Source organism: Bacteroides sp. K03 (genome assembly GCF_019734355.1).
In the GTDB taxonomy this organism is placed as follows: domain Bacteria; phylum Bacteroidota; class Bacteroidia; order Bacteroidales; family Bacteroidaceae; genus Bacteroides; species Bacteroides nordii.
In genome coordinates this window covers 1-57,671 of the sequence record NZ_JAASHC010000004.1, presented here as the reverse complement: position 1 = coordinate 57,671, position 57,671 = coordinate 1, and the positions used below count along the sequence as shown (strand labels likewise).

Genomic DNA, 57,671 nt, shown 5'->3' with positions numbered 1-57,671 from the left:
GACGGGCATAAGCCGGATTATCACCCTGCACAAACAGTTGAGACTGATAATAACGCATATCTGCAAGCACTTCATGCTTTCCGAACGTACGTTCGTACGAAAAACCTGCATCGAAAGCGAGTTGATACTGATAATAATCATATAATTTTTCCTGAGCTAACGACAATTGCTTGTCTTCTCCGTATACAGAATAAGTGTTATCTCTCTGCAATTCATAAGTAGCATAGTTGCTTGTCTTACCCGTACCATAACCGGAAACTCCATCAAAAGCAACCATTGCCCGGACATCCAATCCTTTCGTTACAATATCCAATCTCTGCCGTGCCTGAGCCTTTACCTGCAAAACTTTATTCCGGTCTTTACGATATCCTGTATGGGATATCATACCGTAAGGATTCTGCCTGTACTGTGAGGTTCCCGCAATTTTTCCGTCTTCATACACAATCGGCATTGCATTAGGTGCAATGGTTGACAAAACATTGAATATATCAGAAGAGCTGCTGTTAGGCATGTTCTTATCCTCTATCCTACCGGCGAGGTCTAAAGAGATATCAAGTGATTTCGTCACGGCCGCATCAATATTAGAGCGAATGTTATAACGGTTATAGTTCACATTCGTATTAAATCCGGAATTTACATCCGAATATTTATAGAGTCCGTTTTTACCTAAAAAACTAAATAATACAAAGTATTTGACCTGTTCCGTACCACCACGGACAGATACTTTATATTGTTGTTGCGGAGTATTATCTTTCAGAAAGGAAGAATACCAGTCTACATCCGGAAACAAATAAGGATTCTGGGTTCCGTTGTACATTTCCGGATTGTATCTATCATCGGAAGGAACAGACATCCCATCATTCTGCAACGCCTTATTGTATAAGGAAACGTACTCGCGGGAAGACAAAAAATCCGGTAAACGTGCAGGCTGCTGAAATCCATACTGAGCCGTTAAGGAAATTTCCGGTTTGCCTACGATTCCTCTCTTGGTGGTGACAAAGACGGTTCCGTTAGCTCCTCTTTGACCATACCGGGCATTGGCTGCTCCGTCTTTCAATATAGAAACAGATTCGATTTCTTCAATATCCATTTGGCTAATATCCCGTTCGACATCATCAACCAGAAATAGAGGAGAGCGGAATTGTCCGTAAGTTCCGATACCACGTATATAAATATCCGAAAGACTATTCCCCGGTTCATCTCCCGATTTTCGCAGCACAGTCAATCCGGAAGCTTTTCCAGTCAATGCATTTTCCAGATTAGAAACGGATGCTTTATCCAAATCCGAATAATTAATGGTCGACACAGCCGAGGTTTGCAGATACTTTCTATCATCCGATTTACTTCTGACCGTATCCTGTCGAGCTGCATTCTTGCTCTCTTGTGAAAAAGCCGGAAAAGAATAACAAGCCATTGTCATAAAAAGCAGACTTAAAAGCTTGAAAGATAAATGCCCGATATTATATTTCATATTCTTACTCATTTTCAATTAATACTATTTACATATCTTATATGTATAATCAATAATTATTCCATCCGGGATTTTGTTGATATAGAGCATTCTTATCCATTTCACTCTTCGGAATAGGATATAGATTCATTTTATCCGTAAAAATCCGTTCTTCGAAAACCACTTTATTATAGGTATAGCTATTGTCACTATTCTTCGTTATCTCCATTTCGTACATGGAGCCGTTGAAACATTCTTCTCCGTCTTTCCACCGACGTACATCCCACCAACGATGCTCTTCGAAGGCAAGTTCCACTGCTCTTTCATTTTTAATCCGTTGCCGCATTTCTGCTTGAGATAAATTACGAGGTAAAAGTGGCATACCGCTTCGTGTACGCACTGCTTCCACAGCATCATATACATCTGAAGACGGTTTTTGCATACTTTCGTTCAAAGCCTCCGCATAGTTCAGATAGATCTCCGCCAAACGGAAATAGATCCAGTTATGATAAGCCTTATTCGATGATTTTTCAGTTAAGCTCTCCGGCAAATATTTTCGTACATAATAACCCGTACGGCATTTCTCTTTAGAGAGGCGGTGTTTACCACCCATATACAACTCCGCTGTAACTCCCTGCCACACACAGCCATTATAAATAATTGTCTTATAAAAACGAGGGTCTCTATTCTTATAAGGGTCCTGGGAATCATAACCGGAAGTACCATCGGTTATCGGTTTGCCATTACTCATTTCATACAAATCGACAAAATTCTGTGTCGGAGCAACAGCACCTACTCCGCCAAATCCTTCACCGGAAGGTGCCCATACCTTTATTTCACTACTACTGAATCCGACCGGAACATTGTTGTACCAAAATATCACCTCCGTATTTCCCTCATCCGGACGTAGCAAAAAGACTTTCTCATAGTCAGAAGCCCCATTGCCCCGGTTAAACAACTGATATGCCGGAACTCCATTTTCATCTTTCAGGTTTATTACGTCTCCTGCCGCTTCGTAAGCCAATTTCCACTTGTCAGGATTTGTATTCTCTTTATCCCACAACGGGCTGGCCGCATATAATAATACCCGTGACTTAAGTGCCATTGCTACCCCTCGGGTTACCCGACCTTGTTCATTTTCATTTACTGTCACAGGCAATAGTCCGATAGCATTCTTCAAATCGTTCAATATGGCATTTACACATTCCATATAACTATTTCTGGGGAGTTCAAGCTTATCGTTCGGATATAATATCTTATCGTTCAAAATAGGCATTCCACCATATCTTTTTATGATTTCATGGAAAAAGAAAGCTCGCAGGAACAAAGTTTCTCCAATCAACCTATTTTTCATTTCCTGATTTGGGAAAGGGATGATATCTTGTTTGGACAAGAAAATATTGGCTTTACGTATTCCCTCATAATTGCGGGAAATGCAATTATCCACGTCATCGTAGGAACCGACATTAAACGAATTACTGGTATTCCAACCAAAACGAGATTCGGCTTCATCCGTAGCGCAGGCTATGGGAGCGGGATCGAAGCTTCCAAGTACATTAAATCCTTTCTGAAGGTTGGTATAAATATCAGCTTGGAACTTATAGGCAGTTTCGTAATTACTAAATATTTTGTTTTCATCCAGATTAAGGTCTGGTGCTCTGTCCAAATAATCATCACATCCGTAAAAGAAAATGGCCAGCAGACAGAAGAATATTTTATATGTTCTCATAATACCCTAGAAATTAATATTTAAACCAAAATTGTAAGCTTTCATCGGTGGCATATTACCAGCTCTGTTATTTCGATTATCCGGATCGAGATAAGGTTCTTTAGCCCAAGTAACCAGGTTAAGTGCGGAAAAATAAATCCGGACATTCTTAATAAAAATTTTCTCGGTCAGCTTCTTGGGAATAGTATAACCGACATCCAGATTTTTCAAACGAATGTAACTTCCGTCGGATAATGTATAATCGGCTCCGGCTTCATTATTCTGGTATTTACCGTACAACTGAGTATACTTGGCATTACCATCTCCCATTTCGGGCGTCCAATAGGACCAATGTTTGTCATACACATTATCTCCGTTAGAGAATGCCCACATAGCTTCCCAATTTTTATCAAAAGAGACATGGGTAGAACCCTGAAACAGAACTCCGACATCGAACCCTTTGTAAGACAATGAAAGATTGATACCATATTGAATTTCGGGAACCAAAGGATAACCGGTTCTTACGAAATCAGCACGATCAATCACACCGTCTCCATTGATATCCTTATACTTCAAATCGCCCGGATGTACCTCCGTATTTCCTTCCAGAGCTAACTGGGAAGGACTTCTTTCAATATCGTTGTAATCCTGAAAATAACCCAGAGTAATCAGCTTAAGAGGTGTATCAATGGGATATCCTTCTGCCCGTTGATAAGGTAAAACTCCAAGAGGAGTCCCCATATTGATGACTTTATTCCGTGCAAAACTCATGTTTCCCTTGATAGAATACGAGAAATCCTCACCAATAAACTTACTGTGATTTACCTCCAACTCTACGCCCTGATTCTGCACAATACCGAGATTAGCCGGAGAGAAAGTAGTTCCTACAAATGCCGGCATAGTCTGTACCTGAGTCAGAATATCCGATCTTCTTTCATGAAAATAATCGATATTAAACGTCAATGCGTTGTTGAACAGTCCGGCTTCCAAACCGATATTAAGTTTTCTGGATTTTTCCCAGGAAACATCTTTGTTGGCAACACGCCCTTGACGTACGCCTTCTATACGGTTATCACCGATACCAAAAATATATGTATTGTCTGTGTTGCTAACGTTTACATACTCATACTGCTGAAGATAAATGAAACGTGCTTCCGCACTGGAATTGGCTACCGGGTCGTACGCCCAAACCCGATCATTGCCAACCCATCCGAGAGAGCCTCTGATTTTTAAACTATTGACAATCTTGCTCATGCCCGACTCTTTATAGAAAGGCTCGTTTGAGATAACCCAACCCAGGGCAAACGAAGGGAACAAACCATATCTTTTTCCTTTGGCAAAATTTTCAGACCCATTATAGCCAAAGTTAACCTCGGCAAGATAGCGTGTATCGTACCCATATACAAACCGTCCGACCATACCTTGACTGGCATAAGGTAAATCGACATTATTTCCATGAGAAAGCCTGTTGAAAAGAAACAATGCACTTACATTATGTTTTCCAAATTCACGATCGTAGGTCAACCCTCCCTCCAGATAAATCTTCCGAAAGTTATCCACATACTGCCAGTCCCAGCGTAACGGCCGATTTTCTCCATGCATAATGTAGCTGTCCGTAGCATAAAGATATTGATAAAGAGCTACATTCTTCCGATAGATTTTACCATGTTTACTGTCGTCATCATAAGCCACTTGTCCTCTGACGGCAAGTCCCGGGAGAAGCCAGTTCAATTTATAAGTGACGTTCAGAACGGCTTCCAGCACATTCCGATTTTCTTTAAATTCTCCGGAATCACGGATCAAAGCGTGTATATTTGAGTAATCTTTATCGCCTCCGTAAGAACCATCCATATTGAAAGCAGGATATTTACGCCCGGAATTAGCAATAGCGGCATGATAGATATCCCAGCTACTATATTGCATGGAAGTGGGGTAATGCCTGTCTTCGATACGAGCACCAATATTAATGGATGCACTTAAATCCTTTGTAATATCAAAGTCCAGATTCGAACGAAAATTATAACGATTGTAATTGGTTATATCATCTCCCTTAAACGGAGAGTTCTGATTAAAGAATCCACCGGAAACGAAATAACGCATTGATTTTGTTCCGCCACGTACATTCACATTGTACTGCTGCTGAACAGAACCGGACTTCATAATCTCATCCATCCAATCTACATCGGGATGAGTATATGGAGATACCTTTGTCCGGTACTTCATAAGATCGGTTGAGCTGTATTCAGCCTGCTGCCCACCATTATTCAGCATCTCATTACGCAATAATGCCGAACGGTAAGCATCCAAAGGCTTATACAAACGTATAGGAACATTCACAGCAACCTGCGATGTAATCGAAACTTCCGGTTTACCGGCTACTCCTCTTTTAGTAGTAACAATAATAACACCATTCGCTCCTTTCACACCGTAAACGGCAGTAGCCGAGGCATCCTTCAGGATATTTATACTTTCAATTTCGTTTGGGTCAATCTGTGCAAAACTTTCACGTATAATACCGTCCACTACGATAAGCGGCTTTGTATTTTCATTGGCAAATGTCGCTTTTCCACGTATATATATATCCGCTTCATCACGACCAATCTCGCCGGAACTCTGTACAATCGTCACACCAGAAGCTTTACCGGCAAGCGATTGTGTTAGGTTGGAAGCAGGAACTGTGGTAAGCGTTTTACTTTTTACCGTAGAAATGGAACCTACCATCGATTCTTTCTTCTGAGTACCAAAAGCCACCACCACTACTTCATCTAAAGCCACAGCCGAATCCCCTCCCATTTCAATTTTAATCTTCTTTCCGAATTGTGGGGTAATAGTTTGAGCCTCATAACCTATATAACTAATTACTAATTGTACATTTTTTTTAGGTAACTTCAAAGTGAAGTTACCATCCAGATCAGTAACAACACCAATAGAAGTATCTTTCACCAAAATGGTAGCACCGATCAGTGGTTCTCCAGTATTCTTATCTAATACTATTCCTTTCACTACCAGGTCCTGTGCCGATATTGCACACGAAAAAAAGAATAATAAAAGCGTTATAGCATATCCTTTCATAATATTATATTTTAATGAATTCTTCTAAACTGATAAGTATAGGTATGCAGTTCTTTATTTTTGGTATCCAGTTCCAAGGCTTCTTCGGGGGTAGCCGGTTGAGAATCCTGTTCCATTTGTGAGAACATAACTGTCTTCTTTCGTTCTCCCAGGAAAGTCTTTATACGAAGTTCCATTTCATCTCCGTCCAATCGGATAATTGTAAAACGGACCGTGACCAGAGTATAACGGTACGAACCATCAGACGTATTTTTACCTGCAATTTTATCCATGGACATTGTTAACCAATCCTCATCGGTCACAAGCCATGTCCCGGCATGTTCTTTTTCAGCACAAGGATCAAACATTCGATACACTCCATTTGCCTCAAACAGGATAGAAAGGTTATTTTCTTTATCAGTACTGCATAGTTCTCCGTCGTCATAAGCCGCAACTTGTTTCCAATATCCCGGCAGTTCATTTGCAAAATCCTCATCTTTCGAACAAGAAGAAAAGATGAACAGTAGAAATACTAAACCTAACAGATATTTATTCATAGTATCTTAATATTTTATTAATATGATTCTTTCAGCCTCAGTTTACCATCTTCCAATACAGTTTCGACTGCTTTATAAGTCTCTATATAAGTATCCAGTTGTCCGGTTGCAGAATAGGTGTAATGTTTTAAAACTAATCTGTTATCAGACCGTTCTTCTACATAAAAAGTTATCGGTAATAAGTCCGAAATATTCAGAATTCGATTGTCACCGTCATAATTCCAGGCGGTTCTTAAATCCTTCTGTTCACAGGGTAGATAGAGATAGCAAACATTTTTTTCTGCAAAATACAATAATTTGCCTTTCGCACATTCATCAAGTTCCTGCTCTTCGCCGTTCCAGGTTTGCGAAATCAATTGCCAGGAGCCGGATAAATCAATGTTATCATCCTTATCACAGGCAATTCCCAAAAAAGAAATGAATAAGACACACAACAGTGGGATTTTTTTTATTTTCATAATAATAAGATTTTTACATGTCACAAAAGTATGCAGAATGTGTTTTTCTATAAATCACTCTGGTAACAACTCTTCTATTCGTTGTAACATTTGTCTGAAAATCAGTCAATACTTCTATTTTCGGTTCTCAGTACAAAAGAACAGTAAAGCAAATAAGCAATACAAAGTCCGATTATCGCCAATGAACCGTTAAAACTACCAGTCCATTGAGAAAAGACCGCCATCAATGGTGGTACAACCGCCCCACCCGATATTCCCATAATCATCAATCCGGAAAGTTCATTGGCACTACCGGGATAGAGTTGTAACGCCTTTGAGAAAATGATACTAAACACATTTGCACAAAAGAAGCCAACAATAGCTATAATGGCCAGAAGCATCTGACTTTCGGACACAAAAAGCATAAAAACAAATACGCATAGCGTGATAATCATACTAAGCCGAAGAAACTTTATAGCGGAAAAGCGTGCCAATATAAATGTTCCAAGAAAGGCACCAATGGTACGAAACACGAAATATAGGCTAATACCATAACCGGCTTCACTTAACTCCATACCACAGCGCTCCATTAAGAAACCAGGTATCATTACATTCAGGCCGACATCTACTCCCACAATGAAAACGATTCCAAGAAACAACAAAAGGATCGTTTTATCTTTCAATAAGGTCAGATAGGGTTTTAATGACCAAATCGTATTCTTCGTGACCTCTTTAGGGACAGGTGTACATAGCAACCAACAACCAACAATAAGTGTTATCAGAGCAAAAACGGAAAACATATAAATCCAGTTTCCCCAAAAGCCAGCCGCCCAAACGGCAACAATAGGTCCGGCAAAAGAGGATATGGCTTTAATAAATTGACCTGCAGTTAAACTGCTGGCCAATTTATTTTCATCCACAATATTCATTAATAACGGATTCAATGAAACTTGCAAAATTGTATTCCCAATACCCAGCAATGCAAACGCAGTCAGGCAAGATACATACGAATAATCCAACAATGGCAATAGCATGGCTAAAGCTGTAAAACCCAGACTAATCAGAACTGTGTTTTTTCTACCCACCCGATTCATAAAGGCACCAAACGGAACCGAAAACACAAAAAACCAGATAAAAACCATTGAAGGTAAAAAGTTCTTTTGGGTTTCAGACAAAGAAAAATCAGATTGCATATAGTTGGATGCTATCCCCACAAGATCACAAAACCCCATCACAAAAAAACTGGTCAAAACTGGTAGTAATGCTATTACCTGCGTACGTTTCATACTATTTCCCCCTGCCCTATTACTTCATAAATGCTTTTACCACCATTGCCTCACGCTGAGAACCGCAGCTCAGTTTATAATCTCCGGCAGCAGCAGAAATCACATATGTTTCAGCATAGTTCAACCGTACTCTCTTTTGTCCGGAGATCTCAATATAGATAAAGTCGCCTTCCACCAGATTTAATACATGGCACTTACCCGCTGTATTCAATGTTACTTCCGATTTGAAATGTACACGATGTACATCATAAGAGTGATTTGGATGTGTAGGAAGATGATATAATTCCCAGTCTTTTCCTTTCTCCAATAAGGCAGGCTTAGAAACGTATTCATTCCGTACTTTCTCTCCACAACGGTCGAAATATAAATTCTCCATCCCCCTTTTTATATTTAAAGGACGAGGAGTACCATCTAAGTCAAGCGCCAGCCAATCATACATTTTAAATGTAAAAATATAGGGAGTAGTACTTATTTCAAGAACTAGATTGTTGCGGCCGGAACTATGTAAAGTGCCGGGAGGTATCAAAAACAGTTCGTGTTTCTTTGCAGGTAATGATTGCACATAACGATCAACTTCCAATGGAGTATTTTCAACAAAGCTTTTTGTAAGTGCCTTCTCAAACTCGGCCGGCTCAATATTATCCTGAAAACCCAGATAAACCACGGCATTATCTTTACAGTCTGTAATATAATAAGTTTCTTCCTGAGTTAGTACCTCCCCGAAGTTTTTTTGTATGTACTCTTTTCTGGGATGACATTGTATAGAGAGATTCCCACCATCAAAATTATCCAGATAGTCCATCCGTATCGGAAACTCATCGCCATATTCATTGTAGCAGTCTGTACCAACCACATTCTCTCCGGCTACATACATTAAAGAATCAAACGATACCTCCAACATATTCCCGGAACTCTCAAACAACAAACCATTCTCCGGCACAATCAGCTCAAAAGACCAGGCATAATTAGGTACTTCCTTTTCCAGCCCTTCTATATGTTCCTTTATCCACTGCCCTCCCCAGGCACCCGGTTCAAACCAGGGACGAACACGAAAACCAGCCTGTCCCATCACTTTCAATCCTTCTCTTAAAGTATTTCCTTGCATCCAGGTGATAGTATCCAAATGTTGTCCGTCAACCATCACATCAATATCCGGGAAAATATTTTTTTTATGTTTATTAAGAAGTACCCAGTCTACGAAATAGAAACGTTTATACATTACTTTGGGAGCCACGACCTTTGTTACCCCTAAATTTGTCACTTTCCCGGCACGTGCCCTAAATTGAATTTCATTCTTAGGTATATCAATATAAATCAATTTCCCTTTCCAACCGGCTAAAGCTGCCCCACAACCTATAAGTATATTCAGGGAAGCAGATGAATCGGGGTGAATTTTAGACAATTTTCCAATACAGAAAAGATCTTTTAGCTCCAGGTCACAACGTTTTCCGAAAATAGGATCGTCACCTCCCAAATAGGGTGTAACCAAATCATTAATCTCTTCTTCCGTTTTTAGGGCGGCATCTATATTCCACCAGGTTACTTCTACATCCAACTCAGCTAAAACCTCATTCAGACGAGTTTTTATTTCATCAAAAAAGATTCCTGCGTATCCGTCTATAATCACATTCCGTTCGTTACGAATTGCTTCGGCAAGTTTCCGGTAACCTACAAAAATTTGATTTTCTGCTATTGAATGAACAGGATATATATCATAACTACCCGCCGTCAGGTTTTTCTCTTTCTGCATAGGAAGCAGAATCTGAGATGTTTTTCTCAATGATTTCATATTTGTCATATTTTAAAAGTTATTTTTCAAATAAAAAGAAGACCAGCACCAAGCATTGCCGCATTATCTTGTAACGAAGAGACTGATATGGGCATATCCAGCCCTTCTTCCCGAATTCTTTGCAATAAAGATTCTTTGAAAAGAGGATAAGCTTTTGAGATATTACCTCCCAAAACAATGATATCCCCTTTAAATCTAGTGTAAACAGGAATAATAAAACTCCCCAAACGATAGCCATACTCCTCAAACACCTGCTTACTGTAAATATCAGTACCAATCTTTTCTGCAATTTCACGTACTCCTTCAATCCGCATCCCTGTCAATGCTTCATATCGGTTACAAAACCAACGTGTAGAAAAAGAATTATCAGCTATAGTATCTTCAAACGTTAGATTATAGACCCATCCATTGGGCGGAACAGACTCTCCCGTCGTTATTAATTGTCCGTTTACCACAAACCCGGAACCCAGTCCGGTACCCAATGTGAGAGCCATCACTCGCTTATGATTCTTCACCACTCCGGCAAAAGCTTCACCTATAGCAAATGCTCCGGCATCATTCACATACCTGAAATTGCTTATTTTCATCCTCCGGAACCGGGAGATAAGTGAAGAGGTTAAGTCCAATCCAAACAGTTTATCAAACTTATTGACTCCTTCAACCAACGACACTCCTTTTTCATAGTCAAAAGGTCCTGGGAAAGAAAATCCAATTCCTACAGGAGTTTCATTTATTGAAGAGATGGTGGACTTCAGACAGCATACCCATTGTTCCAGAATCCTTTGAGCAGAATCCTGACTATTGATTTTTTGAGATTTTATAGACTCTTCCAAGATCGATTTATCCTGCAAGTTAACTAGGCAAGAGGAGATATGACTCCCTCCAATATCTACTCCAATAGTGTAATTTCCCATGTTTTCAGATTTATTTTCTGCAAACATAGAACATATCCAACTATAAAAGATTAGCTACTGTAACATACTGTATATATGCTGTAACATCCCGCTCAGAATAGCCTGCAACAGGATGTTGAAGATCTTACTCTTATACCGGAGATTCATGCTGCCCCCTAAATTCAGTAGGAGATACACCAAATTTCTTCACAAAACAAATATAAAAATAAGAAGGGGAAGAAAAACCCAGATCATAAGTAATCTCCGTAATTGTTTTATTTGTATTCAGTAACTCCTTCTTCGCATTCTCCAACCGAACCGTTCTGATAAAATCTCCGGAAGAAAGCCCAACTAACGCTTTCAGTTTCCGGTGAAGATTCATCCGGCTCATCCCCACATGATTGGCAATACTCTCTCCTTTTATATCAGGATCAGAAATATTTTCATTGATATAATTTATAATCTTTTGTATCAGAATATCATCATTGGATGCCGCAGGTGCTGTTCCTGCATCCGGCTCCTCACCGGATACAAGAGACACTTTTTTCATAAATTTCTCTTTAACAACCTCCTGATATTTGATCAGTTGTTCGATGCGAATCCGAAGATGCCGGATATCAAACGGCTTGGGTATATAAGAATTCGCTCCCACTTCCAACCCAACCAGCCTATCCTCATGGGTTTCTTTAGCCGTCAACAGAATAATTGGAATATGAGACGTGTTTATATTTGATTTTATTTTCCCACAAAGTTCTATACCATCCATATTCGGCATGATAATGTCACTGATAATCAAATCCGGAATAAAACTCAATGCACTTTCACATCCTTCCACCCCATCTGCTGCTGTATATACTTCGTATTCTTCACGCAATTCCAGAGCAAGAAAATCACGAATCTCAGCCTCATCATCTACAACAAGAATCTTATATTTTTTAACATTCTTCTCTTCTGTTTTTTCCTCAATTATCTCTGTATTTTCCTGCAATGGTTCTTTAACGAACGTAACATAAGACTCGTCTTTCTTATCAGTATCAGCTATCTCCTCTTTGGAATAACTTGCTTTATCAAATGGAATAACAATTGCAAACCTGGAACCAACATTCAATTCACTCTCAACAGAAATATGCCCTTTATGTAAATCTACCAAAGATTTTACCAGATACAGTCCAATACCCGAACCCGGATACACAATATTTTTATCATTCAATTCCACCTGATAGAAGCAATCGAATATCTTTTTCAAGTCCTTTTTATCAATGCCAATACCTGTATCCGATATTTCAATATGCAACAAATTACCTATATCAGTCCGTTCTACAAAGACATTCATCACAATCTCATCATAATCTTTCACATATTTAAAAGCGTTAGACAGAATGTTATACACAATCTTGTCCATAAATTTAGGAGAAACCCAGCCAATCAACCGATCTGCACTTGTATTAAAAACAAAATTGATGTTTTTGTCTTCCACTACTCCTTCAAATGTATCAGTTATTTCTTTAAAAAAAGAGACTACATCTATCTCCTTTACCTTAAGTTTTAGTTGCCCATAATCTATCTTACGGATATCAATTACTTCATTCACGTTCTTGATCACCCGCATCGTGTTTCTTTTTATAAGAGACAGTAAATACCTCTTCTTACTATCTGTCTCTCCTAATAATAATTTCTCCAGTGGTGCCAGAATCAAAGTGAGTGGATTCTTCAACTCATGCGAAGCATTTGTAAAGAACTGTAATTTGGCCTGATATAACTCTTTTTGTTTCTGTTTCTCCAATCGTTCATAATTTATCTTATCTCGGACTCTGATTTTCATCATAGCAATATTCCAGCACAGATATAAAAGACCCAATAATAAAACAAAATAAATGATATAAGCCCACCATGTTTGCCAGAAAGGTGGTTTTACCAGAATATACAAAGTACGTACATTATCTTCATTAAAATTTCCAGAAGGCGAAGATGCCATTACCATAAAACAGTAATTACCAGGCTTCAAATTCCGATAGGTAACAGAACGCATAGTACCAACTTTATTCCACTCCGTATCTGCACCTTTCAAAAAATAGGCATACTGAATACGTTCCGGAGAGGAATAATTAATCCCCAAATACTCTATAGTAAAAACTGACTCATCATAGTTCAGCTCTATTCTATCAGTAGAATTTATATTTTTGACCAAAGGTGAATCCGGATTCTGTTCACTCCTGATTGCAACATGCTGATTGAATAACAAAAAATCAGTAAAAACAACCGAAACCGGAGTTTTATCTTTCATAATAACAGAAGGATCAAAAATATTCATCCCTTCCGTACCACCCAAAGCAATCATTCCCGATTTCATCATTAATCCCGAATTCTTTAAAAAACTTCCTGGCTGAACTCCATCAGATGCACTATAAGAATCGATCTCTTTTGTTTCCGTAGATATCTTCACAATGTCTTTATTTGTTCCCATCCACAGTTCATCACCCACCAAGATTAACTCCCGCACAATAGAACTGTTCAGCCCATTTGCTTGTCCGTATATCGTCAGAGAATCGGTCTTTACGGTATACTCCCATAAGCCCTGTCCTTCTGTACCAATCCACATGTTTCCATGTTTATCAAACAGAAAAGAATTAACCTGTACATTCTTTAATTTAGAACTAAACGGTTCGACATTTCCAGTCTCATAATCATACTTATACAAACCGCCAAAAGTTCCGACGATCAATTCATTTTTATATTCCTGAAGTGCAGTTACAGGACTCCATCTCAATGGTTCTACGATATGGAAAGAGCTATTTTTCTTATCAAAATAAGACAGTCCGGCACGCTGTCCTACCCAGATATTCTTTTTGGAATCTTCGTACAAACAACTCAAGTCACTATGTAAAAGTGAACTAGAATTATCTTTCTGATATGTATAATGAATGAACCTCTTTGTTCCATCTTTCATCCTATTCAAAACACAATTATAAGTTCCGACCCAAAGATCATTGTCCGAATCAATCAATGAACATAGAGTTGCATCATCACTTAAATTATATCCGTCCGTCTTAGCAGTGATCTCCTTGAATGTATTATTTCCGATATCCCAATAATTAATGCCCCCACCATCAGTAGTGATCCAAAGGTTACCATACCTGTCTTCACTAAAAGAAGAAACATGTTTATAGGACAGGCTGTTTGTCAGAAGAATATCACTTGTGATATAATTGAACTTCTGTTTATGCTGATTCACAAAATTCACTCCACCACCATAGGTACCAATCCATAAATTATCATTCTTATCACTCAACACACACCTGATTGTTTTATAAGACAACCCTGTTTCCGTCTCCGATTCATAATAGAATTTGATATCTGTTTTCTTTATTTCCTCTCCACCCGTTTTCAATTTAATGGAGCATAGAAAATATTCTGTGCCAATCCATAGCTGCCCTAATCTATTCTCTTCTATACAATTTACTTTCGCATCTTTCAATTCATCCAATTCTATCAATTCCGGCTCTTTCTTCCCTTTTACAAAGCGTAGCAGTCCTTTCCAGGTTCCAATCCAGATATTTCCATAAGAATCCTGAGAAATAGCTTCCACCTGGCTATCCGGAAAATTATGATTTTGTACGCTATAATTGGTTACTGAACGTGTATTCAAATGAATAACATCCAGCCCACCGAAATGTGTACCTACATATAGTAGTCCATCATTCGATTCATATAAACTCAAGACACGGTCATCCGAAGCTTGATAATAAAAACGATTGAAAGAACCGGTTTCAGGATCAAAGGAGTAGACTCCGTCTCCATAGGTACCTATCCACAAACCTCCTTCTTTTCTCTTTATTATCGAACGGACAGAATATAGATCCCTCCCCGGCTGAAGCGTATTATTTTTTAGAATTTTATAGGTGTCTGTCTCTACATCATACATTAACAGACCAAAGTTTGTGCCGACATAGATACAGCTTTTATCACAGCATATTTTAAGAGACTGCTGATTGGTAAAATCTAAAGAATTACCCAATGACCATTTGTAACTTTTAAAGTCAATCCCGTCAAAACGGCAAAATCCTTCATCCGTAGCACACCAGATATACCCATCCTTATCTTGTTTTATATCAAAGACCTTACTACTGGAAAGTCCATCCTGTATCCCGAATTTTTCAAAACGCTCATGAGCAAAATAAGTGGAATTTGCATTCACAGCTAATGAACTGCACAAAAAGAACAAATAAAATATAAGTCGGTACATCATGTTCCTGGTTTTCTTAAAGTATAGATATAAAACACATTTCATGGCAGGCACAAAAATAATACAAAAAAACAAAACGCAATCAATTGTCAAACAATCAATCACGTTTCATACAAATTACTGCATATTATCTAAAATTTGTTCATTCTATCATAATACTCTATTCACACTGTATTTAAAAATAAAAAAGCAATTATCCATTGTAAGATAATTGCTTCTCTGAAAGTAGTCCCGAGGGGAATCGAACCCCTATCTAAAGTTTAGGAAACTTCTATTCTATCCGTTGAACTACAGGACCTCCTTTTAGATTTCGGTTGCAAAGATAACGTATTCTCTTGATTTAACAAGACAGAACATACAGATTTATAGAGTATCCGAACAATAATAAGGCAGTCATAAAATATACTATAAAATAGAGTCAGTAAAGAACAAGAATATTCTCATCATTGCAAGATAATACACCCTAAAAACTAACAGATAGATTGTATTTTGCATAAAAACTGCAACATTTCGTCATTTTCAGCATAAAAGAGCAATAACAATATGCAATCATTTAAAACACAAACAAGACACAGAACAGCGCATTTTGCTTACTCTAAATACCAAAATAGCCCCATAACATAATTCTTTTGACAGGAGGCTACAGATAAACAGAAAAAGATTTTGCTAAGTCGTTTAACTTTACGACCTTTGCGAAACCTTCTGCACAATAAATGAATATACACAAACCACTTAAAAAGGGGTTATATTTATGCAAAACGAAGAAAGTCGATCCTAAAATTAAATATAGTAAGTAAAATTATGGCAGACGAAATGATGGTTAAAGAATTGGAGCAAGTGGTAGTGCGCTTCTCCGGCGATTCCGGCGACGGTATGCAATTGGCCGGCAACATCTTCTCGAACGTGTCGGCAACAGTAGGAAATGACATCTGTACATTCCCTGACTATCCGGCAGATATCCGTGCCCCGCAAGGGTCATTAACGGGTGTATCCGGCTTCCAGGTACATATTGGAGCAAGTAAGATATTTACTCCGGGCGACCGCTGCAACGTATTGGTTGCAATGAACCCCGCAGCACTGAAAACACAGATTAAGTTCTGTAAACCGCAAGGATTGATCATCACTGATTCCGATTCTTTTGGAGCAAAAGATCTGGAAAAAGCAAAATTCACAACAGATAACCCGTTTGAAGAATTAGGTGTTAAGCAAGAAGTACTTGAAGTACCTATTTCATCTATGTGCAAAGAGAGTCTGAAAGATTCCGGACTGGATAACAAAGCTATACTCCGTTGCAAAAACATGTTTGCACTGGGACTGGTTTGCTGGCTCTTCAACCGTAACCTCGAAGCTGCAGAAAACATGCTTCGCCAGAAGTTTGCTAAAAAGCCCGAGATTGCCACAGCAAATATAAAAGTATTGAACGACGGTTATAATTACGGCGCCAATACCCATGCTTCTACCTCTACTTATAAAATAGAAAGTAAAAGTCCGAAAGCAAAAGGACTCTATACCGATATTAATGGTAACAAAGCCACTTCATATGGTCTGATTGCCGCTGCTGAGAAAGCAGGACTGGAACTCTACCTGGGTTCTTATCCTATTACTCCGGCTACAGACATTCTACACGAGCTTTCAAAACATAAATCACTGGGTGTAAAAACAGTACAGTGTGAAGACGAAATTGCCGGATGTGCTTCAGCCGTAGGAGCTGCTTTTGCAGGCGACCTCGCTGTTACTACTACTTCCGGACCGGGTGTATGCTTAAAAAGCGAAGCGATGAACCTCGCTGTCATTGCCGAACTTCCGTTGGTAATAGTCAATGTACAACGTGGCGGTCCTTCGACTGGGCTTCCTACTAAATCGGAACAAACCGACCTGTTACAAGCGCTTTACGGCCGTAATGGCGAAAGCCCGATGCCTGTTATTGCCGCTATTTCACCTACCAATTGCTTTGATGCTGCTTATATGGCAGCCAAGATAGCCCTGGAACACATGACTCCGGTAGTATTGCTGACTGATGCTTTCATCGCCAATGGTTCTGCTGCCTGGAAGTTACCTAATCTGGAAGAATACCCGGCTATTAATCCTCCATACGTCACTCCGGACATGGCGGAAACATGGACTCCGTTCCAACGCAACGAGAAGACCGGTACACGTTACTGGGCTGTTCCGGGAACAGAAGGATTTATGCACCGTATCGGCGGACTGGAAAAAAGCAACGAAACAGGAGTGATCTCTACTGAACCTGAGAATCACCATAAGATGACGTTGTTACGCCAAGCCAAAGTAGATAAGATTGCCGATAGTATTCCTGAACTCGAAGTACAAGGTGATGCAGATGCTGACCTACTGGTAGTAGGATGGGGTGGAACATACGGACATCTCTATTCGGCTGTAGAACATATGCGTAAGAACGGTAAGAAAGTAGCCCTTGCTCATTTCCAGTACATCAATCCGTTACCCAAGAACACAGCTGACGTACTGAAGAAATACAAAAAGATTATAGTAGTCGAACAGAACCTGGGGCAATTTGCCGGATACCTGCGAATGAAAGTGCCCGGACTGAATGTCAGCCAATTCAACCAGGTGAAGGGGCAACCTTTCGTTACGAGAGAACTTGTAGATGCATTCACTAAATTATTGGAGGAATAAGAGATGAGCGAAACAGTATATACAGCAAAAGATTATAAATCAGGTCAGCCCCGTTGGTGCCCGGGATGTGGTGACCATGCTTTCCTGAACTCTCTGCATAAAGCAATGGCCGACCTGGGAGTTGCTCCGCACAATATCGCAGTAATCTCCGGTATCGGCTGCTCCTCCCGTCTGCCTTATTACGTAAACACCTACGGCTTCCACACCATCCATGGACGTGCTGCTGCCGTAGCTACAGGTGCCAAAGTTGCTAATCCCGACTTGACTATCTGGCAGATATCCGGTGATGGTGACGGACTGGCTATCGGTGGTAATCATTTTATCCACGCCGTTCGTCGTAATATAGACCTGAATATGATTCTGCTAAACAATCGTATTTATGGACTGACTAAAGGGCAATATTCTCCGACTTCGGAACGTGGATTTGTCAGTAAATCATCTCCTTACGGAACAGTAGAAGATCCTTTCCACCCTGCAGAGCTTTGTTTTGGAGCACGTGGACGCTTCTTTGCCCGTTGTATAGCTGTTGATGGTGCCGCTTCTGTAGAGGTACTGAAAGCAGCAGCCAACCATAAAGGCGCTTCTGTCGTAGAAGTACTGCAAAACTGCGTTATCTTCAACGACGGTACCCACGAGAGCGTTGCTACCAAAGAAGGACGCGCTAAAAATGCAATCTATCTGGAGCATGGCAAACCGATGATCTTTGGTGAAAACAAAGAGTTTGGGTTAATGCAGCAAGGTTTCGGATTGAAAGTAGTAAAGCTGGGAGAAAATGGTATCACAGAGAAAGATATTCTGATACACGATGCCCACTGCGCAGACAACACACTGCAACTGAAACTTGCACTGATGGAAGGTCCCGAGTTCCCGATTGCTTTAGGTGTAATTCGCGATGTGGAAGCTCCTACTTACAATGATGCCGTAGTAGAGCAGATCGAGGAAGTAAAAGGTAAGAAGAAATATCACAATTTCAACGAACTACTTATGACCAACGATACCTGGGAAGTAAAATAATTACTATATACAAACAGAAAAGAGGTTGCACTTACCTAAGACGGTTACAGTGCGACCTCTTTTTTCTTATCACCCCTTCAGCATTCTATATAAACATCCTCTGCTTTATATACTTCTTATTGGCTTTAGAGGGTCTATCTGTTTCAACCCTTTGAGAGTCTTTTCTCAAAGCTTTGAGAAAAAATTCTCAATACATTGAGAACACTGTTTCATATGCATTGAGAAAGTTGTTTCATATATATTGAGAAGAATAATGATTCACAGCTCTCCTATTCTTTTTCTCCGTAAGCCAGATCACCGGCATCACCTAATCCCGGAACAATATACGAATGCTCGTTAATCTCCGGATCAATAGCTGCACACCAAATAGTCGTTTTATCTTCCGGAAATATCGAAGCAATATGTTCCACCGCCTGCCTGCTGGCAATAATAGAAGCTACATGAATTTCTGCCGGATGCCCTTTAGTAAGCATAGCCTGATAACTAAGCTCCATACTGCTTCCCGTCGCAAGCATCGGATCAGTAATTATCAAAGTTTTTCCATCGATACGTGGTGAAGCAATATACTCAATATGTATATCAAATTTCAATGTATCCTTATACTTACGATATGCCGAAACGAAGGCATTTTCTGCATAGTCAAAATAGCTCAGAAAGCCCTGGTGAAATGGCAACCCGGCACGAAGAATAGTACTGATTACCAACTGACTATCCGGTGTACTGACCGGTGAAATCCCCAAAGGAGTCTGAATCTCCTTTACAGAATAAGCAAACGTCTTACTCATTTCATAAGCCATAATCTCACCTATCCGCTCAATGTTACGACGAAAACGCAGACGGTCATTTTGAACTTCTATATTCCTTATTTCTGATACATACTGATTCAGAATAGAATTTGTTTCACTAAAATCAATTATCTTCATTTTATTAGCCTTTATTTATTCAGAATTTATACGATGCAAAGTAAATGATAATCTTTCAAATTGCAACATTCAGTTAGCAGATATTGTTAGTAATATATAAAAGAGATTCGATTAGGGAAAAATTTCTCTAATACGTTATTTCTTTCCAAAGAAAATACTACTTTTGTAGCCGATTTACAAGGAGATGTTTAAAAACATCCTTTCCCTTAAATGCCAGAATGAGATAATAAAACAAAATACCAATTTAAATTAATTCAAAAGAAAATGGCAAATTTAGATTTAAGCAAGTACGGTATTACAGGTGTAACAGAGATTTTACACAACCCGTCTTACGATGTATTGTTCGCTGAAGAAACCAAACCGGGTTTGGAAGGTTTTGAAAAAGGCCAGAAAACAGAACTGGGTGCTGTAAACGTAATGACAGGTGTATACACAGGTCGTTCTCCTAAAGATAAATTCTTCGTTAAAGATGCTACCAGCGAAAACACAGTATGGTGGACTTCTGACGAATACAAAAACGATAACAAACCAGTAGATGAAAAATGCTGGAAAGCCGTTAAAGAATTGGCAACTAAAGAACTTTCTAACAAAAGATTGTTTGTTGTTGATGCATTCTGCGGTGCTAACCCTAACTCTCGTCTGAAACTGCGTTTCATCATGGAAGTTGCTTGGCAGGCTCATTTCGTAACAAACATGTTCATCCGTCCGACAGCTGAAGAACTGGCTAACTTCGGTGAACCTGATTTCGTTATCATGAACGCTTCTAAGGCTAAAGTTGAAAACTACAAAGAACTGGGTCTGAACTCAGAAACTGCAGTTGTATTCAACCTTACAGAAAAGATTCAGGTTATCCTGAACACCTGGTACGGTGGTGAAATGAAGAAAGGTATGTTCTCTTACATGAACTACTTGCTCCCATTGAACGGTATGGCTTCTATGCACTGCTCTGCTAACACAGACAAAGAAGGCAAAAGCACAGCTATTTTCTTCGGTCTGTCTGGTACAGGTAAAACAACTTTGTCTACTGACCCGAAACGTCTGTTGATTGGTGACGACGAACACGGATGGGACGACGAAGGTGTATTCAACTTCGAAGGTGGTTGCTACGCTAAGGTTATCAACTTGGATAAAGACAGCGAACCGGATATCTACAATGCCATCAAACGTGATGCTCTTCTTGAAAACGTTACTGTTGATGCTAACGGTAAAATCGATTTCGCTGATAAGTCAGTTACAGAAAACACTCGTGTTTCTTACCCGATCTATCACATCGAAAACATCGTTAAACCGGTATCTAAAGGCCCGGCTGCAAAACAAGTTATCTTCTTGTCAGCTGACGCATTCGGTGTATTGCCTCCGGTATCTATCCTGAACGCTGAGCAAACTAAATATTACTTCTTGTCTGGATTTACAGCTAAATTGGCAGGTACAGAACGTGGTATCACTGAACCGACTCCTACATTCTCTGCTTGTTTCGGTGCTGCTTTCTTGTCATTGCACCCAACAAAATATGCTGAAGAACTGGTGAAGAAGATGGAAAAATCTGGTGCTAAGGCTTACTTGGTTAACACAGGGTGGAACGGTTCTGGCAAACGTATTTCTATCAAAGATACTCGTGGTATCATCGATGCTATCCTTGACGGTTCTATCGACAAAGCTCCTACTAAGGTTATTCCTTTCTTCGACTTTGTTGTTCCTACAGAACTTCCGGGAGTTGATCCTAAAATTCTTGACCCACGCGACACTTACGAATGTGCTTGCAAATGGGAAGAAAAAGCAAAAGACCTGTCTGCTCGCTTCATCAAGAACTTCGCTAAATTCGAAGGTAACGAAGCTGGTAAAGCATTGGTTGCTGCTGGTCCGAAATTGTAAGATAAAGCAAATCGTTTCGAACGAAAGTTCAAAAACTGATTATAATTATAAAAGCGATTCCCAAAAGGGGATCGCTTTTTTTGTTTCTTACTCTTAACGCATATACGAATAATAAATTAGAACTATACCGACGTTACTTTGCTACAAAATTCGTAGCAAATGGTCTATGCAAGAACTACAAACTGAAAGTTCAACTGGATGATTCTCCTAAATGGGTATTGACACCGACCTAAGTATAAAAATGGCTGATGAAGGTGAACTGAAAAATTATCCGATAACCGACCTTCCCTGGCAGGCAGGAAATTAATAGCACAAAGTATTTACTGATAAAACTAAAAAGGAAAGTGTATACCGACTCATTGTCGTACATACACTTTCCTTTTTTCATATCTTAATAATCAAAGTTACTTAATGATCACCTTAGTTACAGCATTATTTACTTTAACAAGATAAAGACCAGCAGGTACCTCAACTATATTAGCACCAGCAGCAATTATTTTGCTTGCCACCACCTGACCGACAGTATTAACAACAAGAACCTGAGCACTTTCGGCTGCATCAATCTTGATAGCTTTATCACCGGCAAAGACGGTTGCAACAGTGTTATCACCTTCTGTATCGGCAATACCTACGTTTTGGGATTCAGTAATTTCCGTCGGGAAAAGCTGGATAGCTCCATTATATATGTTTACAATAGCAGTAACATCATATTTCTTTTCATCTTTTGGTATTACAACACCGGTAAAACGATCATAAACTGCTGCAGTACCTTTAGCATCAGTAATAGTATAATTCTTTGTCTTACCATCATCAAGAGTAATGGTCACACCTCCTACTTTTACCAACTTGTTAACCAAAGCTTCAACAACTCCGTCAGTTGCAATAATATCCGGGGTTATAGCTGCACCAGAAGTACCTGCAACAAAAGTATCTGCCATAGGAGCTAATTGTTTAAGACCACCATATTCACCAACTGTACCCATAAATCCTGCCGGAATCACATCACCATTTTTATATACCTGCCCAATATTACCATAAACTTGCATTGCTCCAGTAGCATCCTGAACGAAAAGATACAAACCATTCTGATAGATAACATTCACCGGATTCGTAAACTTAACAACAGCATCCTTAGATTGCCCGGCAAACTCCCCTATATTAGCAACAGCAATGGGTTCCGAAATTGTATAAACAGCCGAAACAATATCGCTCTTGTCACCACCCTTAATCGCTATTGCTTTAATTGTTGTAGTAGTTTCAACTTTAATAGGATCAGCATGAGTCGCAGAAGCCATTGTTGGTTCATCACCGTTAGTAGTGTAATGAATAATAGCACCATCGGTTCCACAAGAAAGAGTTACTTCTTGAGTTGTGTAATAAGTTCCACCAGCCGGAGAGAACTTAGGGGCCTGAACTGCCGATGCAGAAGCTGTCGTAACAGTAATTGAGTTAATTTTAGCAGTACCTCCAAAAGTCAATACTACTTCATTAGCAGAACCTGTCCATAATGGACTATCATAAGTACCTGTATCAAAAGTCAACATAGTAGCAGAGATAGCACCACCTGCAAATTTAATCTCGGTAATCACTTCACCATTTGTAGTAGAAAAAGTCAAAGTAGATGTTGCATATCCGCGAATTCCTTCAACTCCTGCAGCAACTCCCCAAAAACGAGTATCACTATTAGCCACTTTTTTTGAGGCAATTACAATATTACCTGCAGTCAAATTACCATCTGCAAGATTAGTACCTTGGCCTGATGCAGGTACTGCATAACCAAATAATTCCGGTTTGGTTAAATCAAATACAGTCTCCGTTGCAAAACTTGTAGCCACAGCTGCAACCACCATAAATAACGAAAGTAATAGTTTTTTCATATCATAATGTTTTTAAGTTATTATTCCACAAAGTTATACAATATTTAAAATTAAGCAAGCGCTCAATATTTAAAATTTCACAATGTTACCGCATTGTAATACCAAGAGCAATTACAAGCAAAATAAAGCCCGGCAAGATGACTCCAGCCGGGCTTTTCCTTACTATATTACAAAAGCGTTAATTTTTATTCGCACGTTTACGTTCGTTTTCATCTAAAATGACTTTACGCATACGCATTGCTTTCGGAGTAACTTCAACATATTCATCTTCCTTGATATACTCCAAAGCTTCCTCAAGTGAGAATTGTACAGGAGGGATCAGCCTCGCTTTATCATCCGTACCGGAAGCACGGGTATTAGTCAGTTTTTTCGATTTAGTTACATTCACCACCAGATCTTTTTCGTGAGAATGTTCACCTACCACCTGTCCGGCATACACCTCTTCCTGTGGGAAAATAAAGAACTTTCCACGATCTTGTAACTTGTCAATTGCATAAGCAAATGCCGTTCCGGCCTCCATGGCTATAATAGAACCATTGGTACGACGTTCAATCTCACCCTTGAACGGTTGATATTCTTTGAAGCGATGAGCCATAATAGCTTCACCAGCAGAAGCAGTCAACACATTGGTACGAAGACCGATGATACCACGTGACGGCATATCAAATTCAAGATTTACACGTTCACCGTTGCTTTCCATCATCGTCATCTCCCCCTTACGGCGGGTTACCATGTCGATAATCTTACTTGAATATTCTTCGGGGACATTTACGGTCAACTCCTCTATCGGCTCGCACTTTACACCATCTATCTCTTTATAGATAACCTGCGGCTGTCCTACCTGTAACTCGTATCCTTCACGACGCATCGTTTCGATAAGTACAGACAAGTGAAGAACACCACGACCGGAAACAACCCACTTACCATCCTCTTCACTCTTACGAATGCGAAGGGCAAGGTTTTTATCGAGTTCCTTCATCAACCGATCATGTATATGACGTGAAGTTACAAACTTACCGTCTTTACCATAGAAGGGAGAATCGTTGATAGTAAACAACATACTCATAGTAGGTTCGTCAATAGCGATTGGCGGCAATGCTTCCGGATTTTCATAATCACAGATCGTATCACCGATCTCAAAACCATCAATACCTACCAAAGCACAAATATCTCCGGACTCTACTTCCGTCGTTTTCACACGACCCAGTCCTTCAAATACGTGTACCTCTTTAATCTTCGATTTCACAAAGCTGCCATCTCTTTTTGCCAATGACACATTCATGCCTTCCTTCAACACGCCACGATGTACACGTCCTACGGCGATACGACCTGTATAAGAAGAATAGTCCAATGAAGTAATCAACATCTGAGGTGTACCGTCCAATTGCGTAGGAGCCGGAATATTCTCAATAATACAATCCAACAACGGAAGAATAGTATCTGTAGGCTTCTGCCAATCGGTACTCATCCATCCATTCTTTGCCGAACCATAGATAGTTGGAAAATCAAGCTGTTCTTCTGTAGCATCAAGACTGAACATCAGGTCAAATACCATTTCATGTACCTCGTCCGGACGACAGTTGGGTTTGTCTACTTTATTAATAACCACAATAGGCTTCAAACCGATCTCCAATGCTTTTTGCAATACGAAGCGAGTTTGAGGCATCGGGCCTTCAAAAGCATCTACCAACAGAATACATCCGTCGGCCATATTGAGCACACGTTCTACTTCGCCACCGAAGTCACTGTGCCCCGGAGTATCAATAATGTTAATCTTAGTTCCGTTATAAGTGATAGAAACGTTTTTAGAGAGAATCGTTATACCTCGTTCACGTTCCAGGTCATTGTTATCCAGAATTAGTTCACCGTTTGTCTGATTGTCGCGGAACAAATTTCCGGCCAGAAGCATCTTATCGACTAACGTCGTTTTCCCATGGTCAACATGGGCAATAATTGCAATGTTCCTAATGTTTTGCATATAATACCTAATATTTGCCGGCAAAGGTACGAAAATTGGATTAGAAAAAAGACCTATATAGATTTTTTTTCCTGCAAAACGTTGTGGGATATAAAGATAATGGCTATCTTTGCACGCTCAAAAGTAAAGTTTATATATTACAAAAAACTAAGAATTATGTATTTAGATGCTGCTAAAAAGCAAGAAATCTTCGGAAAATACGGAAAGTCTAACTCTGATACTGGCTCAGCTGAGGCTCAGATAGCTTTGTTTTCATACCGTATCTCCCATCTGACTGAGCATATGAAGCTCAACAGAAAAGATTATAGTACTGAAAGAGCTTTGACAATGTTGGTAGGTAAGCGTCGTCGCTTACTCGACTATTTGAAAGCAAAAGATATCGAAAGATATCGTGCCATTATCAAAACTCTTGGATTGCGTAAGTAATCCGCTTGTTACAAACAAGATTAAAAGAAGTCGTTTCTCTGAGAAGAAGAAGCGACTTCTTTTTTTTAGCCCTCCCTCAGTTATTGTCCTACCCGAACTTTCATTAAACCCTTCGTACGCTATACCGTAGACAGCCTTTAAAGAAGTCGTAACAGAACATTGTACGACATGTACATCTCGTACAGTACGACATGTGCATCTGGGACTGTACGACATGTACATCTGGGACTGCACGAGATGTACATGTCGTACAATACCCTTCACCGAGGCAGAAAGTATATGCCAGTAACCAAACGATTGATTGAAGTTTGTCCCCGCAAGAGGAAACAGTAAATTGACATTTTCTACACTTATAATTGCGATGCTATAAAGAATTTGCTATTTTTGCAACTTAATAGCTCTAAATTATAACCTTATAGACAATAAATACTATCAATATGGATACAAGTAAGATTGTCGGAGAAAAAATAAAAGCCCTCCGCGAAAACAAATCGATTACAATAGAAGAATTAGCACAGCGCTCCGGCCTGGCAGTAGAACAAGTAGAACGCATCGAGGGGAATATCGACCTTCCGTCACTTGCACCACTGATCAAGATAGCACGTGTATTGGGAGTACGCTTGGGAACATTCCTTGACGATCAGGACGAAACAGGTCCTGTGGTATGCCGTAAGGAAGAAGCCAAAGATTCCATCAGCTTCTCCAACAATGCCATTCATTCGCGCAAGCACATGGAGTATCACTCTTTATCTAAGTCTAAAGCCGACCGCCACATGGAGCCGTTCATTATTGATGTAGCTCCTACCGCTGACAATGACTTTGTACTCTCTTCTCACGAAGGCGAAGAATTTATCATGGTTATGGAAGGCATCATGGAAATCAGTTATGGTAAAGCCAGTTATTTGCTTGAAGAAGGTGACAGCATTTACTATGACTCCATTGTCCCGCACCACGTACATGCTTATGAAGGAAAGGCAGCAAAAATTCTGGCCGTAATCTATACACCTATTTAGTGATTAGCGATTAGTGAGAAGTGATAAGTATCGCATATCCATCGTACTTATCTCTTCTCACTAATCACTAATCGCTTATCACTCAACACTTATCACCATTTATCATGCAATTATACAACCGAACTCTCGGCCAATGGCTTGAACATTGGGCTGAGGAAACTCCCGACAAAGAATACATTGTATACTCCGACCGTAATCTGCGTTTCACATGGAAACAACTCGACCGTCGCGTAGACGATATGGCTAAAGGTCTTATCGCCATCGGAGTAGAAAGAGGTACACACGTAGGAATCTGGGCTGCCAATGTACCCGACTGGCTTACGTTACTATACGCTTGCGCCAAGATAGGTGCCGTCTACGTAACTGTAAATACCAATTATAAGCAGGCTGAATTGGAATATCTCTGCCAGAATTCCGATATGCACACACTGTGTATTGTCAACGGAGAGAAAGACAGCGATTTTGTACAGATGACTTATACCATGCTTCCTGAATTAAAAACCTGTGAACGGGGACATCTGAAGAGCGAACGTTTCCCCTACATGAAAAATGTGATATATGTAGGCCAGGAAAAACACAGGGGCATGTATAACACTGCCGAAATTCTGTTACTGGGAAATAATGTGGAAGACGAAAAGCTGAATCAGTTGAAAAGCCAGGTAGACTGCCATGATGTAGTAAACATGCAGTATACATCAGGAACCACCGGATTTCCTAAAGGAGTAATGCTTACCCATTATAATATTGCCAACAATGGTTACCTCACCGGTGAGCATATGAAATTCACAGCAGATGACAAATTATGTTGCTGTGTGCCGTTATTCCACTGTTTCGGTGTGGTGCTGGCCACAATGAACTGCCTCACCCATGGCTGTACACAAGTAATGGTAGAACGTTTCGACCCACTGGTAGTATTAGCATCTATTCATAAAGAACGCTGTACGGCACTTTACGGAGTTCCCACTATGTTCATTGCCGAACTGAACCACCCGATGTTCGACATGTTCGATATGTCCAGCCTCCGTACCGGAATTATGGCAGGTTCTCTCTGTCCGGTAGAATTAATGAAACAGGTGGAAGAGAAAATGTACATGAAAGTAACCAGTGTATACGGACTTACAGAAGCAGCCCCCGGCATGACGGCTACACGAATTGATGACTCGTTTGACGTTCGTTGTAATACAGTGGGACATGATTTTGAATTCACCGAAGTAAAAGTAATCGATCCGGAAACAGGAGAAGAATGTCCGGTAGGAGTACAAGGTGAAATGTGTAACCGGGGTTATAACACAATGAAAGGATATTATAAAAATCCTCAGGCCACGGCCGAAGTGATTGATAAGAATAACTTCCTGCACTCGGGTGATCTTGGTATCAAAGACGAAGACGGTAATTACCGCATCACCGGCCGTATTAAAGATATGATTATTCGTGGAGGAGAGAACATCTATCCACGCGAAATAGAAGAATTCCTCTATAAGTTAGACGGTATAAAAGATGTACAGGTGGCAGGAATTCCCTCTAAGAAATACGGAGAAGCTGTAGGAGCCTTTATCATTCTCCGCGAAGGAGTAAAGATGCACGAATCAGATGTAAGAGACTTCTGCAAAAACAAGATATCCCGTTATAAGATACCCAAATACATCTTCTTTATCGACGAATTTCCAATGACAGGTAGCGGAAAGATACAGAAATTCAAATTAAAAGATCTGGGACTGCAACTCTGTAAAGAACAGGGAATCGAGATAATATAACTCTTGCAGCAATATACTTCAAAATAAAAAAAAGCCAGCTGATTAATTATCGGCTGGCCTTTTCTTTATCTTTCTTTTCTATTTTACCATAATCTTTTGTACCACATTCACTCCGTCCTTAGACAAATGAACAAAGTAGAAACCTTTTTCCCAATACGACACTGAGACATCTGTTTGTCCGGTAGTCATTACGCCACTCCATACTTTTGTTCCATTAATACCATAAACAGATATGTGAGTACGCTCCGGAGCAGTTATATGTAACAGATCACTTACAGGATTGGGAGACAAAGAGACAGCCTGAAGACCCGGATTATGAATAGCACTTCCTCCACCTGTATCAATCTTACCGGCAAAAATAGGTTCACCCGGCTTTTCATTGTAAGCAAACCGGTTGACTACGTAATAGCCTCCATCAGCACTTACTGTTATTTCAAACCAGCCATACAACATATTACCTAAATACTCAAAAGCAAAACCAGCATATGCAGTACGGCCATACCAGCTGGTAAACTGGCTGGTGGCAATATCCAGCTGATTGGGATAATCTCCGGGAGTAACCCAGTTGGATTTAACCCCAATCTCTGTTCCTTCGGCCAAAGGTGCAATATTCCTCGTATTTTCCAGGCAAACCATTGGTTTAAGGTAGGTTTCCAGTTTCAAATGTTTTACACCAAATTCCCAGGCACCATAGCCGTTATCCAAATCTTCGGGAGCATAAAAATAAGTCCAGTTTCCATATTCTTCTCCGGCACCTATCCCGAGATCTCCAACTATAATCTGATATGGATTCAGAAAATCAAAGCTCAATTGCGCTGATAAATTTTCAATATCCGAATGGTTGAATACGGTTGGCTTCAATGTTAATTCGGTTACATCCATATCCTTTGCTTCATGGCTTTCGGCCTTTCCTTTGAAAGATAAAACAGCTTGCTTCTCTGATACAACCTCCAATTGAGAAATCAGGCCCTGGGGTACATTCAATGTATAATCCGTTCCCTCGGTCAAGATACCTGTCCGGTTGAATGCATTATCTCCCATAACAACCAGATTTATAGTTTGCGTAATTGTCCCGTCATTCAACTCTGCATTTTCCATCACAGAAGTAGTACCGAATATCAATTCCGATTTACCCATGTCCCCACTCTTTTGTCCCGCTATGATAGCACTTCCCGGAGCTTCATTAAAGGCATAATCCAATAAGGTGAACGAATTACCATCATCGGCTACAGATATTCTCAGCCAGCCATATAATATCTCACCAGCCAGAGTTCCTTCAAACTGAATACCCACAAATGCAATTTTTCCTTTCCAGTTTGCATAGCCTTTAGAGACTAAAGTTCCCAGATTCGGATAAGCTCCAATACCTGTTGTCCAATCAGAAGAATCACCAATCTTTTCTCCATAATTAACTACAGTCAGATTGGTTCTGGCTCCCATCATCTTCTTCTCATACGATTCGATATACAGGTTACCGTAATAACTACCCTGGTTAGAGTTCCACATTAACCCAAATTCAGAATTCTCATATTTTGTATCTAACTTAATAATCTCCCAACCATGAGCAGATGAAATATTGATATCCTCACAATCTACATACTTAATACCATAATCGGGACGACATTCCAACGTCAACGGCAATTTACAATCATATAACTCACCACTCTCTAACATTCCATTCTTGAAAATTACAGCTAATTCTATGTTCCGGTCGTTTACTACTGCCTTACCCTGGAAAGATAAAATAAGTACCGTGTTACTTTTCTTCTGCAACTTAGGAGTCAGTCCTTCCGGCAATCCATCAATAACAAAATCAGTACCGTACACAAAGTCTTTATCAGCCAGTACTCCATTGATTAATGTGAACTCAAATGTACCCTCAAAAGTTCCATCATTGGCAGGTGCCTCCAGGATGTCTCCACGACTGGTCAAAGCGATGCGTTTGGTAGCTTCCTCTATAAAAAAGACTTGGTCGGCAGTTTCTTTTTGCCACAATTCTATACGAGCCGGATGATCCAGCGCATCGAGCATCCGGTCTATCTGACCCTTTGTGAACATAGACGTACGCACATAGGAATAATTCATATAATTCGTCCAGTTGGTCAATTCATTCTCACAATTCCGGTCAGCTGCTCCCATCAGAGCCACATCTGCTTTAGGCGTGTCATCTACCCAGTCACCCGGATTAGGTTGTCCTGCCTTATTTGCTTTACAACCGTCGGGCCAACGTCCGCCATTGTCATCGAAAGTATGAGCCAAGTTCAGGAAATGCCCGAATTCATGGGTTAATACCCGACGGAAATTTTCATCCGTATTCATTCCGATATAAGCACCATTATATACTACACGGGCCAGATTTTCTTCCATCATTTCTACATCCGGATACCAGGATACGCCCGAATTATTGGTCACTCCATCACCATAAAGATCATTCATCACATACACATTCATATATTTATGGTTGTCCCAGGCATACAGTGCCATTCGGGGTGCATAATAGTTCCCGAACCCACTTTCAAGACGATGATACAGAATACCGGTAGTCGCTTCTCCGTCGGGTCCCTTTTCGGCCAATTTGAAAGTAATATTCATATTAGCCTGAAGTTTGTTAAAGTCAGGATTATCATCACCGGAATTTGCTGTTATACCCTGAAAATCTTCATTCGTTTTTCTCAGAGCATCCTTTATTATCTCATCATTGAGCTTTGCCCCATTAAAAGTCTCTCCAAAGACGTGAAACACTACCGGGATCACATAAGAGTCGGGACGCTCTGTTGATACTCTTGTTTGCGGTAGTTGATTGTGTCTCTTTAAAGCAGTCGGGTTTTCCTCAAAATAACGCTGAATCTGTTCATGGGCACGACATGGCAAAGGCGCTCCCGGTACATAACCCGGCACGTTTTGCGCAGTACCTCCCAAAGCTACTAATAGACACAGTAATGTAGTCCAATAACTTGTTCTGTTCTTCATTGCAAAAAATTTTAAATGGTTTATATAGAATAAGTAGTATTTCAAATTTAGTTAGTTCATACTATGACAGCGTTTTATTGAAACGCAAATGATCGCAGATTTTCGCAGATTAAATGACTGCGCTATACTTGAGCGATGATATGCTTTGCGTGAATCTGTGAGTTTCTGCGTTTCAATAATAATATCATATAATTTAGAACGATTACTTAATAAATTGTAGTAACTTATAATCCGGTAACAGAAGCTTGCCTGTTGTACTCCTCATACAACATCAGAAGATGTGCAGCCGACCAACTAAAGTGGGGAGCTTTCAACTGTTTACCTGTATACGTTTCGTAGTTTTCATGTATTGCACCATCTCCCTTCAGTCCATGAAGCCTGTCGAATACCTGACGGGTATATGCATCTGCCTCCTCCACATAGCCATATCTTCGTAATCCGGAAATAGCAAAATAAGTCTGATCCAACCATATAGGCCCTCTCCAGTATCCGCGGGGCATAAACTTCGGATTATCGGCCGCAACAGTAGGAAAAGGGATATAAGTAGAGAACTTTGTAGAATCCGTAAATAGCTTCATAGCCTCCTTCATCTGCTCCTTAGTTGCGATACCTGCCCAAAAAGGTATATAAGCCTCACTGCCTGGTTCTTTCACAAATGTTCCATCCAACTTTTTATCAAAAAAGAATCCGGACTCTTTATCATAAAAATAAGTACTAATAATATCTGCATATTCCTTTTCACTGAATGGCTGTTTCGCCACTACCGCAAGTTTTTTCAGCAGAGAATATTCATAAGCCAGAAAAGCATTCAGATCAACCGATTCCTGATCAAAACTCCAGGCTGTATCGCTATTCTTTACCATTTTTGCATGATCAAATCTAATAGCATTGTCCATTCCACTCTCCCAGGCTGCCGCCTCAAGCGTTCCATCTACCGAACCGAACTCACAGATACCATTTGAATCATGATCACGATCCAGATACCACCAATGATAATAGTTAAGTAACTGAGGGTACATCTCTTCCACAAAAGCAGTATCGGCTGTTGCTTCAAATATCTTACTCACGGCCCATACAGCCAAAGGTGGTTTACTATCTCTTGCATTGTTTTCACGGATATCCGTATAAATACAATCTATTATCATTCCGTTATCCAGTTGATAATCGAACATGGCACGTACTTGATTTTTTGCCAGTTCCGGAGCAAAGTCGGCCAATGCTGCAGCATGCTTCCATGAATCCCAAGCCCAGAATCCCATAAAATAGCCTACAGCATGTGATGGGACTACTCCATCATGTAATAATCCGGCACGGCTACTACGCCAGTTGGCAATGAGGGTAACCACTGCTTTGACTGCAATCCGATCGTACTCCTCCGGCATATCAGGTCGCAACACTTTCTCTAAATAACCGTTCCAACACTGATAATGCTTATTGATGAAACCGGAAGGATTCGATTGTATCTTGGCAATAGCACCAAAATCAAACATCTGCCCCTTGATATTCTCTAGGGAAGAGATTACCACATAAATTGGAGATGCAGACGAAACATTCGCCTCATATCTATTACCGGAGAAATGGATCTTTACATTTTCCGGAAAGGTAATCAGATATTGATCTCCGGAGGGTGAAGAAAGCATGCATGAATTATTTACTACACTATAAGAAGAATTATCATCTAATGCCTGACCATAAAAACACAACGGTTTATTACTATCCGAAACACATTCCAGCAGTACGTTGGATTTATCAATAAAGAAAAGACGCTGACTTATAGTCCCATGCCCGGAGGAAGAACGCATATATAGCTCTCCCGGAAAATAGACAACAGAATCCGGAGAGAAAACTTCATCAGGAGCTTCAGCAAATCCTACCGTTACCAATGATTGAGAAATCCATCGGCGTGTTTCCAGATCGAAGGGACCGCAAAAGCCATTAATCCATCGTTCCTTTTGTGGTACAGTAAACCCCATCCACGCTCCTTGATCAGAAAACCACCCGCTACAATAAAGAGAGTCATTAGGAGTATAAGATATATCCAGAATATTGTCATACTTATGTACTAACAAAGGATGAAACTCTTTTTTTTGCTCAGAACAATTACTAAAAAGTATACTCACGCCAATCAGTACACAAAATCTTATAATATATTTTCTCATAATCTTTACGAATTTAATTAAAACCATATCTGACGAGCCTGCTCAGCTATTTTCTCTAAAGTCCGGATGGGTTGTATGACAAAACTATATTTCCTCATTGACGGAGTAATAGTGTATTCCGGATGTACCTGAGCCCCCCAGCTATTATCTCCACCTACTCCCATTTGCATCTGGTCTACATTAATCCACACCAAATCTTTCTTCTCTACACTTCCACCATGCCTGCGTTCTACACTGAAAGGAACGTAGTCAATATCATCCTGTATAAAATTCCACGCACTTACAGACAAAGGTTCTGTGCCTGTAATCAATAATCCCTTTTGCTCTTTATCACAAAGGGCAAGCCAGCGGGTATCACACTTATTACCGGTCTCCTGTGCACGCACATAAGGATGAAATTGTTCCCATACGCTTGCCTGGTAAAATCCTATGGCAGCAGACGTTTTACGATCAGCATAATTTTCGTGGGGCCCTCTTCCAAACCAGGTCATCCGGTCATACTCTTTTGGAATAATCATACGCATTCCAAAACGAGGCATTTCCGGTAATGTTTTTTGTCCCGGTATAAACGACATTTCCACTTTAATTATTCCGTTTCCAAGAATCTGATAGGCTATTTGCACAAAAGAGTCCTGCTCTTCCAAACGATATTTGGTAAGTACTTTAATGCATGTACTATCGGGGTTAGTTTCCATGTCCAACTTAAGAAGCCGGGCAACTTCCATTGTTCTCTTCCATTCCACACTACGTGAGAGCAAACCACTGGGCACATCATTATCTGTAGAGGGTCTCCAAAAATTAGGTCTTAACCCCGCCAGAAGCATTTCTTTACTGCCATATTTCAGAGAAGTCATTTCTCCTGAAACAGTTGAAAACTCTGTTCTGAACGATTTACTTTCGAGTATCAATTCTTTTTCTGTACGCAATACCTTAATGGGTTCATTGGTTTTATTTACATGTTGCCCACTCTTCTCAACCGGTAGCTGCCATTGATCCATCGCTACAATAAAATCCTTCGGAGCATAAGATTCTTCCCGCCTGGTCAGCGTTTCAACCTTCAGGAAATATTCTTTTGATGCAGGAAGAAGTTCACGGTAAGGAATTGTTATTTTCCGGGAGGAACTCGCCGGAATAACAGGAAAATCTAAAACACCCGATTGAATTTCTTCGCCGTCTGCTTCAACAACCCATCTCAGATAATAACCTGACAGATCTATAAAATCATGGCGATTGGTAACAAGTATCTTGTTTTTTGTGAAAGCAACCGGTTCACAATGTACATATTGATAAACCTTCTTTACCTCCCAGATGTGTGGATGAAGTGAACGGTCTGCTGCTACCAAACCATTCGCACAAAAGTTAGAATCATTAGGTACACCAACATATCCCATATCACCGCCATATGCCCAGATATCATGACCCTTCTCATCCTTTTTAGCAAATGTCTGATCAACCCAATCCCAAATAAATCCACCCTGCAAATTATCATACTTATAAATCAAATCCCAATAGTCTTGCAGGTTACCTGTACTGTTCCCCATAGAGTGCGCATATTCACACATAATCATCGGACGCAACTTCCGTTCATTGACAAATTCACGCAACCACCAAATCCGGGCATACATGGGACAGTAGATATCCGACAAACCTTCACGACGAGCTGCTTCATACTGAACCGGCCGAGTCGTATCAAAGCTTTTTGTCCAATTATACAGTGTTTCAAAATTCTTTCCATAGCCTGATTCATTACCTAATGACCATGTAATAATAGCTGTAAAATTACGGTCACGCATTACCATACGTTTCATACGTTCCATAAAAGGACGTTCCCAGTCAGGATAATTGGCTAAAGTACCATCCTCATGATATTCCATTCCGTGTGATTCAATATTGGCCTCATCAATCATATAAAGTCCGTATTCGTCACACAACTCATACCACTCCGGCCTGTTGGGATAATGACTGCAGCGGACAGCATTGATATTGAACTGCTTCATCATCTTAATATCTGTGAGCATAGTTTCCAAAGAAAGTGTACGTCCCCGATGTGGATCATGCTCCTGCCTGTTTACCCCTCTAATTAAAATAGGAACATTATTTATCAAAAGCTGTCCGTTACGCATCTCAACCGTACGGAAGCCCACACGATGCCGAAATGCCTCTAAAGCGTTCCCTTCCTTATCCTTCACACTTACTACCATAGTATAAAGATTAGGTGTTTCCGCATTCCATGCTTTCACATTTTTAATAAAATGATTGAGGCCTAAAAGAGTGTCGGACAAAGAAGTAATAATCTTTTCATCAGAAAATAGAGTATCCTTACCATCCATTAACTTCAGCTGTACGCGGTTTCCCACTGCATCAGCAGGTAAAGTCATCGCCAAATCCAATTGCAGATCTCCATCTTTATAGTCATTCACCAACTGAGCTGACGTCTTAAAGTCCTTTACCCGGCACTTTGGTCTGGCGATCAGGTAGACACTTCGTTCAATGCCACTGTATTTCCAGTAATCTTGCCCTTCTAAATAAGAGCCGTCACTATATCTGAAAACCTGAACCACTATTTTATTGTTGCCCTTTTTCAGCAAAGAGGTCACATTAAAGTGTGAAGGAAGACGACTGTCTTCGGCATACCCTACAAACTGTCCGTTTACCCAGCAATAATAAGCAGATTCAACTCCTTCAAAGTCCAAAAATACATCCATTCCACTGAAGGATTTCGGTACAATGAAATCTCTGGTATAAATACCTACCGGATTATAATCTGAAGGTACAAAAGGGGGATTAACGGGAAAAGGATATTTGACATCTGTATAGATAGGACAGTCGAAGCCCTGGAGTTCCCAACTTCCAGGTACCTCAATATCACTCCATTTCTTTGTATTAAAATCCGGTTTAAAGAAATTCTTTGGACATGCATCCACATTCCAGGAGTAAAGAAATTTCCACATCCCGTCTAAAGAGACTTTCCGTTCATTAGCCTGTACATCGTTGGACAACGCTTTTGCTTCGGAAGGAAAGGAAACAAAATAGGCACACGCCGGCTCTCTGTTAATACCGCTGATTTGTGGATCCTGCCAGGGAACTTGCTCCCCTGCCAACAAAGATGCAGAACAAAACAAACCATTAATGATCAAGTATAAAATATGCTTTTTCATATTCTCAATGTATTATAGTTAAATGGTACACAATAACGTTACAATGAATGGTACGGAAAAATCCAGTAAACACCCATGGACAATAGATACAACTATATATTTTTCTCCGGAACAGCGAGTTATAATGGGAAGAGTAGTATCCATCGTCGTAGCCCCTCCTACTGAGATAGGTGCCAATTTTCCAAAGAAACGAACCAGAAAAGGTGCTGCCAGCAAAGCTATAATCTCTCTCATTATATTGGATAGCAGGGCTATAGTTCCCAATTCGGCTCCTTTATATTCAGTAATAATAATGCTTGATAACGAATAATATCCAAAACCCGCTCCCACAGCCATACAATCAACCGGAGAATGCTTGTTGAAAAAAACACTACTCATACAACAGCCAACAAGAGTACCTAGAATAGTCAATACAGGAAGTAAAAAGAATCTTGGATTTACTGTCTTAAAATTCAATAGTATTTGAGGATTATTGCCAACAGTAATACCAACACAAAACATCAAGGCACATAATGCATAAAAACTCAAATCCAGTTGTTCTAAGTACGAAGGATACAAACCGTACAAATTAAGTAAGATACCCAATATAAAGAACAGTACAATAACAATGCTACTTTTCATCCCCTTCCTCCTTTCACGTCCCGGTATGATATAAAAAGCCACAATCCCCAGGCCCCCAAAATACTGCCTACAACAGCTGTCAATGTAATTACCAGTGCTTCAAGCCCGATCGTATGCAATCCTTCTATAATCATTTTATTACCACCAACCTCCGTTCCAAGAAGAAATAGAAGAATCCATATTAGCCACGTAATAATCCGATGTACAATATTCAGGTTTCGTTTTCTTAATAGATAACCAAATAATACACCACTGCCCATCAATCCAATAATAGTAAATATAAACATACAAATTATATAAATCCTATTGAACAACTATTTTAAAAACCTCTGTCCGCTCTTTCCCTTTCTCTTCATATTTAACTTGAAGAATATAATTGCCTGAAGCAAAAGATCTCATATCTATTTTATCTATATCTCCGGAGTATTTGAATAATTCGGTACCTTCTAAACCTAAAATTGAATATTGTCTGATTGGAGAATCTACCTGTATATATAGATAATCTGTTACCGGATTCGGAAAAACTTTTGCTTTCAGAGTATTAGTCTTCTGCTGAACAGAAGATCCACCCGACTTTACAACGAAGCCATAGTCGTGTGCAATGCCGCTATCCACCCAGCCACAAGGGGTTACTCCGTCCGATTCGTCCGTAACAAAATGTAAGAATAGCCTAAATTTGAGTTTCTCGTTTTTTACTGCATTTTCCGGAATAGTAATCTGGAATTGACAATCATGCTCTTTATGTTGCTGTCCAATCGGACTAATAAGCTTGGTATCAACCAGTTCATTCTCTTCTAACTCATAATTACCATTCCAATCCATCCAGAGTCTCAGTTTATAGATATCCGAAGAACCCGAATCCCAATTTTCTATTTTTACATTCATCACATATATCTTCCCACATTCCAACTCGGCTACATTTTCTTTGAAATAATCCATCCATCCTGTCTCCGAGTAAGAAACATTATTATTAATCCCGGCAAATTCAACCTCTTTTATATAAGCATAGTTACGGTAATCTGATTGAAACAGACATAAATCAGTCTGTTTACTATCCAATACCCCCGATTCACGATAAAGCATCAGTAAATGAGCAGCAGACCAGCTGAAATGTGGAGATTTCAGCCTTTTCCCGGTACTTGTTTCATAGTTTTCATGAATTGGAGCATCTGCACGCAAACCATTAAGGCGATCGAACACTTGTTTTGTATAACCATCGGCCAATTCAGTATAGCCATAGTTTCTTAATCCATGAATTGCAAAATATACCTGGTCCAGCCATATCGGACCTCTCCAATAACCATTCGGCGAAAAATCCGGATGATCAGCCGTAACAGTAGGAAAAGGAATATACGTTGCAAACTTCAAAGGATCAGTCAAGTATTTCAAAACAGACTCAGCCTGATCAAGTGTGGCAACTCCTGCCCAAAGTGGAATATAAGCCTCACAACCTTCTACCTGTACAAAACTGTGATTACTCAGCCTTTTATCATAAAAAAATCCTTTTTCTCTATCAAAGAAATAATCGGATGTCGTTGCTGTCCGATCCGGTTCATTAAACTCACAATTGGCTATTATACTCAATTCCTTTAACAATAGATATTCATGGGCCAGATAAGCATTCAAATCAACAGATTCCTGATTTAAACTCCAGGCTCTGTTGTCATTCTTCAGCATAGAAGAATGATCAAAACGAATTGCATTATCCATGCCACTTTCCCAGGCAGAAGCCTCAAGTGTACCATCCACTGAGCCAAATTCACAAAAACCATTTTTATCGTGATCTCTATATTCGTACCACCAACGGTGATATTTCAGTAATTTAGGATATATCTCTTTCACAAAATCAGCATCTAAAGTAGCCTTATAGATTTCGTTCACTGCCCATGTTGCCAATGGGGGTTTACTGTTTCGTTCATTATTTTCTTTTTTATCGGTATAGATGCAATCGATGATCATCCCTTCTGAGGTCTGATAATCGAACATTGCACGAACCTGATCTTTAGCAAGATCGGGTTCAAACAGACTCAATGCTACCGCATGCTTCCATGAATCCCATCCCCAAAAACCGACGAAGTAAGACATTGCATGAGAAGGAATAACTCCATCATGAAGTAAATCTCCTCTGGATGTACGCCAGTTTGTCAACAATGTCACCATAGCTTTTACTGCGATACGATGATATTCTACTGGCATTTCCGGACGTAAAACAGCTTTCAGATATTTTATCCAACGATTCGTATGTTCGGTAGTATAATTATCAGGATGTAATAATATACTCTGTATCAGCTGAGCATAGTTATCCGGTCGTTTCGATTCGTAGAAATAAGATATAGTGGCATATCCTTTATGTCCTTCAGGAAGTTTGGCCAAGAGCTTGGAATTCTCATAGGAAAGCTGAATATCCGACGAGAATGTAACTACACACATCTCCCCGGTTGATAGTTTCAAAGATAGAATATTATTCTCCAATCCGGATGATTGTATTCCTTGTAACGAACCATTTGTAATGTAAAGTTCCCGCTTCTCACTGGTTTCACAACTCCATAAAGCCGTATACTTATCTACAAAAAATAAGCGTTGTTGTATCCTCCCCTGTTTAGAAGAAGAGTTCATGTATAGTTCTCCCGGAACGTATGTCACGCTATCAGGAATAAAGGTTTCAGCTGTGATGTCTGCAGTAAATCCGACTTGGAGAATAGCATCCGATATCCATTGCCGGTGATCGAGTTCAAAAGGACCGCAGAAACCATTTATCCAGTTATTCTCCGAAGGTAATGTAAAGCACATCCATGAACCTAAATCAGAAAAGCCTCCTGTAAAATAATCATTACTGTATGGAGTACACTGGATATCTAAAATATCACTATAAGAGTCTACATTATAAATAGTTGTTTGTTTGGTTGCAGAAACTGATATGGAGAAGCAAATGATATACACCACCACAAACAGTAATCGCCACATTTGTACTTTAAATTTCTCTCTAAACATATCAGTATTAGATTTTATCAGTTAATATTGAAAAATAAAAGCTGGTTCGGCCCCCTCTACAAGAATCCTGTATTAAGGTTCATAGACCATATACAATTGTATTCAGTCACGATCAGTCGAACCAGCTTCTAAATACTCTATGAATGTGAAAAATATTATTTAATGATAATATTGGCCCGTTTTACTAATCCATCGTCTGTCTTCACCTGCAGAATATACATGCCGGAAGCATTACCTGAAATATTGATAGAGCTTCCTGTTATCATTCCCCTTTGTACCAATTTGCCATCAATGCTATAAAGCATATATTCTTTGGCATTCTCCAATTTTATAAAGACTTCTCCGTCTGTTGGATTCGGATACACAGCAAATGCATCAAGTGACGTATTTTCAATAGAGGTTCCACCACCAAGCTGAACGGTATAGTCCTGCAATACACCGCCATCTTGTGTGCTGCAAGGATCTGTATAAGGAACATCCGGAGTTTTATAATGCAGATAAGTACGCATTGTAAAAGTCTTGCTGGCATCGGCAGGAACAGTTACCTTTCCGGAAACTACTTTAAAAGAACTCTGCCCCGGTTTTCCTACAGCAATCGATTTTTGAAAAACCGTCTCGGCAGCAGTCAGTCTACTATCACCATTCCAGTCAAAAAAGGCAGTTACATAATACTCATCTCCGGCACCGGAAGAGAAGTTGCAAACAGTAATTTTCAGCTCGTACTCTTTACCTGCCTCCAATGTAACAACACGCTCTTTATCCATCGTGAAATCAGCAAAAAGAACACCTTCATCATAAGTATTAGAGCCTATCTTCCCATCCCATCCTTCAGGAGCTGTAGATGATTCACTCACCATACCATTAATCTCAACTTTAGAGATACAAGCATAAGCACCCCATGTTAATTCAGGTCTACACAATTGAGATTGCGACATCGCTTGCCCAGCTACCATACTAAATAGCATAAAGCAACAAAGTAATTTTTTCTTCATAATTTTAATTTGTTTTGATAATTAATAAATAGACATACAACCGGTAGGAAACCAGTGATCGCCTACCGGTCCAATTATTTACTTTAGAATTACAACTTGCTGTAATACAGATTCTTTTGTCTCGATTTTTAAAAGATAAGCACCTTTCGGTTGCTTGCTGATATCTATTTGAGAGGTAGTAATATTGTTTTGTTGTACCAGACGCCCATCAATACTGTATAAGCTATATTTTGCCATATCCATATTTTCACCACCAATATGTAAAATACCATCTGTAGGATTAGGGTAAACATTAATAGCTCCAATCGTATGATCAATTATCATACTGGGATCAGAAGAAACAATCACATAATACTCTTCTAACTGTCCATTTTCCACAGTTCCACAAGGCTGTTCTCCTACCATACTATCAGCATCACCATAATGCATAAAAACACGCATATGTAATTTTTCATTCAGTACTGCATTATCCGGTGCAGTCCATCTGAATTCAACAGTTCCCGGATTATCAGCTGAACCAATGGCAGGAATTGCTATCTTCTGAGATTCCTCTTTTTCAAGTATATTATCATGATTCCAATCAATATAGGCACGTATCACATAAGCATCCTTCGAGTTAGAATTCAGATTCGAATAGGTCACTTTCATAACATATTCTTTTCCTTTCTCTATATGCGCATTCAACTCCTGATTGTCTCTGAAATCCTCAATAATCTCCGTGTTATTCACCTCACCGGTAGTTTCATTAGATATATTTGCAAATTCCACTTTTTTAATATAAGCATAAGGACGATAAGAGAATTCCGGGACACATACCTCATCAACCGGCTCGTCAGGACCATCGGGAGGGAGTACATGAGCATTCTCTTCACCATATATGATACCATAATCTTCAACATCTCCACTATCAATTTCTCCACAGGGATCTTCACCGTCTTTGCCTAATGTATAGTGTAACATTACACGGAAACCAAATTCTTTATCCACTACCATATCATCTGGCACAGTAATATCAAAAATAAGTACATGCTCTGTACCTGCTTTACCAATCTTATTTATTTTCTGGGGAGCAATCATTTCATCTTGTTGGAATACATAATCACCATTCCAGTCAAACCAGGCGCGAACTGTGTAAGGGTCATTTTCACCGGATTTCCAGTTTTGCACAGTAACCTCCAATTTATATGTTTTACCTTTCTCCAGTCCGGCTACATAGTCAGCCCGGAAATCTTTATACTGTTGTCCATCAAAGTCCGTATTTCTTTCTATCTGAGCAAACTTGACTTTAGAGATGTGCGCATAAGGAGCAAAACGAGGATTAAATAAACAGTAAGAAGTATACGGATCATTAAACAATACTCCAAAATTAATTTTCTGTGCAGTTGGCGTTCCATTTTCCACCTTTAAAACAGAAGTATTCAAAGTTATAGAGACATCCTTACGGCTATCGGAAGCCTGGTGACTGAGGGCTTTTCCACTCATCGTAATCATAGCAGTAACATCACTTGAAAGAGTTACTGTTGCCTGCAAACCTGCCGGCAAATTCGAAATTGTATAATCAGTACCTTCTACCAGTACACCTAGTTTGGCAAATGTCATCCCGGCACTTGCTTCTAACTGTAGAGAACCACTTACATTTCCTTGATTATCTAAAGTTTCGGAAAAATTCCTCCCCTTTACAATCAGGACCACAGGGGCAGCTACATAGCCATCATTTACTCCGGTTGCAACCAGGTTTTCTTCTTGCCACAATTCACTCCGAGATAAAGACTCATTTAAATAATATTCCATTCGAGCCACCTGTCCTGCAGTAAAATGTCGGTAAGCATCTGTGTAATTCATAAAGTTTTCCCAATCTGTATAATTTCCTTCACAGTTTACCTGATCAGCCGGCCATTTGGAAGTAGCTACAGGAGGGGTATCTTCAATCCCATCATTCGGATAAGTACATCCACCTTCAAAGGTGTGATGCAACCCCATAAAATGCCCAAATTCATGAGTCAAAACCCGACGAAAATTTTCGTTTGTATTATTGCCAATATAACTACCGTTGTAAACTACACGAGCCAAATTCTCCATTGTCATTGAATTGTCCGGTAACCAGGAAACACCGGAATTATAGTAATCCCCATCTGCATAAAGATCTTTCATTATATATATATTCATATATCGGCTATTATCCCATGCATATTTCTGGATCGCTTCATCATATCCTCCTCCATTACCAAAACCTTTCTCGGCTTCGTCATAGAATACAACACCTTTCGTCGGATTTCCGTCCGGATCTATCTTAGCCAAGCGAAAAGCGATATTCAACGGCTTTTTTATCTCCTCAAAACGGTTACTCGCCCCTGCCTGGTTATAATCGGCAGTCAATCCTTGAAAATCTTCATTGGTTTGTTTTAAGGCCTTTTCTATTAAGCTATAAGTCACTTTCAGACGAGAATCATTCGTAGCGTCTCCAAATACATGGAAAACAACCGGAATCACATACTGTCCCTGATGATAAGAGGCATTAGATCTCGTCGCTGCCAGAGCACCTGCATTTTCAGCTATTGCAGCAGGATGCGATTTCCTATACATTTCTTGCTGATGTTCGAACCCACACACATTTTGCTGTGCCGATACCCCGTTTATACTTCCCATTCCAAGAAGTACACCCAGTAAAAACAGTGTATTTTTTTTCATTTTTCAGATATTAAGTGGGCTTGAAAGGTCTTCACAGACCCCTCAAATCCCTGTTAAACAATTAATAAAAAGTTATTTCTAATCGATTTTGTTATTGCTCTGAATCTCCATCAAAGGAACCGGAAGGAAGGCATGCTTCTCTGCATTAAAGTTTTTGCGCCCTGCCAAATGTAAAGTTTCATCCAGCTTACCCCAACGACGTAGATCATAGAAACGGAAGTTTTCTAAAGCAAATTCCATCAAACGCTCATGCTCTATTTGAGCCTTTACAGCCTCGTAAGACTCCCCTGACATACCCGGCATATCTCCGTGTACCCTCCTTACTTCGTTAATCAATGGTACGGCCTTTTCTGGATGTCCTTGTTCATTGTAAATCTCAGCCTGCATCAGCAGAACATTGGCATAACGCATAATAGGTACATTCGTCGAAGTATTGGATTGTTTTAGTTTTTGCATATCATCGGGCATATATTTGCGAAAACAACGATTAATCTCATCACTCGCATCAAATAAATCTGTATACTCAAATCCATATATTCTCTCATTGCCATCGTTAAAATAAGGATCGTCAAAGAACATACTTGCATATGCCCGGGAATCCAGATTACCTGTAGTAGCAATGCGCCCCTCTTTTCTATATTCATTCAAAATCATTTCGCTCGGGCGAATCTCATCCCATCCCCTCAATACAGGAGCCGCTACCCAATAGTGCATCACATGCTGATGATAAGCACCATCAGAGGTATTCCCTGTAAACTGAATTTCAAAGATAGATTCTTTACAATTCTTATTTGTCCCATTAAACATACTCAGAAAATCTTTCTCCAAAGCATAACCTTTCACTTGCTCTAACGCTTCTTCTGCTTTAGTGAGATACTCCGTTTTCTTCTCCGGTTGTTCATAAGCCCGCGTCAGGTAGGCCCAACCGAGGTAGGCATAAGCAGCACCACTTGTCACGCGGCCGGCTTGTAGAGAAGGACGGGTTAAGGGTAATATTTTACCAGCCGCTGATAATTCCGAACAAACGAACTCCCAGCCTGCTTCCCTGGTAGAAAGAGCCTTATGCGTTTGTTCTTCACTTGTCAAATATTCATCACGAATAATAATCTTCTCCCAGTTCAACAGTAACTTCATGTGATAGTAGGCACGTAAGAACACTGCTTCACCTTCCACACTATTATACTTTTCCTGATCCATCGGATGATCACCTGTCTGAACTTTATTAATACCAAATAAGACATTGTTTGTGTAATTAATGCCATTATAGCAATTCATCCAATACTCTTTGATTCGGGAATTCTCATTATTATATGTAAAATCATAAATTTGCCCCCATTCCGGATAGTTATTTACATCCGAACCCTTCTCCATGATATCTTCACGAAAAGTTTCTATCACAAATTTAATTTCAGAGAAATTATAAGTACCACATCTGTTATCCAACTGGGCATATGCAGCAGATAATCCGGATTCCACATCGATAGAATCCCTCCAAAATTTATCAGTAGAAAAATCCGGAGATTCTACCGTTAGAAAGTTATCGCATCCACCCAAAAATGTTGCACAAAAAAGAGATGTTATATAAATATATTTTTTCATGGCTGATAGTATTAGAATTGATTAAAATGTCACCTGCAAACCAACAACATAAGAGCGAGTAAAAGGATAAATAAAGACATCTACTCCTGTATCCAGAATACTGGAAGAAAACTCTGGATCAATACCCGAGTAATTGGTCCATGTCAACAGATTTTCACCGCTAACATAAAAACGACACTTGTCTATATAAACCTTCTTAGTCAGATTTTTAGGTAAGGTATATCCCACTTGCAACTGACGTAAACGAATGAAATTACCTTTTTCCAGAAAACGGTCAGATTCGCGAGAATTCATATTAGGATCTTTTAGTACGGCACGTGGCATTACATTACTCCTGTTATCTTCAGTCCATGCTCCCAACGTCGACTTAAACAGATTGATTCCTGCGTCCATTGATTCATAATACAGGCGATTAGCATTATACAATTTATGTCCCCAGGCACTTCCTAATAAGAAAGAAAGATCAACGCCCTTATAAGAACCACTAAACGATAAGTTAGCCTCTAATTTGGGTATACCTGAGCCACAATATTCTTTATCATTTTCATCAATAACACCATCATTATTCAAGTCTTTAAATCGAATATCACCAGGTTTCGCATCGGGTTGAAGAACCGTATTTTTTATAGAACCATCAGGTTGCACAACCTCCGTATAGTGATTTGCTACGTCTTCCGGAGATTGAAAAATTCCATCCATTTTGTATAAAAAGAAACTTGCTACGGGATACCCCTCTAAAGTTTGAGTAACAAAATGACCGGCACCCTTTAAAGCTGATCCATACAGAATCTGATTAGGATCGGCTTTTAACATCTCGTTTTTAGTAGTAAAGAGATTGAATCCGATATTATATTCAAAACCATTACTATTATCCGCATAATTTAGCTCTAGCTCAAATCCCTTATTTCTCATCTTTCCTACATTCACTGTCGGATTATAAATACCAGCGGATGGAGACATAACCTTTTCAATCAATAAATCTTCCGTTGTATTATAATAATAATTCAAAGAGCCCGAAAGTTTATTATCAAAGAAGCCAAAATCAACCCCAATATTCTTCGTATCAGTAGTCTCCCAACGCAAAGCATCATTTACAAGATACAAGTTAACCATACCCGGCCAAGGATTAGCACCTTGCACATAGCTCATCCACTGGGTATTGTCACTGGTCATCGTTGGAGCATAATAATATCCTAATGCATTTTCATTACCCAACCGTCCCCAGCTCACTCTCAATTTCAAGTTGCTCACAACATCCCCTGAGAAAAATTCTTCCTCGCTAATACGCCATCCTAAAGCCATAGAAGGGAATACGCCCCACCGATTATTCTTTCCAAATTTAGAGGAACCGTCGGATCGAATCGTTGCCTGAAATAAATATTTACCTGAATATGAATAATTAATACGACCAAAAAATGAAGCACGATTATAATTCCAGAAAGATCCGCTTCCAGTAAATGTTCCGCCTGTACCAGCATCTATCGTAGGCGATGTAGGATCAAAGAATCCCGCTGGCACTTCTGTTATTACTAACTTTCCATTTACCACATCATAGTTCATCTTTTTTCCTTCAACATTGATTTGACTCCAGTCTTTACGAGCTGCAGATAAAGAGCTACCAGCCATCACACTCAGAGAGTGTTTACCAAACGTTTTATCAAAAGTCAGTACATTATCGAATGTCTGCTCATACCAGTAAGAATTACTATCATAATTATATGGATATAAGCTCTGTCCCTGAATGTCTGCAGTATACTTCTCCGAATGGTATTTAGTATTCGCATAATATCCTCTATAAGCATACGCTGTCTTAAACTTTAGCCATGGAGTAATATCTACGGTCAAACCTATATTTGCAATAATATCATACCCATTCGTTTTTTTATGTTTAAAATGATCATCTGCCATCACATTACGATTATTAGGCATTTCCAAACGAACTCCATCGACAGTCATATCATTTAAACCATAACCAGAAGGCTGATTTTCATCATAAACAGGTACCATTGGGGCCATTGCATACATCTCCTTCAAGGAATATTGTGGTTGTTGGCTTTGTGTTACTTTAAAAGCCAAAGAAGCATCAAAATTAAAAATCCTTTTTTGCAGATTCAACTTGACACGAGCATTATCCTGAGTGTATTTATTACCCCTGAAAATCCCCTTATCATCCGAATGATTATAAGATATTGAATATTTTGCAATATCAGAACCTCCCCTGATATTAACATTATAATTCTGAGATAAACCATTACGAAGCATCTCATCTTGCCAATTCGTATCAAATCCAGTCGGATTCTTCAACTTCCCATCTGGATCTTTAAATGATAAATATCCCGGTTTCTTGGCAACAGCATTTTCGTACATCATATTATGTACATATAGATACTCATCAGAATTCAGCATTTCAAACTTATTAGAAGCACTTGTAAATTGACAGAATGCATTGAAGTCAATCTTAGTCTCACCCTTCTTACCGTTTTTGGTAGTAACTATCACTACGCCATTTGCAGCAACAGAACCATATATAGCAGCTGCTGCACCGTCTTTTAATATCTCCATCGACTCAATATCCTGCGGATTAACAGTGGTTATATCCCCCGGAAAACCATCTACAATATAAAGTGGTTCATTACTTCCCATCGTTTTAATACCACGGATTTTAACAGAAACGCCTGCCCCTGCATTACCTCCTGACTTCAGAATATTAACACCAGCTACTTTCCCCTGTAAAGCCTCTGCCGGATTTGTTGTTGCACGACTAGCCAGTGCTTCAACATCCACAGAAGAGATAGCTCCGGTCATATCACTTTTCTTCATTGTACCATAACCAATGACAATCGTTTCATCTAACATCTGACTATCTTCTTTCAAAATAACTTTAAGCGTTTTCTTTCCATTTAAAGAAATAGTCTGCTTGATATACCCCATATAAGAGACATCAATCTGATCATTTGGAGAAACTACTAATACAAAACCTCCATTCAAATCGGTAATCATACCATTAGTTGTCCCAGTAACAACGACATTTGCACCTATCAATGGCTCGCCATTACTATCCAACACATACCCTTTTAATTGATAATTTTGTGCATAAGCAGAGAGTGGAATAAGAAAGAGTAATGACATTATTGCATATAATAATGTGTCCCCTAAGTAATTACTTTGCTTCATAGCAATTAAATTTTAAAGTTAATAAATGCGCTTTTCAAACATGCGACAAATAAACTTCAAAATCTAACTATCACCTAAAAATATTGATCTACATAACCCCTACAAAACAGTAAAACAAAAGACTTTACACCCTACAAAACATTTCTTAAAACGTTGATAATAGATAATTTATATCTATAAAAGAGCCTACAAAATAAAAAAAAATCAAATATCACGTAAATAAGCGGAAATATCATCCTGGGAATGCAAACAGAGTGTTTTTCTCAAACGATACCTTGCCATACTAATGGCTTTAATAGATATTCCGGTTAACAGAGATATTTCTTTTGTAGACAAATTAATCCGTAAGAAAGTCGCTAACTTCTTTTCACCATGAGTCAATCCCGGATGTTTTTGTTCCAAACGGTTTAAAAATTCATGGTTTTGTTCATCAACTTCTCTGGTCAAAGAATTATTATCATCTTCCAACTTTTTAAATTGGAGAATATAGGTATTGATTTTTTTTAAGTGAGTTAAGATTTCATTGTTATTCATTTTATAAGCACTTTTAATCATCTCTCTAATTTTCTCCAAAAGTTCATTTCGACTATTTAAGAAAAGAACAAAATTAGTTAATTCACTTTGTGTATTCTCCAATTTTTCCGATTTTGCACTTAATTCCACAGCTTGCTGTTGTAACTTTAGTTCTGTTATTATCTTATCTTTTAATAATAACTCAGTTTGTCCTTTTGCTATCTGTAAATCCTTTTTTCGCTTATATTGTTTTATCAGAAAGAAAGCAAGAAGAGTAATGCACAAAAACAGCACAACCGCAAGGCTTATATTTCTTTTCAATAGTTCAATTTGATGCATATGTTTCTGAAGCTCGGATTCTTTTTTCTGATCCTGTAATTTTTGTTTTATGAGATTTCTTTCAATATTTACCAATTCTCTTTTTTGAAGTAGCTGTTCCCGTTTCTTTTCGAAATTTAATAAATTATCATAGGCCTCTTTATAACACTTTTGTGCTGCATAGACTTTGGAGAGATACTCATAATTATCACAAATTAATTCATGTGCATTAACATCAAATGCATATACAGCTGCTTTTTTTAAAGCACTCAAAGCTTCATTATTCTTTTTAGCATAAAGCAACTGCATTCCCAAATTATTATAATTCTCTGCTAATGACCATAAAGCATTCAAATTTTTATTAATGACAATGGCTTCTTGTATTAATTTTATTTTTTCTTCCGTGTCACCTTCATAAAGACAAAGGTTATTTATATTCGCTGCTATGTTTTTCTTATCACCCAATGTTTTATTTATACGTAAAGCATCCTTAAAGAATTTATCAGCAATTTCATATTCTTTCATATAAACATGAATCAGACCGCGTGCATTGTAGGCGTTTGCCATTCCCGAAGAATCTTTTAGTACTTTATAGGTTGAAGTGGCATTATCTATCAGATTTATTGCTTTTGAGAAATCTTTCAACGAACCATATAAAGCTCCCAGATTTACATTTATCTTAGCTTTAGTTTTGAGATCTTTTGCCGGACAATAAGATAAAGCCTTATAATATGTATTTACACTCATATCGAAATTACCATAAAGCATGTAAGCATGCCCAGATACAATTAATGTAGAAACAATCAGATTTGAATCGGTAGTTTGTTTTAGTATATCAAACGCTTGTAATGTGTAGTCAACAGCCTGCTTTGGATCAGTCAGAAGCGATTTATAAGATTTATCCAAAAATTTCCAAACATCTCTTTGATAAGAGTTAGCATTAGTTGTATTAAAAAAGAAAATAAACAACAGAAATGGTAACAAATTTTTCATAATAATAAAGTTAGTCTAACATTAGGTATACAAATAAATATCTTTAATTCTCTAATAGTATAGAGAATCAAAGATATAATTAATTCTTCACATGTATAAATTAATATAGATAAGAATGTGAAAATATTATTTCACCTCAAGGCTATTCCAAACAAAACATCATCAATAAAACGCTAATAAACAAAATACTATCAGAACAATAGAGCTTCAAAACAAGAATAAAAACAAACACAAGCCATCACTATAGTATGACATTTCTCACTCATATTTCTTTAAACTCTACCGGTAAAGTAAAATAAAACGTGGTTCCTACTCCTACTTTGGAACGCACCCATATACGGCCCCCCATCTTTTCGGTCAGCATTCTGCATATAGTCAATCCAAGCCCGGTACCCTGTACAAAATCATTTACTTTACCAAAACGGCTGAAAATAGTAGTTACACGCTCTGCCGGTATGCCAATACCTGTGTCAGAGACATATCCCTGTACAATCTGATCTTTCTGTTCAAAGCCGAAATGAATCTCTCCACTTGAAGTGAATTTAATAGCATTACTAAGCAGATTCAGCCATATCTGAGAAATACGATCCCAGTCACCTCGAATGAACAATTCGGAATCAACATCATCCAGAATAAGTTTCACATCCGGTTGAACAGAATTACGATGCAGGTAATGCAATTGAGCACACACATCCATCAACCTTACCGGGCGTATTGAGAGTTTCAATGAACCGGCCTCAAGAGCGGATAAATCGAGTATATCATTAAATAAATTCAAAAGTAAACCTGAATTCTTCTCTACAAGTTCGGCATACTGAAGTTGTTCTTCTTTGTTAGCCGATTCTATAATAAGTTTAGAGAAACCAACAATTGCATTCAACGGTGTACGAATCTCATGGCTCATATTAGCAAGGAAAGAAGATTTTAACTTATCAGCTTCTTCTGCCTTTATACGTGCTGTGATCAATTCTTTTTCTACTTTCTTTATATCAGTCACATCCCAGCCTACACCAATGATATACGGATGTTCATTACCTGAAGGGACCAACGTTTTTATCATTGTCACCACACGCACATCTCCTGAAAGCGTAGTATATTCTTCCAGATATTCCATTCTTCCGGATTGCATCACAGCCAAATCACCTGTACGGAATCGTCTGGCTTCTTCACTATTTGGGAAAATCTCAATATCAGTCTTCCCAACAGCTGATTCTACAGCAATGCCTGTTTGCTCTGCAAAAGCTCTGTTCCAATAAAGATAACGAAAATCATCTCCCGTATCTTTTACGAATAAATATACGGGGACATTATTCAAAATTGCATGCATCAACGAATTCAGGCGAATTATCTCGTTTCGCTGAGAAGCATTCAACGCTTCCGCTTTAACCTTTTCAGAAACATCCCTACACATACAAAGCAGATATTTTTCGTCCAGAGGAAAAATACGATTCTCATAATGATGCAAAATGCCATCAAGCACAAGTGAATGTTTCGCTATAGATCCCCTACCTGTAGCAATCACTTTATCCATATTTTTCCGAACGCTATCATACGCTTCTTCCGGAACAATTTCTCTTACATTTGAACCAACAATACTATTTGAGTCAGTACCTTCTACATGATTAGTTGCCGGAGAAGATGCAAGTTCTACAATGTTTGCATCATGATCAAAAACAGTGAGCATATCAGGCAATGCATCTAAAATACGGGTACTATATTTATCTCGAAATCGCCCAGTTTTCAGTGAGGAAAGTTCTGAAGAAAGCCTTTCTACTTTTTTCTCTAAATTCTCTACAATTATCAGTAGTTCTTCTTTCGTTTTTTGTCCATATAGTCCCATAAAAAAGCATCTTCCTCAAAGGTATATTGTTGTATATGTTGATCATTTACATGCAAATATATGTTTTTTTACATAAAAATAGAGGCATATCTCCAAATTATTATTGATAAAAAAAGTCATAGCTTTTGTCCTACTACTCAGAAAGTTCTATCTTTGCATCACTTTTATTTATAAACAAATTACATATGTCTACAGAATTATTCTCTACCCTGCCTTATAAAGTGGCAGACATCACACTTGCAGACTTCGGTCGCAAGGAAATCGATCTGGCAGAAAAAGAAATGCCCGGCCTTATGGCTCTTCGCGAAAAGTATGGAGAATCCAAACCGTTGAAAGGTGCCCGCATCATGGGTTCATTGCACATGACTATTCAGACTGCCGTACTGATTGAAACACTTGTTGCTTTGGGTGCCGAAGTGCGCTGGTGCTCTTGCAACATATATTCAACTCAGGATCATGCCGCAGCTGCCATTGCTGCTTCAGGTGTTGCCGTATATGCATGGAAAGGTGAAACACTGGAAGATTACTGGTGGTGTACGCTTCAGGCATTGAACTTCCCCGGTGGCAAAGGACCTACGGTTATCGTAGATGACGGTGGTGATGCCACTATGATGATTCACGTAGGATACGACGCCGAAAATAATGCAGCCGTACTTGACAAAGAAGTACATGCAGAAGATGAAATAGAACTGAACGCTATCTTGAAAAAAGTGCTGGCAGAAGATAAAGATCGCTGGCATCGCGTAGCAGCTGAAATACGTGGTGTATCGGAAGAAACAACCACTGGTGTACATCGTCTGTATCAAATGCAGGAAGAAGGAAAACTACTTTTCCCGGCATTTAACGTAAACGATTCAGTAACCAAATCAAAGTTTGACAACCTCTATGGTTGCCGCGAATCACTGGCCGACGGTATCAAACGTGCCACAGATGTAATGATCGCCGGTAAAGTAGTAGTAGTGTGTGGTTATGGTGATGTAGGCAAAGGTTGTTCCCATTCAATGCGTTCTTACGGAGCCCGCGTACTGGTAACGGAGGTAGACCCGATCTGCGCATTACAAGCTGCAATGGAAGGCTTCGAAGTAGTAACCATGGAAGATGCATGCAAAGAGGGTAATATATTCGTAACTACCACCGGTAATATCGATATTATCCGCATTGACCACATGGAACAGATGAAAGATCAGGCTATTGTTTGCAATATCGGTCACTTTGACAACGAAATTCAGGTAGAAGCTCTGAAACATTATCCGGGTATCAAACGTGTAAACATCAAACCGCAGGTAGACCGTTATTATTTCCCTGACGGGCACAGTATCATCCTGTTGGCTGACGGTCGTCTGGTAAATCTGGGATGTGCTACCGGACATCCATCTTTCGTAATGAGTAACTCTTTCACAAATCAGACGCTGGCACAAATTGAGCTATTCAGCAAGAAATATGATATCAATGTATATCGCCTGCCTAAGCATCTTGATGAAGAAGTAGCTCGTCTGCATCTAGAGAAGATCGGGGTAAAACTAACTAAGCTAACTCCCGAGCAAGCTGCATATATTGGTGTATCAGTAGACGGACCGTACAAAGCAGAGCACTACCGTTATTAATTTTTCAATTTGACGATTTACGATTTACGATTGAAAACCCCTTTGGTTATCAACATCCGAACCCGTAAATCGTCAAATCAGAAATGATACAAAACTCAATTGTAAATCATAAATCGTCAAATTGTAAATGAAAAAGTTTCTCCCCGACCTCATTGCCATTCTGGCATTTATTATTCTCTCCTTCGCTTATTTCTTTCCGGCAGTCATTGAAGACCGGGCACTTTTTCAACATGACAGTGTTGCCGGAGTGGGAGCAGGACAAGAGGCTAAAGAATTTCACGAACGTACCGGCGAAACAACCCGTTGGACAAACAGTCTCTTTGGTGGTATGCCCACCTATCAGATTTCTCCCAGTTACGATTCTGTCAAGCCACTGAAATGGATAGAAAATATCTACCGCCTCTATCTTCCACCCTATGTATGGCTTACATTCATTATGATGTTAGGATTTTATATCCTGCTGCGAGCTTTCGGATTACCAGTATGGCTGGCTGGGTTAGGAGGTGCCATCTGGGCCTTCTCTTCCTATTTTTTCATACTGATAGCTGCCGGACACATCTGGAAGTTTATCACTTTAGCTTACATACCACCCACGATAGCCGGCATTGTGCTCGCATATCGAAAGAAATATTTATTAGGAGCCATTGTCACCGCTCTGTTCATAGCTTTACAAATACAATCCAACCATGTACAGATGTCATATTACTTCTTATTTGTCATCTTATTTATGGTAGGTGCTTTTTTTGAAGAAGCATGGCGTAAAAAAGAGCTGCCTCATTTTTTTAAAGCCAGTGCTATCTTGGTAGTAGCCGCCCTCATCGGAGTATCTACCAACCTGTCGAACCTCTATCATACTTACGAATACAGTAAAGAAACGATGCGTGGAAAGAGCGAATTGGTGCACGAAGGCCCTAAAGCCGAACAAACCAGTAGCGGACTCGACCGTGACTATATTACCCAATGGAGTTATGGCATTGGCGAAACGCTCAGCCTTTTCGTTCCCAATGTAAGAGGTGGAGCTTCTGTTCCGCTATCGGAAAACAAAGCTGCTATGGAAAAAGCCAACCCAATGTACAACGGGTTGTATTCACAGATCACCCAATACTTTGGTGACCAGCCAATGACCTCCGGTCCGGTCTATGTAGGCGCTTTTGTCATGGCACTCTTTATATTGGGATGCTTTATCGTAAAAGGTCCTATGAAGTGGGCACTGCTTGGAGCCACTCTTTTCTCCATTCTACTGTCGTGGGGCAAGAATTTCATGCCACTCACTGATTTCTTCATCGATTACATACCGATGTACAATAAATTCCGCGCAGTATCTTCCATACTGGTTATTGCAGAGTTTACAATACCACTGTTAGCCATATTTGCTTTAAAAGCAATCATTGATAAGCCCGAGGTATTAAAACAAAACCGCCGCGGAGTAATTATCAGCTTTGCATTAACTGCAGGTGTGGCATTGATTCTGGCAGTAGCTCCAGGCATACTTGTACCCAGTTTTATTCCTGCACGTGAACTGGCAGCCCTGCAACAAGCTATCCCCGGAGATCAGCTCTTGCCAATTCTTGATAATCTGAAAGAGATGCGCATGAATATGGTAACCTCGGATGCGTGGGCAAGTTTCCTGTTTATCTGTGGTGGTTTCGTTCTTCTTTTCCTCTATCAGCGAGGTAAATTGAGTACTGTATGGACAGTAAGCGCCATTGCCGTACTTTGTATAGGAGAAATGTGGCACATCAACAAACGTTACCTGTATGACGATATGTTTGTTCCACAATCTGCACGCATAGAAACCTTCCAAAAAACTCCTACCGATGAACAAATCCTGCAAGATAAATCATTGGATTACCGCGTGCTGAACTTTGCATCCAATACATTCAACGAAAATAATACTTCGTACTGGCACAAGAGCATAGGAGGCTATCATGCTGCCAAGTTACGCCGTTATCAGGAAATGATAGATCGCCATATTGCCCCGGAAATGCAAGCCACGTTCAAAGAGATAGCAGCAGCCGGTGGAGAAATGGACAGTGTAGATGCCAATAAGTTCCGTATTCTGAATATGCTGAATACGAAATACTTTATATTCCCTGTCAGCCAACAGGGCCAGACAGCTCCTATCCTCAACCCCTATGCATATGGCAATGCATGGTTTGTAAACAATGTGAAGTATGTCAATAACGCCAACGAAGAAATTGCTGCTGTTGGTGAAGTGGATCTGAAGAATACAGCTGTTGTAGATGTTAAATTCAAAGAGGCTTTGAAAGGAAAAACTGAAGATCTCAAAGTAGATTCCCTAAGCACAGTCAAGTTGACCAATTATGAACCCAATCACCTGATTTATGAAACTTCCTCTCCGAAAGAGGGAGTTGTAGTATTCTCAGAGATATTCTATCCGGGATGGCAAGCTAGCATTGACGGTCAGCCGGTAGATATTGCCCGGGCCAACTATATTCTGCGTGCTGTAAACGTTCCTGCAGGCAAACACACCATCGAAATGCGTTTCGATCCGAAGAGTCTGCATGTAACAGAAGGCATTGCTTACAGTGGATTGGCATTACTAATTATCGGAGCAATAGCAGGATTATGGATCTATTGCAGAAAGAAGCAATAAAGTAAAAGTTTTCCATAAAAGTCCAAGCGCTAACGCACTGATAATCAACGAATATAAAAGTGTACATTCTTGCATGTCAAGAGTGTACACTTTTGTTATGTAAGAATGTACATTCTTATGATACATAAATGTACACTCTGACTATGCCTGTATTCACTTTACACATTTTGGTTAATATCTACTGTTTTCCTTCACAGTTTCTTGATTGTTTTACTGTTTCACTTTACACCTTCAGGAATACCTTATTGATTATCTTACCTGCTCGTCTTTCCGATCATAAATCAATACATCCCATAAACAGTGCATTTTTCCAGCTTCTAAATTAGTTATTTATTGACTATCCTGCAAATCATATTATGAAAAACACCGCGGCGGTTTGCCTTAGCGGCTGGAGGCGCGAAGCCTCCAAAGAGCGTTAAGCGGCTACACCTGCTCTCATAGCTTTGGGCGTTTTCATGTTATTGCTCATATGTGGTCGCACATTATTGTAGAAGTCAATGATTTCCGTTAT

The 57,671-nt window shown here is 39.4% G+C and carries 32 protein-coding genes and 1 tRNA gene (1 of these 33 running past the window's edge); 8 read left to right on the top strand and 25 right to left on the bottom strand.

Going from position 1 to position 57,671, the window contains the following annotated elements; all coding sequences use genetic code 11:
* The 10 genes from HCG69_RS04975 to HCG69_RS04930 all read right to left on the bottom strand — a co-directional run.
* Nucleotides 1-1,471 carry the 5' portion of a TonB-dependent receptor gene (locus HCG69_RS04975; RefSeq protein WP_221649120.1) on the bottom strand. Its footprint begins 1,349 nt before the window's first position, so only the first 1,471 of its 2,820 coding nucleotides appear in the window; it begins with the start codon at nucleotides 1,469-1,471; its stop codon lies beyond the left edge, outside the window.
* A gap of 49 nt (nucleotides 1,472-1,520) precedes the next feature.
* Nucleotides 1,521-3,179 carry a RagB/SusD family nutrient uptake outer membrane protein gene (locus tag HCG69_RS04970; RefSeq protein ID WP_221649119.1) on the bottom strand — a complete coding sequence of 553 codons (1,659 nt, stop codon included), beginning with the start codon at nucleotides 3,177-3,179 and terminating at the stop codon, nucleotides 1,521-1,523.
* Between the two features lie 6 nt (nucleotides 3,180-3,185).
* Nucleotides 3,186-6,230, bottom strand: coding sequence for a TonB-dependent receptor (locus HCG69_RS04965; RefSeq protein ID WP_221649118.1), 3,045 nt, complete (start codon nucleotides 6,228-6,230; stop codon nucleotides 3,186-3,188).
* 11 nt (nucleotides 6,231-6,241) lie between these two features.
* Nucleotides 6,242-6,766, bottom strand: a complete 525-nt coding sequence (locus tag HCG69_RS04960) for a hypothetical protein (protein WP_221649117.1) — start codon at nucleotides 6,764-6,766, stop codon at nucleotides 6,242-6,244.
* Between the two features lie 17 nt (nucleotides 6,767-6,783).
* A complete protein-coding gene (locus HCG69_RS04955) occupies nucleotides 6,784-7,224 on the bottom strand; it encodes a lipocalin family protein (protein WP_221649116.1) in 441 nt (146 codons plus the stop codon).
* Nucleotides 7,225-7,325: 101 nt separating this feature from the next.
* Nucleotides 7,326-8,489, bottom strand: coding sequence for a sugar MFS transporter (locus HCG69_RS04950; protein ID WP_221649115.1), 1,164 nt, complete (start codon nucleotides 8,487-8,489; stop codon nucleotides 7,326-7,328).
* 19 nt (nucleotides 8,490-8,508) lie between these two features.
* Complete coding sequence (locus tag HCG69_RS04945) at nucleotides 8,509-10,278, bottom strand: class I mannose-6-phosphate isomerase (protein ID WP_221649114.1); 1,770 nt, start codon at nucleotides 10,276-10,278, stop codon at nucleotides 8,509-8,511.
* A gap of 26 nt (nucleotides 10,279-10,304) precedes the next feature.
* The gene (locus tag HCG69_RS04940) at nucleotides 10,305-11,192 is read right to left on the bottom strand and encodes an ROK family protein (protein ID WP_221649113.1); all 888 of its coding nucleotides are present in this window, start codon (nucleotides 11,190-11,192) and stop codon (nucleotides 10,305-10,307) included.
* A 130-nt stretch (nucleotides 11,193-11,322) separates the two neighbouring features.
* Nucleotides 11,323-15,417: a hybrid sensor histidine kinase/response regulator transcription factor gene (locus HCG69_RS04935; protein WP_221649112.1), complete on the bottom strand. Its 4,095-nt coding sequence runs from the start codon at nucleotides 15,415-15,417 to the stop codon at nucleotides 11,323-11,325.
* 223 nt (nucleotides 15,418-15,640) lie between these two features.
* Nucleotides 15,641-15,712: transfer RNA gene (locus tag HCG69_RS04930), tRNA-Arg, on the bottom strand.
* A 503-nt stretch (nucleotides 15,713-16,215) separates the two neighbouring features.
* Between HCG69_RS04930 and HCG69_RS04925 the strand changes: the two genes are divergently transcribed.
* Both HCG69_RS04925 and HCG69_RS04920 read left to right on the top strand, forming a co-directional pair.
* On the top strand, nucleotides 16,216-18,066 hold the full coding sequence (locus HCG69_RS04925) for a 2-oxoacid:acceptor oxidoreductase subunit alpha (protein ID WP_221649111.1): 1,851 nt from the start codon (nucleotides 16,216-16,218) through the stop codon (nucleotides 18,064-18,066).
* 3 nt (nucleotides 18,067-18,069) lie between these two features.
* On the top strand, nucleotides 18,070-19,080 hold the full coding sequence (locus HCG69_RS04920) for a 2-oxoacid:ferredoxin oxidoreductase subunit beta (RefSeq protein WP_025867052.1): 1,011 nt from the start codon (nucleotides 18,070-18,072) through the stop codon (nucleotides 19,078-19,080).
* 269 nt (nucleotides 19,081-19,349) lie between these two features.
* Here the strand turns inward: HCG69_RS04920 and upp are convergent, their stop codons facing one another.
* A complete protein-coding gene (upp, locus tag HCG69_RS04915; protein WP_025867053.1) occupies nucleotides 19,350-20,003 on the bottom strand; it encodes a uracil phosphoribosyltransferase in 654 nt (217 codons plus the stop codon).
* 264 nt (nucleotides 20,004-20,267) lie between these two features.
* Between upp and pckA the strand changes: the two genes are divergently transcribed.
* A complete protein-coding gene (gene pckA / locus HCG69_RS04910; protein WP_221649110.1) occupies nucleotides 20,268-21,875 on the top strand; it encodes a phosphoenolpyruvate carboxykinase (ATP) in 1,608 nt (535 codons plus the stop codon).
* Between the two features lie 404 nt (nucleotides 21,876-22,279).
* Here pckA and HCG69_RS04900 read toward each other — a convergent pair whose 3' ends face one another.
* Both HCG69_RS04900 and typA read right to left on the bottom strand, forming a co-directional pair.
* Nucleotides 22,280-23,752 carry a chitobiase/beta-hexosaminidase C-terminal domain-containing protein gene (locus HCG69_RS04900; protein ID WP_221649109.1) on the bottom strand — a complete coding sequence of 491 codons (1,473 nt, stop codon included), beginning with the start codon at nucleotides 23,750-23,752 and terminating at the stop codon, nucleotides 22,280-22,282.
* Nucleotides 23,753-23,930: 178 nt separating this feature from the next.
* Entirely contained in the window at nucleotides 23,931-25,730 is a 1,800-nt protein-coding gene (typA, locus tag HCG69_RS04895; RefSeq protein ID WP_221649108.1) for a translational GTPase TypA, read from the bottom strand.
* Between the two features lie 156 nt (nucleotides 25,731-25,886).
* Between typA and rpsO the strand changes: the two genes are divergently transcribed.
* The 3 genes from rpsO to HCG69_RS04880 all read left to right on the top strand — a co-directional run bounded on the left by rpsO (nucleotide 25,887) and on the right by HCG69_RS04880 (nucleotide 28,923).
* Nucleotides 25,887-26,156, top strand: coding sequence for a 30S ribosomal protein S15 (gene rpsO, locus HCG69_RS04890; RefSeq protein WP_002558242.1), 270 nt, complete (start codon nucleotides 25,887-25,889; stop codon nucleotides 26,154-26,156).
* A 437-nt stretch (nucleotides 26,157-26,593) separates the two neighbouring features.
* Entirely contained in the window at nucleotides 26,594-27,169 is a 576-nt protein-coding gene (locus HCG69_RS04885; RefSeq protein ID WP_002558243.1) for a helix-turn-helix domain-containing protein, read from the top strand.
* 104 nt (nucleotides 27,170-27,273) lie between these two features.
* Nucleotides 27,274-28,923 (top strand): AMP-binding protein, encoded by a 1,650-nt coding sequence (locus tag HCG69_RS04880; protein WP_221649107.1) that lies wholly within the window; start codon nucleotides 27,274-27,276, stop codon nucleotides 28,921-28,923.
* 78 nt (nucleotides 28,924-29,001) lie between these two features.
* On the opposite strand, the gene HCG69_RS04875 is transcribed toward HCG69_RS04880, so the two are convergent.
* The 12 genes from HCG69_RS04875 to HCG69_RS04820 all read right to left on the bottom strand — a co-directional run bounded on the left by HCG69_RS04875 (nucleotide 29,002) and on the right by HCG69_RS04820 (nucleotide 52,939).
* Nucleotides 29,002-31,893, bottom strand: coding sequence for a M43 family zinc metalloprotease (locus tag HCG69_RS04875; RefSeq protein ID WP_221649106.1), 2,892 nt, complete (start codon nucleotides 31,891-31,893; stop codon nucleotides 29,002-29,004).
* Nucleotides 31,894-32,117: 224 nt separating this feature from the next.
* Nucleotides 32,118-34,052: a trehalase family glycosidase gene (locus HCG69_RS04870; protein ID WP_221649105.1), complete on the bottom strand. Its 1,935-nt coding sequence runs from the start codon at nucleotides 34,050-34,052 to the stop codon at nucleotides 32,118-32,120.
* 17 nt (nucleotides 34,053-34,069) lie between these two features.
* Nucleotides 34,070-37,210, bottom strand: coding sequence for a glycoside hydrolase family 2 TIM barrel-domain containing protein (locus HCG69_RS04865; protein ID WP_221649104.1), 3,141 nt, complete (start codon nucleotides 37,208-37,210; stop codon nucleotides 34,070-34,072).
* Nucleotides 37,211-37,228: 18 nt separating this feature from the next.
* On the bottom strand, nucleotides 37,229-37,831 hold the full coding sequence (locus tag HCG69_RS04860; RefSeq protein ID WP_221649103.1) for a lysine exporter LysO family protein: 603 nt from the start codon (nucleotides 37,829-37,831) through the stop codon (nucleotides 37,229-37,231).
* Nucleotides 37,828-38,112, bottom strand: a complete 285-nt coding sequence (locus tag HCG69_RS04855; protein ID WP_221649223.1) for a LysO family transporter — start codon at nucleotides 38,110-38,112, stop codon at nucleotides 37,828-37,830. The genes HCG69_RS04860 and HCG69_RS04855 overlap by 4 nt, the downstream gene beginning before the upstream one ends.
* A 22-nt stretch (nucleotides 38,113-38,134) precedes the next feature.
* On the bottom strand, nucleotides 38,135-40,822 hold the full coding sequence (locus tag HCG69_RS04850) for a trehalase family glycosidase (protein WP_221649102.1): 2,688 nt from the start codon (nucleotides 40,820-40,822) through the stop codon (nucleotides 38,135-38,137).
* Nucleotides 40,823-40,977: 155 nt separating this feature from the next.
* A complete protein-coding gene (locus HCG69_RS04845) occupies nucleotides 40,978-41,814 on the bottom strand; it encodes a T9SS type A sorting domain-containing protein (RefSeq protein WP_221649101.1) in 837 nt (278 codons plus the stop codon).
* 78 nt (nucleotides 41,815-41,892) lie between these two features.
* Complete coding sequence (locus tag HCG69_RS04840; protein WP_221649100.1) at nucleotides 41,893-44,502, bottom strand: zinc-dependent metalloprotease; 2,610 nt, start codon at nucleotides 44,500-44,502, stop codon at nucleotides 41,893-41,895.
* A 78-nt stretch (nucleotides 44,503-44,580) separates the two neighbouring features.
* Nucleotides 44,581-46,101: a RagB/SusD family nutrient uptake outer membrane protein gene (locus tag HCG69_RS04835; protein ID WP_221649099.1), complete on the bottom strand. Its 1,521-nt coding sequence runs from the start codon at nucleotides 46,099-46,101 to the stop codon at nucleotides 44,581-44,583.
* A gap of 21 nt (nucleotides 46,102-46,122) precedes the next feature.
* Entirely contained in the window at nucleotides 46,123-49,275 is a 3,153-nt protein-coding gene (locus HCG69_RS04830) for a TonB-dependent receptor (protein WP_221649098.1), read from the bottom strand.
* A gap of 204 nt (nucleotides 49,276-49,479) precedes the next feature.
* The gene (locus HCG69_RS04825; protein WP_221649097.1) at nucleotides 49,480-51,099 is read right to left on the bottom strand and encodes a tetratricopeptide repeat protein; all 1,620 of its coding nucleotides are present in this window, start codon (nucleotides 51,097-51,099) and stop codon (nucleotides 49,480-49,482) included.
* Nucleotides 51,100-51,361: 262 nt separating this feature from the next.
* Nucleotides 51,362-52,939 carry a PAS domain-containing protein gene (locus HCG69_RS04820; protein ID WP_221649096.1) on the bottom strand — a complete coding sequence of 526 codons (1,578 nt, stop codon included), beginning with the start codon at nucleotides 52,937-52,939 and terminating at the stop codon, nucleotides 51,362-51,364.
* 185 nt (nucleotides 52,940-53,124) lie between these two features.
* Between HCG69_RS04820 and ahcY the strand changes: the two genes are divergently transcribed.
* Both ahcY and HCG69_RS04810 read left to right on the top strand, forming a co-directional pair.
* Nucleotides 53,125-54,543, top strand: a complete 1,419-nt coding sequence (gene ahcY / locus HCG69_RS04815) for an adenosylhomocysteinase (protein WP_221649095.1) — start codon at nucleotides 53,125-53,127, stop codon at nucleotides 54,541-54,543.
* 127 nt (nucleotides 54,544-54,670) lie between these two features.
* Entirely contained in the window at nucleotides 54,671-57,160 is a 2,490-nt protein-coding gene (locus tag HCG69_RS04810) for a YfhO family protein (RefSeq protein WP_221649094.1), read from the top strand.
* Nucleotides 57,161-57,671: the final 511 nt, after the last annotated feature.

Excerpts from the sequence above, each read along its gene's own strand:
- HCG69_RS04965 (WP_221649118.1), bottom strand. The coding sequence starts at position 6,230 with ATGAAAGGATATGCTATAACGCTTTTATTATTCTTTTTTTCGTGTGCA.
- HCG69_RS04955 (WP_221649116.1), bottom strand. The coding sequence starts at position 7,224 with ATGAAAATAAAAAAAATCCCACTGTTGTGTGTCTTATTCATTTCTTTT.
- HCG69_RS04960 (WP_221649117.1), bottom strand. The coding sequence starts at position 6,766 with ATGAATAAATATCTGTTAGGTTTAGTATTTCTACTGTTCATCTTTTCT.
- HCG69_RS04940 (WP_221649113.1), bottom strand. The coding sequence starts at position 11,192 with ATGGGAAATTACACTATTGGAGTAGATATTGGAGGGAGTCATATCTCC.
- HCG69_RS04870 (WP_221649105.1), bottom strand. The coding sequence starts at position 34,052 with ATGAGAAAATATATTATAAGATTTTGTGTACTGATTGGCGTGAGTATA.
- HCG69_RS04830 (WP_221649098.1), bottom strand. The coding sequence starts at position 49,275 with ATGAAGCAAAGTAATTACTTAGGGGACACATTATTATATGCAATAATG.
- HCG69_RS04845 (WP_221649101.1), bottom strand. The coding sequence starts at position 41,814 with ATGAAGAAAAAATTACTTTGTTGCTTTATGCTATTTAGTATGGTAGCT.
- ahcY (WP_221649095.1), top strand. The coding sequence starts at position 53,125 with ATGTCTACAGAATTATTCTCTACCCTGCCTTATAAAGTGGCAGACATC.
- HCG69_RS04810 (WP_221649094.1), top strand. The coding sequence starts at position 54,671 with ATGAAAAAGTTTCTCCCCGACCTCATTGCCATTCTGGCATTTATTATT.
- HCG69_RS04920 (WP_025867052.1), top strand. The coding sequence starts at position 18,070 with ATGAGCGAAACAGTATATACAGCAAAAGATTATAAATCAGGTCAGCCC.
- HCG69_RS04885 (WP_002558243.1), top strand. The coding sequence starts at position 26,594 with ATGGATACAAGTAAGATTGTCGGAGAAAAAATAAAAGCCCTCCGCGAA.
- HCG69_RS04860 (WP_221649103.1), bottom strand. The coding sequence starts at position 37,831 with ATGAAAAGTAGCATTGTTATTGTACTGTTCTTTATATTGGGTATCTTA.
- HCG69_RS04835 (WP_221649099.1), bottom strand. The coding sequence starts at position 46,101 with ATGAAAAAATATATTTATATAACATCTCTTTTTTGTGCAACATTTTTG.
- HCG69_RS04850 (WP_221649102.1), bottom strand. The coding sequence starts at position 40,822 with ATGTTTAGAGAGAAATTTAAAGTACAAATGTGGCGATTACTGTTTGTG.
- HCG69_RS04875 (WP_221649106.1), bottom strand. The coding sequence starts at position 31,893 with ATGAAGAACAGAACAAGTTATTGGACTACATTACTGTGTCTATTAGTA.
- typA (WP_221649108.1), bottom strand. The coding sequence starts at position 25,730 with ATGCAAAACATTAGGAACATTGCAATTATTGCCCATGTTGACCATGGG.
- HCG69_RS04950 (WP_221649115.1), bottom strand. The coding sequence starts at position 8,489 with ATGAAACGTACGCAGGTAATAGCATTACTACCAGTTTTGACCAGTTTT.
- HCG69_RS04820 (WP_221649096.1), bottom strand. The coding sequence starts at position 52,939 with ATGGGACTATATGGACAAAAAACGAAAGAAGAACTACTGATAATTGTA.
- rpsO (WP_002558242.1), top strand. The coding sequence starts at position 25,887 with ATGTATTTAGATGCTGCTAAAAAGCAAGAAATCTTCGGAAAATACGGA.
- HCG69_RS04880 (WP_221649107.1), top strand. The coding sequence starts at position 27,274 with ATGCAATTATACAACCGAACTCTCGGCCAATGGCTTGAACATTGGGCT.
- HCG69_RS04865 (WP_221649104.1), bottom strand. The coding sequence starts at position 37,210 with ATGAAAAAGCATATTTTATACTTGATCATTAATGGTTTGTTTTGTTCT.
- HCG69_RS04935 (WP_221649112.1), bottom strand. The coding sequence starts at position 15,417 with ATGATGTACCGACTTATATTTTATTTGTTCTTTTTGTGCAGTTCATTA.
- HCG69_RS04825 (WP_221649097.1), bottom strand. The coding sequence starts at position 51,099 with ATGAAAAATTTGTTACCATTTCTGTTGTTTATTTTCTTTTTTAATACA.
- HCG69_RS04900 (WP_221649109.1), bottom strand. The coding sequence starts at position 23,752 with ATGAAAAAACTATTACTTTCGTTATTTATGGTGGTTGCAGCTGTGGCT.
- HCG69_RS04945 (WP_221649114.1), bottom strand. The coding sequence starts at position 10,278 with ATGAAATCATTGAGAAAAACATCTCAGATTCTGCTTCCTATGCAGAAA.
- HCG69_RS04840 (WP_221649100.1), bottom strand. The coding sequence starts at position 44,502 with ATGAAAAAAAATACACTGTTTTTACTGGGTGTACTTCTTGGAATGGGA.
- HCG69_RS04925 (WP_221649111.1), top strand. The coding sequence starts at position 16,216 with ATGGCAGACGAAATGATGGTTAAAGAATTGGAGCAAGTGGTAGTGCGC.
- HCG69_RS04970 (WP_221649119.1), bottom strand. The coding sequence starts at position 3,179 with ATGAGAACATATAAAATATTCTTCTGTCTGCTGGCCATTTTCTTTTAC.
- upp (WP_025867053.1), bottom strand. The coding sequence starts at position 20,003 with ATGAAGATAATTGATTTTAGTGAAACAAATTCTATTCTGAATCAGTAT.
- pckA (WP_221649110.1), top strand. The coding sequence starts at position 20,268 with ATGGCAAATTTAGATTTAAGCAAGTACGGTATTACAGGTGTAACAGAG.